Origin of the sequence: Photorhabdus bodei (assembly GCF_003287735.1) — a bacterium.
Lineage (GTDB): Bacteria > Pseudomonadota > Gammaproteobacteria > Enterobacterales > Enterobacteriaceae > Photorhabdus > Photorhabdus kayaii.
On the sequence record NZ_NSCM01000037.1, the window covers coordinates 1 to 50,399 of the forward strand.

At 46.7% G+C, this 50,399-nt stretch carries 58 protein-coding genes and 5 pseudogenes; 10 read left to right on the forward strand and 53 right to left on the reverse strand.

Annotated elements, in window-relative coordinates; all coding sequences use genetic code 11:
- Nucleotides 1-118 (reverse strand): annotated as a pseudogene (locus CKY02_RS17095) (IS630 family transposase); the annotation flags it as partial.
- A gap of 342 nt (nucleotides 119-460) precedes the next feature.
- Between CKY02_RS17095 and CKY02_RS17100 the strand changes: the two are divergent.
- Nucleotides 461-841, forward strand: a complete 381-nt coding sequence (locus CKY02_RS17100; RefSeq protein WP_011145442.1) for a hypothetical protein — start codon at nucleotides 461-463, stop codon at nucleotides 839-841.
- A gap of 49 nt (nucleotides 842-890) precedes the next feature.
- Here CKY02_RS17100 and CKY02_RS17105 read toward each other — a convergent pair whose 3' ends face one another.
- The 14 genes from CKY02_RS17105 to CKY02_RS17170 are packed head-to-tail and all read right to left on the reverse strand — an operon-like array spanning nucleotide 891 to nucleotide 13,368.
- Entirely contained in the window at nucleotides 891-2,405 is a 1,515-nt protein-coding gene (locus CKY02_RS17105; protein ID WP_112896232.1) for a conjugal transfer protein TraG N-terminal domain-containing protein, read from the reverse strand.
- Nucleotides 2,402-2,773, reverse strand: coding sequence for a hypothetical protein (locus CKY02_RS17110; protein ID WP_112896233.1), 372 nt, complete (start codon nucleotides 2,771-2,773; stop codon nucleotides 2,402-2,404). The genes CKY02_RS17105 and CKY02_RS17110 overlap by 4 nt, the downstream gene beginning before the upstream one ends.
- 2 nt (nucleotides 2,774-2,775) lie before the next feature.
- Nucleotides 2,776-4,203: an integrating conjugative element protein gene (locus tag CKY02_RS17115; RefSeq protein ID WP_112896234.1), complete on the reverse strand. Its 1,428-nt coding sequence runs from the start codon at nucleotides 4,201-4,203 to the stop codon at nucleotides 2,776-2,778.
- A gap of 15 nt (nucleotides 4,204-4,218) precedes the next feature.
- The gene (locus CKY02_RS17120) at nucleotides 4,219-5,160 is read right to left on the reverse strand and encodes a TIGR03756 family integrating conjugative element protein (protein ID WP_112896257.1); all 942 of its coding nucleotides are present in this window, start codon (nucleotides 5,158-5,160) and stop codon (nucleotides 4,219-4,221) included.
- Nucleotides 5,161-5,213: 53 nt separating this feature from the next.
- Nucleotides 5,214-5,624, reverse strand: coding sequence for a TIGR03757 family integrating conjugative element protein (locus tag CKY02_RS17125; protein ID WP_112896235.1), 411 nt, complete (start codon nucleotides 5,622-5,624; stop codon nucleotides 5,214-5,216).
- Nucleotides 5,621-8,503: a conjugative transfer ATPase gene (locus tag CKY02_RS17130; protein ID WP_112896236.1), complete on the reverse strand. Its 2,883-nt coding sequence runs from the start codon at nucleotides 8,501-8,503 to the stop codon at nucleotides 5,621-5,623. The genes CKY02_RS17125 and CKY02_RS17130 overlap by 4 nt, the downstream gene beginning before the upstream one ends.
- The gene (locus tag CKY02_RS17135; RefSeq protein ID WP_112896258.1) at nucleotides 8,500-8,919 is read right to left on the reverse strand and encodes a TIGR03751 family conjugal transfer lipoprotein; all 420 of its coding nucleotides are present in this window, start codon (nucleotides 8,917-8,919) and stop codon (nucleotides 8,500-8,502) included. The genes CKY02_RS17130 and CKY02_RS17135 overlap by 4 nt, the downstream gene beginning before the upstream one ends.
- A gap of 25 nt (nucleotides 8,920-8,944) precedes the next feature.
- Nucleotides 8,945-10,423 carry a TIGR03752 family integrating conjugative element protein gene (locus CKY02_RS17140; protein WP_112896237.1) on the reverse strand — a complete coding sequence of 493 codons (1,479 nt, stop codon included), beginning with the start codon at nucleotides 10,421-10,423 and terminating at the stop codon, nucleotides 8,945-8,947.
- Nucleotides 10,413-11,336 carry a TIGR03749 family integrating conjugative element protein gene (locus CKY02_RS17145; RefSeq protein WP_112896238.1) on the reverse strand — a complete coding sequence of 308 codons (924 nt, stop codon included), beginning with the start codon at nucleotides 11,334-11,336 and terminating at the stop codon, nucleotides 10,413-10,415. The genes CKY02_RS17140 and CKY02_RS17145 overlap by 11 nt, the downstream gene beginning before the upstream one ends.
- Nucleotides 11,333-11,989 carry a PFL_4703 family integrating conjugative element protein gene (locus CKY02_RS17150; protein ID WP_112896239.1) on the reverse strand — a complete coding sequence of 219 codons (657 nt, stop codon included), beginning with the start codon at nucleotides 11,987-11,989 and terminating at the stop codon, nucleotides 11,333-11,335. The genes CKY02_RS17145 and CKY02_RS17150 overlap by 4 nt, the downstream gene beginning before the upstream one ends.
- Complete coding sequence (locus tag CKY02_RS17155; RefSeq protein ID WP_112896240.1) at nucleotides 11,986-12,363, reverse strand: TIGR03750 family conjugal transfer protein; 378 nt, start codon at nucleotides 12,361-12,363, stop codon at nucleotides 11,986-11,988. The genes CKY02_RS17150 and CKY02_RS17155 overlap by 4 nt, the downstream gene beginning before the upstream one ends.
- Before the next feature lie 18 nt (nucleotides 12,364-12,381).
- The gene (locus CKY02_RS17160; protein WP_240002076.1) at nucleotides 12,382-12,768 is read right to left on the reverse strand and encodes a TIGR03745 family integrating conjugative element membrane protein; all 387 of its coding nucleotides are present in this window, start codon (nucleotides 12,766-12,768) and stop codon (nucleotides 12,382-12,384) included.
- A gap of 40 nt (nucleotides 12,769-12,808) precedes the next feature.
- Nucleotides 12,809-13,045, reverse strand: a complete 237-nt coding sequence (locus tag CKY02_RS17165; protein WP_011145430.1) for a TIGR03758 family integrating conjugative element protein — start codon at nucleotides 13,043-13,045, stop codon at nucleotides 12,809-12,811.
- On the reverse strand, nucleotides 13,042-13,368 hold the full coding sequence (locus tag CKY02_RS17170) for an integrative conjugative element protein, RAQPRD family (protein ID WP_167405327.1): 327 nt from the start codon (nucleotides 13,366-13,368) through the stop codon (nucleotides 13,042-13,044). The genes CKY02_RS17165 and CKY02_RS17170 overlap by 4 nt, the downstream gene beginning before the upstream one ends.
- Before the next feature lie 195 nt (nucleotides 13,369-13,563).
- Here CKY02_RS17170 and CKY02_RS17175 point away from each other — a divergent pair.
- Nucleotides 13,564-14,206: pseudogene (locus CKY02_RS17175) on the forward strand (IS1595 family transposase).
- A gap of 97 nt (nucleotides 14,207-14,303) precedes the next feature.
- A pseudogene (locus CKY02_RS26760) lies at nucleotides 14,304-14,804 on the forward strand (transposase); the annotation flags it as partial.
- Nucleotides 14,805-14,880: 76 nt separating this feature from the next.
- Here CKY02_RS26760 and CKY02_RS17190 read toward each other — a convergent pair.
- The 4 genes from CKY02_RS17190 to CKY02_RS25840 form a co-directional block, all read right to left on the reverse strand.
- Nucleotides 14,881-15,180 (reverse strand): helix-turn-helix domain-containing protein, encoded by a 300-nt coding sequence (locus CKY02_RS17190; protein WP_058588837.1) that lies wholly within the window; start codon nucleotides 15,178-15,180, stop codon nucleotides 14,881-14,883.
- Between the two features lie 2 nt (nucleotides 15,181-15,182).
- Nucleotides 15,183-15,533, reverse strand: a complete 351-nt coding sequence (locus tag CKY02_RS17195; protein WP_058588838.1) for a type II toxin-antitoxin system RelE/ParE family toxin — start codon at nucleotides 15,531-15,533, stop codon at nucleotides 15,183-15,185.
- Between the two features lie 464 nt (nucleotides 15,534-15,997).
- Nucleotides 15,998-16,639, reverse strand: coding sequence for a DNA-processing protein DprA (locus tag CKY02_RS17200; protein WP_240002077.1), 642 nt, complete (start codon nucleotides 16,637-16,639; stop codon nucleotides 15,998-16,000).
- Between the two features lie 8 nt (nucleotides 16,640-16,647).
- Entirely contained in the window at nucleotides 16,648-17,022 is a 375-nt protein-coding gene (locus tag CKY02_RS25840) for a hypothetical protein (protein WP_238399305.1), read from the reverse strand.
- A 23-nt stretch (nucleotides 17,023-17,045) separates the two neighbouring features.
- Here CKY02_RS25840 and CKY02_RS25845 point away from each other — a divergent pair, with 23 nt between their 5' ends.
- The gene (locus CKY02_RS25845) at nucleotides 17,046-17,336 is read left to right on the forward strand and encodes a hypothetical protein (protein ID WP_240002078.1); all 291 of its coding nucleotides are present in this window, start codon (nucleotides 17,046-17,048) and stop codon (nucleotides 17,334-17,336) included.
- A pseudogene (locus CKY02_RS25850) lies at nucleotides 17,314-17,929 on the forward strand (DUF1016 domain-containing protein). Before CKY02_RS25845 ends, CKY02_RS25850 begins: the two are co-directional and overlap by 23 nt.
- On the opposite strand, the gene CKY02_RS17210 reads toward CKY02_RS25850, so the two are convergent.
- The 13 genes from CKY02_RS17210 to CKY02_RS17270 form a co-directional block, all read right to left on the reverse strand.
- Nucleotides 17,881-18,549 carry a PP2C family protein-serine/threonine phosphatase gene (locus tag CKY02_RS17210; protein WP_021324375.1) on the reverse strand — a complete coding sequence of 223 codons (669 nt, stop codon included), beginning with the start codon at nucleotides 18,547-18,549 and terminating at the stop codon, nucleotides 17,881-17,883. The pseudogene CKY02_RS25850 and the gene CKY02_RS17210 overlap by 49 nt on opposite strands.
- On the reverse strand, nucleotides 18,543-19,427 hold the full coding sequence (locus CKY02_RS17215; protein ID WP_112896260.1) for a nucleotidyl transferase AbiEii/AbiGii toxin family protein: 885 nt from the start codon (nucleotides 19,425-19,427) through the stop codon (nucleotides 18,543-18,545). The genes CKY02_RS17210 and CKY02_RS17215 overlap by 7 nt, the downstream gene beginning before the upstream one ends.
- 17 nt (nucleotides 19,428-19,444) lie before the next feature.
- Nucleotides 19,445-20,341, reverse strand: a complete 897-nt coding sequence (locus tag CKY02_RS17220) for a type IV toxin-antitoxin system AbiEi family antitoxin domain-containing protein (RefSeq protein ID WP_021324377.1) — start codon at nucleotides 20,339-20,341, stop codon at nucleotides 19,445-19,447.
- A 634-nt stretch (nucleotides 20,342-20,975) separates the two neighbouring features.
- Nucleotides 20,976-21,728, reverse strand: a complete 753-nt coding sequence (locus tag CKY02_RS17225) for a TIGR03747 family integrating conjugative element membrane protein (protein ID WP_112896242.1) — start codon at nucleotides 21,726-21,728, stop codon at nucleotides 20,976-20,978.
- Nucleotides 21,709-23,871 carry a type IV conjugative transfer system coupling protein TraD gene (traD, locus tag CKY02_RS17230; protein WP_112896243.1) on the reverse strand — a complete coding sequence of 721 codons (2,163 nt, stop codon included), beginning with the start codon at nucleotides 23,869-23,871 and terminating at the stop codon, nucleotides 21,709-21,711. The genes CKY02_RS17225 and traD overlap by 20 nt, the downstream gene beginning before the upstream one ends.
- A complete protein-coding gene (locus tag CKY02_RS17235) occupies nucleotides 23,871-24,476 on the reverse strand; it encodes a restriction endonuclease (protein ID WP_112896244.1) in 606 nt (201 codons plus the stop codon). Before CKY02_RS17235 ends, traD begins: the two co-directional genes overlap by 1 nt.
- Nucleotides 24,476-25,012, reverse strand: a complete 537-nt coding sequence (locus CKY02_RS17240) for an integrating conjugative element protein (RefSeq protein ID WP_112896245.1) — start codon at nucleotides 25,010-25,012, stop codon at nucleotides 24,476-24,478. The genes CKY02_RS17235 and CKY02_RS17240 overlap by 1 nt, the downstream gene beginning before the upstream one ends.
- A 5-nt stretch (nucleotides 25,013-25,017) precedes the next feature.
- Nucleotides 25,018-25,566 carry a transglycosylase SLT domain-containing protein gene (locus tag CKY02_RS17245; RefSeq protein WP_112896261.1) on the reverse strand — a complete coding sequence of 183 codons (549 nt, stop codon included), beginning with the start codon at nucleotides 25,564-25,566 and terminating at the stop codon, nucleotides 25,018-25,020.
- 29 nt (nucleotides 25,567-25,595) lie between these two features.
- Nucleotides 25,596-26,333 carry a TIGR03759 family integrating conjugative element protein gene (locus CKY02_RS17250; protein WP_112896246.1) on the reverse strand — a complete coding sequence of 246 codons (738 nt, stop codon included), beginning with the start codon at nucleotides 26,331-26,333 and terminating at the stop codon, nucleotides 25,596-25,598.
- Between the two features lie 2 nt (nucleotides 26,334-26,335).
- Entirely contained in the window at nucleotides 26,336-27,136 is an 801-nt protein-coding gene (locus tag CKY02_RS17255; RefSeq protein ID WP_112896247.1) for a hypothetical protein, read from the reverse strand.
- Between the two features lie 608 nt (nucleotides 27,137-27,744).
- The gene (locus tag CKY02_RS17260) at nucleotides 27,745-28,047 is read right to left on the reverse strand and encodes a hypothetical protein (protein ID WP_118988243.1); all 303 of its coding nucleotides are present in this window, start codon (nucleotides 28,045-28,047) and stop codon (nucleotides 27,745-27,747) included.
- 53 nt (nucleotides 28,048-28,100) lie between these two features.
- A complete protein-coding gene (locus CKY02_RS17265) occupies nucleotides 28,101-28,442 on the reverse strand; it encodes a bleomycin resistance protein (protein ID WP_021323994.1) in 342 nt (113 codons plus the stop codon).
- 639 nt (nucleotides 28,443-29,081) lie between these two features.
- Nucleotides 29,082-30,086 (reverse strand): IS110 family RNA-guided transposase, encoded by a 1,005-nt coding sequence (locus CKY02_RS17270; RefSeq protein ID WP_112896248.1) that lies wholly within the window; start codon nucleotides 30,084-30,086, stop codon nucleotides 29,082-29,084.
- Between the two features lie 808 nt (nucleotides 30,087-30,894).
- Here CKY02_RS17270 and CKY02_RS17280 point away from each other — a divergent pair.
- From CKY02_RS17280 to CKY02_RS17290, 4 genes are all read left to right on the forward strand, one after another.
- Complete coding sequence (locus CKY02_RS17280) at nucleotides 30,895-31,344, forward strand: recombinase family protein (RefSeq protein WP_240002079.1); 450 nt, start codon at nucleotides 30,895-30,897, stop codon at nucleotides 31,342-31,344.
- Nucleotides 31,345-31,385: 41 nt separating this feature from the next.
- Nucleotides 31,386-31,550 (forward strand): hypothetical protein, encoded by a 165-nt coding sequence (locus tag CKY02_RS24850; RefSeq protein ID WP_023046035.1) that lies wholly within the window; start codon nucleotides 31,386-31,388, stop codon nucleotides 31,548-31,550.
- A 365-nt stretch (nucleotides 31,551-31,915) separates the two neighbouring features.
- Nucleotides 31,916-32,230, forward strand: a complete 315-nt coding sequence (locus CKY02_RS17285) for a type II toxin-antitoxin system RelE/ParE family toxin (RefSeq protein WP_021326511.1) — start codon at nucleotides 31,916-31,918, stop codon at nucleotides 32,228-32,230.
- Nucleotides 32,230-32,511 carry a helix-turn-helix domain-containing protein gene (locus tag CKY02_RS17290; RefSeq protein ID WP_021326512.1) on the forward strand — a complete coding sequence of 94 codons (282 nt, stop codon included), beginning with the start codon at nucleotides 32,230-32,232 and terminating at the stop codon, nucleotides 32,509-32,511. Before CKY02_RS17285 ends, CKY02_RS17290 begins: the two co-directional genes overlap by 1 nt.
- A gap of 246 nt (nucleotides 32,512-32,757) precedes the next feature.
- Here CKY02_RS17290 and CKY02_RS17295 read toward each other — a convergent pair whose 3' ends face one another.
- The 11 genes and pseudogenes from CKY02_RS17295 to CKY02_RS17345 form a co-directional block, all read right to left on the reverse strand.
- Entirely contained in the window at nucleotides 32,758-33,213 is a 456-nt protein-coding gene (locus CKY02_RS17295) for a hypothetical protein (protein WP_112896249.1), read from the reverse strand.
- 9 nt (nucleotides 33,214-33,222) lie between these two features.
- Complete coding sequence (pilV, locus tag CKY02_RS17300) at nucleotides 33,223-34,401, reverse strand: shufflon system plasmid conjugative transfer pilus tip adhesin PilV (RefSeq protein ID WP_065391293.1); 1,179 nt, start codon at nucleotides 34,399-34,401, stop codon at nucleotides 33,223-33,225.
- A gap of 59 nt (nucleotides 34,402-34,460) precedes the next feature.
- Nucleotides 34,461-35,126 carry a prepilin peptidase gene (locus CKY02_RS17305; protein WP_051690854.1) on the reverse strand — a complete coding sequence of 222 codons (666 nt, stop codon included), beginning with the start codon at nucleotides 35,124-35,126 and terminating at the stop codon, nucleotides 34,461-34,463.
- Nucleotides 35,127-35,729 (reverse strand): type 4 pilus major pilin, encoded by a 603-nt coding sequence (locus tag CKY02_RS17310; RefSeq protein WP_112896250.1) that lies wholly within the window; start codon nucleotides 35,727-35,729, stop codon nucleotides 35,127-35,129. It abuts the gene before it with no gap.
- A 69-nt stretch (nucleotides 35,730-35,798) separates the two neighbouring features.
- Complete coding sequence (locus CKY02_RS17315) at nucleotides 35,799-36,884, reverse strand: type II secretion system F family protein (protein WP_112896251.1); 1,086 nt, start codon at nucleotides 36,882-36,884, stop codon at nucleotides 35,799-35,801.
- Complete coding sequence (locus tag CKY02_RS17320) at nucleotides 36,877-38,430, reverse strand: GspE/PulE family protein (protein WP_112896252.1); 1,554 nt, start codon at nucleotides 38,428-38,430, stop codon at nucleotides 36,877-36,879. Before CKY02_RS17320 ends, CKY02_RS17315 begins: the two co-directional genes overlap by 8 nt.
- 13 nt (nucleotides 38,431-38,443) lie before the next feature.
- A complete protein-coding gene (gene pilP, locus CKY02_RS17325) occupies nucleotides 38,444-38,929 on the reverse strand; it encodes a type IV pilus biogenesis protein PilP (protein ID WP_112896253.1) in 486 nt (161 codons plus the stop codon).
- Nucleotides 38,916-40,217, reverse strand: a complete 1,302-nt coding sequence (gene pilO2 / locus CKY02_RS17330) for a type IV pilus inner membrane component PilO (RefSeq protein ID WP_112896254.1) — start codon at nucleotides 40,215-40,217, stop codon at nucleotides 38,916-38,918. The genes pilP and pilO2 overlap by 14 nt, the downstream gene beginning before the upstream one ends.
- A gap of 23 nt (nucleotides 40,218-40,240) precedes the next feature.
- Nucleotides 40,241-41,425 (reverse strand): annotated as a pseudogene (pilN, locus tag CKY02_RS17335) (PilN family type IVB pilus formation outer membrane protein); the annotation flags it as partial.
- Nucleotides 41,426-42,232: 807 nt separating this feature from the next.
- The gene (locus CKY02_RS17340) at nucleotides 42,233-42,481 is read right to left on the reverse strand and encodes a helix-turn-helix domain-containing protein (protein WP_011147600.1); all 249 of its coding nucleotides are present in this window, start codon (nucleotides 42,479-42,481) and stop codon (nucleotides 42,233-42,235) included.
- 70 nt (nucleotides 42,482-42,551) lie between these two features.
- Nucleotides 42,552-42,824 (reverse strand): helix-turn-helix domain-containing protein, encoded by a 273-nt coding sequence (locus CKY02_RS17345; protein ID WP_051240231.1) that lies wholly within the window; start codon nucleotides 42,822-42,824, stop codon nucleotides 42,552-42,554.
- Nucleotides 42,825-42,927: 103 nt separating this feature from the next.
- Here CKY02_RS17345 and CKY02_RS17350 point away from each other — a divergent pair, with 103 nt between their 5' ends.
- Nucleotides 42,928-43,185 (forward strand): helix-turn-helix domain-containing protein, encoded by a 258-nt coding sequence (locus CKY02_RS17350; RefSeq protein WP_065389358.1) that lies wholly within the window; start codon nucleotides 42,928-42,930, stop codon nucleotides 43,183-43,185.
- A 100-nt stretch (nucleotides 43,186-43,285) separates the two neighbouring features.
- Here CKY02_RS17350 and CKY02_RS17355 read toward each other — a convergent pair whose 3' ends face one another.
- From CKY02_RS17355 to CKY02_RS17400, 10 genes are read right to left on the reverse strand one after another with little or no spacing between them, the layout of a single operon-like run.
- Complete coding sequence (locus CKY02_RS17355; RefSeq protein ID WP_112896255.1) at nucleotides 43,286-43,738, reverse strand: tail fiber assembly protein; 453 nt, start codon at nucleotides 43,736-43,738, stop codon at nucleotides 43,286-43,288.
- Nucleotides 43,739-44,716 (reverse strand): gp53-like domain-containing protein, encoded by a 978-nt coding sequence (locus CKY02_RS25855; RefSeq protein ID WP_240002080.1) that lies wholly within the window; start codon nucleotides 44,714-44,716, stop codon nucleotides 43,739-43,741.
- 1 nt (nucleotide 44,717) lies between these two features.
- Nucleotides 44,718-45,293 carry a phage tail protein I gene (locus CKY02_RS17365; RefSeq protein WP_023043983.1) on the reverse strand — a complete coding sequence of 192 codons (576 nt, stop codon included), beginning with the start codon at nucleotides 45,291-45,293 and terminating at the stop codon, nucleotides 44,718-44,720.
- Entirely contained in the window at nucleotides 45,286-46,389 is a 1,104-nt protein-coding gene (locus CKY02_RS17370) for a baseplate assembly protein (protein WP_023043984.1), read from the reverse strand. Before CKY02_RS17370 ends, CKY02_RS17365 begins: the two co-directional genes overlap by 8 nt.
- Nucleotides 46,380-46,733, reverse strand: coding sequence for a GPW/gp25 family protein (locus CKY02_RS17375; protein WP_023043985.1), 354 nt, complete (start codon nucleotides 46,731-46,733; stop codon nucleotides 46,380-46,382). The genes CKY02_RS17370 and CKY02_RS17375 overlap by 10 nt, the downstream gene beginning before the upstream one ends.
- A 45-nt stretch (nucleotides 46,734-46,778) precedes the next feature.
- Entirely contained in the window at nucleotides 46,779-47,381 is a 603-nt protein-coding gene (locus tag CKY02_RS17380; RefSeq protein WP_023043986.1) for a phage baseplate assembly protein V, read from the reverse strand.
- Nucleotides 47,378-48,556: a phage late control D family protein gene (locus CKY02_RS17385; RefSeq protein WP_023043987.1), complete on the reverse strand. Its 1,179-nt coding sequence runs from the start codon at nucleotides 48,554-48,556 to the stop codon at nucleotides 47,378-47,380. Before CKY02_RS17385 ends, CKY02_RS17380 begins: the two co-directional genes overlap by 4 nt.
- On the reverse strand, nucleotides 48,544-48,756 hold the full coding sequence (locus CKY02_RS17390) for a tail protein X (protein ID WP_023043988.1): 213 nt from the start codon (nucleotides 48,754-48,756) through the stop codon (nucleotides 48,544-48,546). The genes CKY02_RS17385 and CKY02_RS17390 overlap by 13 nt, the downstream gene beginning before the upstream one ends.
- A gap of 2 nt (nucleotides 48,757-48,758) precedes the next feature.
- On the reverse strand, nucleotides 48,759-49,643 hold the full coding sequence (locus CKY02_RS17395) for a phage tail protein (protein WP_023043989.1): 885 nt from the start codon (nucleotides 49,641-49,643) through the stop codon (nucleotides 48,759-48,761).
- Nucleotides 49,643-50,203 carry a phage tail protein gene (locus CKY02_RS17400; RefSeq protein ID WP_193493156.1) on the reverse strand — a complete coding sequence of 187 codons (561 nt, stop codon included), beginning with the start codon at nucleotides 50,201-50,203 and terminating at the stop codon, nucleotides 49,643-49,645. Before CKY02_RS17400 ends, CKY02_RS17395 begins: the two co-directional genes overlap by 1 nt.
- Nucleotides 50,204-50,399: the final 196 nt, after the last annotated feature.

The window sequence follows — 50,399 nt, forward strand, 5'->3', positions numbered from 1 at the left end:
TCCAGCCCTCAGAGGCCAGCAGAACCGCTTTTATGCGATCACACTCCCTCTTATCACGACAGGTGTGATGGAGGTGTTCGAGTTCGGCTTTTTGTTCATCGGTAATGAATATTTTCATGACTGGTACCATGATCCTTATTTTGGGAAAAATCAAGCACCTTCAATGATTACGGGCATATATGTCATAATGATTAAAAATATGACTACCCATCTTTCGTTAAATAAGCGTTATACACAGTTACACCGCTGATGTTGGTTCGCCAACCCCGCTCACCAACTGCTTTCATTCACCCGACCCTTTGTGGGGTCAGGTGAATGAGCTCTATCAGCCGTGCAAATGTGCATAACACACAACTCGTTTTACAATTCACACCATAGACGCCGCTCAGACTTTTAGCTAACCTAACCAGAAAATAATCATATTATTTATCTGAACATTGTTTCAACAAGAGACTACCCAATGACTAACCATAATGACATACAACGTACAATGCGCGCTCAGATTCGGGGAGCAAAAGCTGCCAGGATTTATCGTAATTTACGCCAGCGTTTACGTACTTGGGATGAACATTGTGTTGCCAAAGCCCACAAATACAATCTCCCTAGCTGGATGGGACATATGCCCATTTATTTACTTGTTAGCAGTATAGTAGTCACTTTGCTGGCAGGAGTACTAATGGCAATAGGAGTTATTGTGCTGATCTTTGGACTACTACTGGGATTTTCACTAGCTAAAGATAACAAGCAAGATACTACCTACAGTGAATCTCTAAAAGCTAAGTATCGAAATGGTTCAGAAGGTTATGGTTTTTACTCCAACGGCAGCAAACTAGATGATTAAAAACAGTGAAATAAATTATCTATACCACTGTTTAATATAATCATATAAACTATTTCATGATTTTGTTTGACACCGACTCTCCCATTCTGGCACCACTAGATTGAGCTTCAGAAGTCCCATGTCGCAACGCTGTGTTTTCTAATGCACCACCAACTCTGATACCCGCCCACGACAACGCTCCCATCCACAATGCTGGCAGCACAATAAACATCGTCCCCATCACAAAACTCATAATGATATCGTCTGTGCTATTCTGAAAACCGGCCATATTCCAGCGGCTGTGCGTATCCGAACCGTACAATGCCTCCAGTAACCAGCTGTCCAACCAGCGTGCCAATTCCCACCAGAAGGTCAAAAAGTTCAGCGCAAACACGACAAAGGTCAGCGTAATGACCGTCTTATATTCATAGACAGCAAATACGATAATCAGGGGCAATATGATAGTCACCGCCATCAGTATAACAGCCTGCACCATTGGTAATGCCTGGCGCATTGCATCAAACGCCGGAAATGCCGCCAGACTCCCCAACGACATCCCCCCCAATGAGGCCACACGGCCCACCGAATTCATCAGGGTAAAATCCGCGTTACCCCCGTAACCTGCATAGACATGTCCCCCCTGAGATGCGGTCAAGCTTTCCGGGCTCACCAGACGCCGTATCACCGCTTCTTTGTATTCTGACGTATCTTTGCCCATCAGCTTCAATGCTGCCGATAACCGAAACCACATACCTGGCTCAGCCTGAGCCATCACCCGTTTTTCCAATCCCACTTGACTGTCTGACCACCATTCTTTGCAAGTCGGATATCCCCCCTGCCCCGTATTAGCCAAACCGTCATCACGGTGCGGTTTCCAGGGAAAATCCGAACGAGGCGTTTTTGACTGAAGCACATCATAATAACCCGCACTATTCAGAAACGTTTTTGACCCTAACCCTTCAATATCCCGTAATACCGCTTCATCCAAAGTTCTTCCCTCGTCCCAACGTTTCCACTGATACAATGCAAGCGCATAACAGTCATGGGTGAAATCCTGTAATATCTGCGCCAGTGCCGGATTATTAATCCGCGTATGCTGGACCTCAAAACGCAGTTGCCTCAGGTCGGGACGGCAGGGAAGAGAAGCTGTTGCGGCCTGAGTCACCCCTTTGGAAATCTGATGAACCAGTATCCACCAAACCGGAGCCGCCGCTGTTTTACCATCAAGCGACGATATCACGGACGCATAGCCCGTTTCAGCCGGTTTCGGTGTCCAAGTGCCGCAACTTTTTGCCCGCGAGTCATCATACGTAATGGTACTCAGACTCACATTGACCAACGGCATACAACAAACAATCATCACCAGAAAAGCGCCATACAAAGTGTTTTCAATCCGGGTCACTGAGAGCATGCCCTTATTTCCTTCATCCTCCCCTTCTTCCCGGACTTTCAGCCAGATACCTATCATTTTGAATGTCAGCGGCAGCACAAATAACCCGGTGGCCAGCAGCACATTCCACAAGCCGTTATTCACCATCCAGCCCAGCAGGGTCAGAAAATATTCCAGGTAGCTGTAAGTTGTCATGACTGCTCTCCGGAGACGAAGAACATGGCATACTCACAACATCCCACAAATCCCAGCGAAATGAGTGCCATCCGTTTCAGAGCCGCTTTCTGTGTTAACGGCAATGGGGATCGCCAAAGCTGCCACATGAAACAGGCAATAACACTGTACATGGCCAATCGCCAGGCCAGCCAGCCGTAACGGGTCGCGTACATCCAATGTTGTAAGGCATTGAACTGAGACGGATACTCAAAGCCAACTGCGGCAACAAGTAACATACCCCCCATCATCAACGTGACGATTAACCCCCGCCTGAAATTCCGTTTCAGTCCCACTATCAACCTCTGTTTAGTGCCAGTCGGTGCCCGGATTTCACTTTGCTCAGACATCATTATTGTCCTTCACGCCCTTTCGGTGGCACAGACAAGGTGTGAATACGGCTGTCGGTATTATCGGTGGATTGCCGTTGCAGATTCATTTCAACCCGATTTTGTTCACGCTCAAGCGTGGTCAGTGCGGTATTTTGTGCAATCGCCCGGCGCAACTCCATTTCATTCTTCAGGGCAGTGATTTCTCTGTCCAGTATCGCAATGCGACGATCACTCTCTGCCATAGCCTGCGCCTGAGCAGCGGCATTCGGTTCTGCCTGCCCGGTCATCAACATTCGCCGCATAGTGAGCGCAGTCTCAATGGTGTCTGCCATCGCTAACTCACTGGCCAACCGACTCACCAGCGCACCACTGTCCGGATCACGTTTCAGGGCCTGGACAACCCCACGAGTCACCGCCAAGCTACCCGTTTTGAGTTTTGCCAGATTGACTACAGTAGGCGCATTTTCCCCGCTGACCAGTTTCATCAATTGCTCAATGTTGGTTCTGGTCGCCTCTTCCAGCATCGGCGCAAACCCCGTCCCGGCAACACTTGCACCCGGCTGGTCTTCGGTACCGCCACTGGTACACTGACGACTGTCCGTACAGGTACGAACCGAACGATCACCTAACACCCTGACGACCGCGGCGGCGGCTTCTTCACTGTTCTTGAATTTCTGGCAAGCAGCGCCATTACATTGTGTGCGGTTGACATTGGCATGGCTATTCGCCGGCAGGTTGTTCATCATATTGAAGCCGGCTTTTGCCAGATCCCGGATAGGCTGAATCGCTTTCTGCCCTTTTCCTCCCCGTTTTTCACCCCCAATCCAATTTGAACCTTGTGTACCGTCCGCAACCTCCATTTTTTGTGTCGTGCCGACCGCGTCACCGTTGCCGGTATTCACCAGCGTTTTGTATTCCTCCATCAACGCCGCTTTAGTCCATTTACTGCTATCCGAGAAATCCATCATACGCTGTGACATGTTCTGACAACTCAGTTGTGATTTGTCGAACGCAATACCTGCCTGTAACACACCGTTGGTCAGCATTTCATATAATCCCGGATTAGCACGCTGGATAACCATTGCCGGCAAACTGGCTACGGCCCCAGTAGCCCCTTGTATCACTTCCCCCATCAGGTTTTTAAACCCCGAAGTCAGGCCATTAAGCTGATTCCCTACCGTCGTTTTTAAATCAAAGTTACCGCACATCAGGTCACTGCTCCAACCGAGGTTTAATCCGCCCAAATGTTGCAGATGACTGCGGGTCGCCGGCTGCGATATCACTGATCCGCCACCCATGTTGTAAAACAGTTTGTCCGATACCGCCCCATTCAGGCTTTTCCCATAACCTATCGGGCTGTCAGCAATGGCAAAACCTGCCGCCTGAACAACAGGAGCACGCATAAACGCCAGTGCTATCAATACAGGCAAAAATAATCGTTGTCTCATCCCATGATCCCAGTCTCAAAAATCGGTACTGTAGAGAAAAGTCTGTCCACGTCGCTGACAACAACTATAGGGTTGCCACAATGCAAAGACATAATTCCCGTCCTTTGCCGCTTCCCCGCTGTTATCCGGAAAAACAGCACAAGATGCGCTCATTTTCGGCGCTATACGTTGCCATTGATGATTCTGGCTACCCGTATTTTCGACTACTTCGCCGGGTGGCCAGTAACCCTGTTTACGGTTCCCTTGCAGGGATTGATAAACATGCCCCTGCCCAGTACGGGTGATAATGTCTGCTACCCGTTGCGCTACTACCGCAGCCGCTTTATTATCATCCTGTTGTGTCACAAACCCGCTTCGCGGATAAATATTGCCCCACATATTGCCCCGAAATGAATCACCCAGTTCACGTTTACCCGGAATAAGCGCCTCGGGATAAAATGATTCCGGCACACCGGTCCGCCAAACCAGGCTATCCAGAGTACTCAAAAAGTAAGGCACAAAAGGCGCGGCGGCACTTTTACACGCATACCCCGAAATTTTTCCGCCCATCATGGCAGTTGCCGGATGCCCAATCGCATCGGCATATTTAAAATGCAGATTGTTTTTTCCGTTGCCAGGGATTTTCAGCTGATGATTGCCACCACCCATGACTATCCCGGAAAGTGCACCGGTGACCATATTTTCCACCTCACCGACTGCCTGGCTGACCGGCGACATTTCTCTCCAGGGATTACCGCCAGGCGCGTTATAGACGGAGACCACGGCCTGAGGAATAAAATGTTCCACTTTCACCGAGGTACGCACCTTGCACCCCCAGGGAGAACACAGCAGCCAGTAACAGAGACCTTTTATCCGCCAACTGATGCACGATACCGATGCGGCACTGGCCACAATCTGGGCCGTATTCACACTGGCAACGGCCACGGGCGCCAGAACAACCGTTAGCATCAGGACCATACCGAACTTTTTCAGCCGGGAATGCCATGTTAATGACGATAAATCCGAAGATTTCATGGCTGGTTTTCCTGCTGATAGGTATCCCAAAGTAACCGGGCCTGTCTGACGTCTGTCGTACCGTACACAACAGAACCATCATCAAAAACCACTGCCGGGAACTTCTTAAGGCCCAGAGTCCAGGCATTCAGTAACCCCTGGTAAGCCTGACGAATATGTTGCCCCTGTTGATGCCACGATGGAGACTGCAAAATCTGACGGGCCTGTTTGATTGCCTGTTGAGGATCAGCGGATAACTGACCGAACAGTTGTGCTTGCAGTTGTTCGGCCTCATCAAGGTACACAACCCGGACACGTTGATCAGCATTGCGCGGTGGATGGCTTGTGTCGGTATATATCACTGTGCTGGCAAACACGGATACCGGCATTAACAACGGCAAAAGCGTCCAGAATACCCTGATATTCATAGCCTACACTCCTGCATGGCTAAGAGATCCTCATCACGCACATCCGCCTCTTTCTCAGATATCAGACCACGAGCACGGTCCAGCCTTCGCGCCACAACAAAGGCGGCATCCAATTCGCTGCAATGAAGCGCTTTCATAATCGCCCTGCGCTCTGCCTTTTCCTCTTTCTCCGTCATACCCAGCGCCAGATAGACACTGGGCGGCACCACCCGAAACAACGCCTCCACTTTTTTCGACAACACCACGCCTTCGGTGTAACAGCCCGGGTGTTTGCTGGCTGACAACAACACCGATTTTTGTTCTTCAGACAGCTTTTTAAAACGCGCTATCTGCTCAACTTCATCCGGCGGCATTGTCAGACACAACCACCACTCTGCCATATTCAGCATTTTCTCCGCACTATCCGGATAGTCCGCCAAATTCTGAGTAGCCAGCCACAACCAGGCGCCCAGTTTTCGCCACATCTTGACCACTTTGGTCATGTAGGGCGCCAACAGCGGATTAGTGGTCAGTATATGCGCCTCATCCACCACAAAATTAATCTCCCGGTCCTCAAACTGGTCGCGCTCCGCCATATTGTTGATGGTATTGACCAGAGACACCATCGCCAGCGACATCTGGGCACCATACCCTTCACGCGCCAACGTACCGAGGTCAATCAGCGTCACATCGGCTTCTGGCCACGGAGTTCCCGGACGATTAAACAATTCCCCCTCAAAACCACTGGTGAACATTGACATCGCCCCCGCCATCTCTTCGGCACGGGCACGACGCTGTTCGGTACGCAATGATCGCCCCTGTTCATCCCGCCGGCTGTCCCGGGCAATCACAGACAATGCCTTTTGCAGATCTTCCGCTATCATCTGTCGGCCATCGTCAGCACTCGCTTTTGCCGCCATCATGATAGCTTCGCGGATCATGCCCCGATCCGCCCGCGTCAGACGTTCTTCTTCCTTCTTCTCCCCGCCGGTGATCATCATGCGGGCGGCAATTTCCATTTCACCCAGAATATCGCGTTGCTCATCGTCCCCATCGTCTTCAATTTCCTCTGCCGGCTTTTCACCCGCCAAATCCAGCTGAGAAGATGCCATTTGAAGCAATTGGTGAGCATCAGCAAACAGCGCCAGACTGACCCCACAGCCCGGTTTAATGCTGATTTTGTTGACACTCAGCCCCAGACGTTGACAGTAATCAGCAAACAACCCAAAACTGTTGCCCGCTTCCGCCACAAATAATCGGGGACGGTGCACCGCCATCAGCTGCGATAAACTCGCACAGAGCGTAGCCGACTTCCCCGCACCGGTCGGCCCGAACAGCAACAGATGTGCATTCTGGGTACGGTCATGTTTATTTTGCGGATCAAATGTCAGCACATCACCGCCCCGGTTAAAAAAGCTCAGACCCGGGTTACCGGTGCCGGTCGCCCGCCCTGTCACTGGCAACAACCCGGCCACATGCTGCATCCAAGTCAACCGGGTATACCAGTGATGCTTGTCTCGTTGCGGGTTAAAACACATCGGTAAGGCACGCAGATAACCGTTTAACGGCGCGACGTCGCATTCGGGTTTGACCGGCTGCAACCCCGAGACCAACAGGGTTGCGACCAGTTGCTGATGCCGACGGTTCAAATCGTCAACATCAGCCCCCTGTAACAGAAAGATCAGTGCAGAACGGCACAGTTTATGTCTCAGCCCCAGATGTGCCTTAGCTTCTTTTACGTCTGCGCGTACTCGCCCTGATTCAGTATTTTCTCCCACTGCATTTTTTGACAACCGGTCAAAATCCTGTTCCAACCTATCCTGGGCCGGTATGACAATGGTCAGTGAAACAAGAGTACCTGACGGTAATAAATCCATCAGCGCATTAATATGTTCACCCCGGACCATTTCACCGGTCAACGTTCCCGGCTCCGGTGGGCGACGCAGCCGTTCAACCGGTACCGCTCGATGAGCAATATTATCAAACCACCAGACACCGTTTTTCACATCAGAACGTGGCGGGGTAAACCACAAGGTTTCCGTGAAATCATTATCTGGCTTCCACTCACCAGCCTGTGGGGTTGCATAACTAGCCGCCTGATACAACGTCGTTTTATCTATCCAATCTGGAGCGGGATTGAATAACCGCAGTAACCAGTGATGAATCTGTTCACCATCTTGTCGTTGGCACAAAATACCTGCACTAGCCAGAGAAACTGTCAGTCGGTCACACACCTGATTAAGCAACACAATGGGTAGCAAGCTTTCTTTCTGTCCGACAGGGACCCAACGATAAATGACCATTCGGGTACGGCGTTGCTGTCCCCGCCAGGATTGACCAGTAACCAATGAATCGTTAAACAGTCCTTCTGGTCGGGTTATCCCCTTCAGATGACGTTCGGTTTCAGCCAACCAAGCTTCAGTGAAGGCTGAACCCTGCGCCCAAGGTTTAATATACTGACGAAGTTGTGTCAGATATAACGCGGGATCATCCTCATCCTGACAAAAAAACTGTACCACCCAGGGAGATACGTCATCTTCTTCCAGACTATCTTGCAACGCATCTTCTACCTGGTCACGAATGTCTTCCAGACGGGCTTTGGGGCGTCCTTCTGTCGATACCGGAGAAACCGTATAAATAGCACCGACTGAAAGACCATCATCCAGCAACAAACACTTCTCATCGTCCAAATATTCGGCCCAAGGCAGGTAATCAATGATAGACGGCCAAGTATCATACAACGCAGCTTCATCCGTGCTGGTCATTTTACCGGGACGCCTCAAAGGTTCACGCCCAACAACGGTGGAAGATGACGGTAGTATGACCTCAGTTTCACCCAAAACTTCCGATAGATTACCCCGTTTACGCAAGCGGACTTTATTCAACAGCGACCACATCACAATGCCTCCGTCCGTTCACCCGGCAAAGCATATTGCACCTGGTTGTAGAACGAAAACACCGTGCTGTATCCCGGTACCGGCGAATTTCCCGCAACCAAATGGGGAAAGAGATACATCACCATGTCCGGATTGGGTAGCCGTGGGAAGGTTTGACTGATTTCATTTTCCTGTGTACGACTATAACTTTCAGTGTAGTCCAACATGGCCTGTGGCTCCCGTTCGTTCAGCCCCCGACGCAGCACTTGACGGGCTTCCAGCGTGGTCTGTGACGACGCGGCTTTTCCCTGCCACAATGCCAGCATAGTCTGGTCTCCCGATGGCAACATGTCCTCTTTGGACGTGCTGCAACCGGTCAAGACCGTCGTCACTATGAGCAGGCAAACCCAACAGCCTGATTTCAATCTGACGCTACACATACTGGTTCCACAGATATGCATTTTCTCAGTCCAGCCCATCGCTGTTCTCCTGTTCCAGGCTAAAGGGGTATTTCACCTTGCGCCCCTGTGTTTCGTAATCAATCGGTATTTGTTGGGTAATATGTACCGCCACGCTGGCTCCCGGCGGTACGTAGACAGCATCAAAGGTTTGGCCGTAACGGGCTTTGACCCATTCCGACACGGCTTTAAATCCTCCGGCAGCAGCTTGTCCCAAAACCGCTTTACCGGCATCCCCGGTCAGTGATGACGTCTCACCGCCGTAACCGTTGGACTGAGTGGTTAACTGGCTTTGCGACAACACATCACCCGCAGCTGTGCCACCAGAAAGAGCAAATAAGGTTGGTAAATAACTGGATGCATTGGATTTACGTTCACCGCTGATACACGGAATACCGTTGTCGTCAGATAGCCAGCCGATATCGCCGCCGCTATTATCCTGAACGTGATGGCTGCCATTGGTGCGATGATCCGATTTCGGCACAGTTCTGACGGTACCGTCTGCAAAGACAAAAGTTAAAGAAGTGACATTGCCGCGCACACAAGACAAGGTCCAGTCACCGGTAGCTGTACCCGAAACAATCGCGCCTTCCACGTCCGGCAGTTCAATGCCGTTGGCAGTCAAGTTATCTTTACCTATCAGTATCTTAAAAGGATACGGGTCAGTGACTTTGTCATTCACCGGCACCCGGCCTAATAATGCCGTCATCGCCTGGCTGCCGACCAGCGTCGTATTTTCGGGCAGGGTATAAACGGGCCGGATAGCCTCGTTTGTATCACCCTCGGTAATGGCTTGCTGATTTTTAGTCATACCGTCGTATTCCAGTTTCTGACGGCTCAATGCATTGTCCTCCAGAAATGACACGGGAAAACGGGGAGTCGCTGGCTGACCGCTCATTGCAACCTGTGGGTCAGCCGGTAACGCATCCTGTGGGGTAATCCAGACCAGCCTGTCCCCGCCTGAGGTCGTATTTTGGCCGGTATCGTCCAATCCTAATCCCAGCGGAATCTCACGCTCAACCAGAGGGGAGTTTGTACTCATGCTTTTATTGCCTAACTGACGGGTCAACTGATCAAGTCGGCTGAACAGCGTTTGCTGCTCCGCTTTCAATACCTGCTGTTGCTTTTCTGTTTCCTCACGGGCACCCGCTACCGCCTGGTTAATCTGGTCAGTCATATTCTGACTTCCGTTCCGCCATTTCTCATTGTCCGCCAGTAATTGTGCATTTTGTTTTTCCAGCGCCGCCTGCTGAACACGGATACTGCGCAAAGCACCAATCAGGGTGCGCAACGTGTCTTCCGAGGTATCTCCCTCAATCCCCAATGCCCGCAGCTCCCCAGGAGACAGTTCTGCCAAGGCCTGATGATTCACTGTCTGGCTGACAGGAATCTCTGATTGCCGACAACTCTTGATACCCACCGCCAGCCCTGCAATAACAAAAGCAGGCACGACCCATTTCACCAGACCGTTCGACTTAATTTGCATGGGGATTTCCTTGTTGCTTCATCGGCGTTTTTGACCTCACCGGTTCTGGCAGAAAGGCACGGTCAGGCCGACCTTTCACCACCAAATAGACGGTAGTCGTGTCTTCCGGCGTGCCTGACGGTCCCAGCCAACGATGCTGAAAGGTCGCTGCTATGAATTGCCCCTGTAACCTGCGTGGATCAAGCACCACGTTCTCACGGTGGGCGTTACGTACTTTCAACGCCACCACAGCAAGGTTATCCACGCCCCAGCCCCCTAACGGGGAAACTATTACCGGCGCAGAGGGATACAATGTGGTTAATCGGGGTGGTAGCGCCAATGATACCGGGTGAATGCCGGGAACAGCTTCTACTGTACGCAACGGCGCATACAGACTCTGCGCGGCGTAACGAGTCAGAACCACCGGCAGCGGAGCCGTGTAGGACAGTTTTTGGTGCCAGGCGGCTTGACGTTCACCGGCAGGAGAGGGAGACGTTGCTGACGCATTATCCTCTTTGGCACCGTGATGAATCTGGTAGTTGGCCGTCAGCGTGGTCACATCCCCGTGGTACACTACACGAACCGGCTCAAGGGGACCTTTTCCATTTGTGGCTGTCACATCCAACAAAATCACTTCACCACTTTCCACATCTTGAAGCTGCAATCGGGTCTGAGCAAACGCATCACTTGGATACAAATACACTGCACCACCGGTGCTTTGTACCCGCAATTTGCCATTCAGCGCACTCGGAAAACCTACCCGGACATTTTTATCCACAAAAACCACCCGCTCCTGTCCGGCATGCAAGGCAACCGGCAGCGGGATGCGCTCCCACTTCATCAACTCCACGGCTTCAACGGGTGAAACTGCAACCAGCCCGGCGAATAATAATGCGGTCAATGCCAATAACTCGACGAATACCTGTTTTTTCACTGGAATATCCCCTTTTTCGCCGGTACCGGCTGCAATGCGGCTTCCAGCCGTTGCGGTGTACTGTCATAACAATCCAGTGCCAGACCAAACGGGTTACGCTCTGCATCCCCTTCCCAACGGGTGATTTTAATTGGGTAACGTACCAGTGCCCGTTTTACCGGCTCAGCATGAAAATATTCATCGGCCACTAAATCTAACCGGATAACCCAGTTATCCCGGTCTTTTACCATCACATTGCTGTCACGAAAGCCCCGTTCCGGAATTTCATACACCACCCGCACGCGATCTTTTAACTCACCCACTTGTGACCGGTTTTGAGCATCCTGTTCCAGAAACACCTGGCAGGAGGGGGTCAAATACGGAGAAAGCGCTGCTATTTTCGCTGGATAATCGACTTCCCCGTCTTTCGGCCAGGCATTCAGTTGCTGAAAAATATAAAAGCCAAAGGCATAGACCTGGGAGACCGGCACTTGCCACCACGGGCGGGTACTACCACTGCGGACATCCGGCGGCGTATAAATGGTTAACTCTCTCGGCGCCATCATCCAGCCACTCAGACTCAGCAACAACAACAAAACCAGCACACCACAGGCCGCACGTAACGTCAGGATATGCTGGTCCCGATTTTGAATCGCATGACGAAAACGGCTCATAACCGCCCCATTCGGGTCATTACCCGGTGACGGCGGCGCAACGACCAGCGTTGTGATGTGATAATCAGTGACGGGTCACCCAGACCCCAGCACCGCTTTTTAACCTCCAGCCGTCGATAGAGATAATGCGCCGGTTTACCGCGTTTCATCCGGGCCAGGTATTTGCCACCAAAGGCAATCAATAATAACGGCGCAATCAGTGCCACCGTCGGTATCATCACCCAACCCGTTACCGGTGCCAGTAACAAGCCAATGACCGTGCCAGCTATCAGTCCCGTTAATGCCGTCCAGCCCAGCTCTGGGGTAGTAAATCCCCGGAACACGACAGGTTCAGCGTTAAGACGGTCAGGTAAAAAACGAATAGTCTGAACCATACTGACGCTTCCCTGGGGTTAAAAGAGAATGGACGTCGATTTGCCCAGCAACCAGATAACAGCCACTAACAGCACCACGCCAACCACCACAATCGCGCCAAATTTAGTCCAGGAGGCTCTGTCACTGCGAACTTCAGAAAAAGTATGGATTGCCGCTGTCGCCACATTGATAAATGCGATCGCGGCAACGACCAGCCCGCCTATCACGATGCCGTCCTGCAAGTACCCTTTGACGGTATTAAAAATGCCACCACCACTCCCGCTGGAAGGCGGCTCAACCGTTGGCAATGCCGCTGTCACGGGTTGACAAACCAGATAAGCCAGCACACTGAGTGACACTACACAGGTATTGATACGGACAAACAGGCGGAACAGTGACTGACATCCCCGGTTTAACAGACCCATTTCCTTTTCCCTTTTTTCCATTACAGGTTAAAAAAACCGATTAGCTGGCAAACATCCAGATAGCCATCACCAGCAACAACGCCACACGAATGACAAAACGGTTCATCGCCGCTTCACGGACCTTTTCATTGGCCCAGCCCTGCCAGACGTCCACCATTCCCCATGCAGCCCAGAGAAACAGCACCGCTATCAGTAAACCAATACAGAGAAATTGCATCACATGGGGATCGAGATTGCCGGAAGCGGCCCTGAATGCATTGCGTTGTACCTCGTTCACCGTATTCGCTCCTGACGATATTGACCGGTCACATCCAGCACAGCCGCAGAAATCCCGGGTTGGGCACGGGAGGGGGTCAGATAGCGGTTAATGCCTTCACGGACAATATTGAGGTCCCGGTTAGCACGTAGATAATCAAAATAAAAACGGTCTGCCTGACCATCCTGAACGGCCAAAACCCGGGCACGCTCCAAACTGGCCTGCACCTGGTCAAGCTGTTTGAGTGTGGTGGCCAATTCATCTTTTTCCCCGGCCAGCACAGGCCAACTCATTAGTATCGTCAGGACAAAAAGACTATGGGAAAATAAACGGAAATAAACCATAGCATTACCCTAAATCTGCGTAGATATATACATCAACAGAGTGACGAAAAAGAGTAACGATTACAGTGAATAATTGTTTATCTGATTTTGAAAATTTTGGGTACTTGAATTTAAGGTTGAAACCAGGGCGGGATTCCACTTTGTATTTAACTTAAGGGGCTGTCCTAGATAAGTTATTTTATCTAGGATATCCAGATGAGAAAAAGTCGGATTAGCCAATACAAGCAAAAACGTCTTCATGGGCTCTTCGTTGCCGGAGCTACAGCTCGAGTTAGTCGGTGTCAACACACGACTTCGGCTTACTATTTTCACCGCCTCAGAGTCCTTATCGCAAGTTATGTTGATGAATATTCTATGTTTGACAGTGAAGTCGAGATAGACGAAAGCTATTTCGGCGGTAAACGTAAGGGCAAACGCAGACGAGGCTCCTCGGGGAAAGTCCCTGTTTTTGGACTTCTCAAGCGAGGTGACAAGGTTTACACCCGCCTAATACCTAACGCTAAATCTGATACCTTAATGCCGATAATCACTGCCAAGATTAAGCCTGACAGCCTGGTCTACACAGACAATTTTGCCCGCTATGATGTGTTAGATGTATCCGATTTTAAACACTATCGAATCAACCATAGTACAGAGTGTGTAGACGCTAAAAATAGTCAAAATCATATCAATGGAATAGAGAATTTTTGGAACCAAGCCAAACGTCATTTGCGTAGATTTAAGCATACCAAAGGAGCATTTTGAGCTCTTTCTTAAGGAATGTGAGTGGAGGTTTAATACACCGGGTGTAAAAGACCAATTACACATTCTAAAACAAATAGTTAAAGGAAGAATATAATCGCGATCTAGGGCAGCCCCAAACATTTTTTATATTGAACATGTAAGACACTATTTTAAGGCTGATTTTCCCGGATTGGTCAGCTACACCTCCGTTTCCCCGTCATCAAGTATTTGAGAGCGTCTCACAGCAAATGAAAACGAGTACGGGCGTTTTATAACTTTAAACTTCATCTGATTATCAATGATTGTGGCAAACTTTTGGCGGTTAAGTTGATCTCAGGAAATTAGGATGATTGCAATCCCATCAAAGCGCGGGTACAAGGATTAACAGGATGGACAATAAAGGGTATTTATCACAGACCTTGTGCGATGAGCTGAAAGCAGAAGGAATAACGTTAATCACTCACCGTAATAATATGAAGGCAAAAGCATTATCTCTCTGGGATAAGCTGATGTTAAGAAGGCAATTTTTGATAGAAACGGTCATGGATCAGCTCAAAAATATTTCTCAGATAGCGCATTCAAGACACCGCAGTCAGCTCGGTTTTTTATTGGAAATCGTCGCTGGCCTAATTGCTTATACATTCCAACCTAAAAAATCAAGCTTGAATTTACGGGATTGTGATATCGCTATTTTTAAACGAAACCGAGGTTAATTAAAACAAAGTACCGGATAAAAAAACAACATCTTGTCAATAATCTGAAGAAAGCCCGCTCTGCGGACTTTCTCCCTTAAAGATGGAAAGCTACGCGCTTACCCGTTGGAAGTGTCACATCAAGACTTAATTCGCCGCCTAATGCTTTCACATAGCGCTTAAGTGTTGATAGCCTTGGATCATTGTCAGCTTGTTCCATTCGAGCAACGGAAGGCTGTTTGACCCCCATAACAGCGGCCAATTCTGTTTGTGAAATTTTTAGCTCATCACGCAATTGGCTAAGGGCGATCTGGATACTGGCTTCTTCAACCCGTTCCGCGACTCGTGCCTGCATTTCAGGACTTTCTTTAGCCAACAGTTCTCTGTAAGTAGCCATGATTATTTCTCCAGTTTCGCAAGATGTTTACGGTACTCGGAATCAGCCAGCCGAATCATATCCTTATAGAAACGTTTCTCATTTAATCCCGTTTTATCGCCAGCACACAAAATAATTGCGCAGCGGGTAGGATCAAACGCAAAAAACGCTCTGATAGGATTACCAGCATGTTGTACACGCAGTTCCTTCATATTGGGGAAATCAGAACCACTCAATGTATCAACATATGGTCTGCCAAGTTTTGGGCCGAACTTTTCCAATACCCCCATAGCTTCATAGACTGACTCCCTTAGAGCATCTTCCTGAGTCAGAAACCACTCATCAAAACACTCTGTCGTTATGACTTCCCACATATCGACTCCATAGCCTATTTGTTATAATTAAGAATATAACGTATTCACTATAATTTCAACCATAGCGGCTCGATTTTATATTCTTTTTTCAACCGAAAAAGCCGAGTTTGAATTTACGGGGTTCTGAACTCGCTCTTCTTAAGCAAAGTTGAGATTAACTAATGTCAGTTTTGCACTTTGATGGAGGTACTGGAACAAAAGTCAAACGTTGAAGCGTGCTGATGATATGAGACAACATTTCAGCTATTCTATTTATTGCCTGCTGCTTATGTTTATAATGCTCTTCAGTTCTCTGTAATACACTCTTTTTTAGTTTATTATTAACCTATTCATTTCACTGCAAACAGAACCTTTTCTGGCTGTATATTACCCATAAAAGTAACAATAAAATTAACAAATGTCGTCCTCTGCAAGATAGTAGTGATCTCTACGACTCAATTCATCAATTTTCGTAAGACGGTAAGTCACAGATGTTCCCTAATATCCTCATAGTCTTTAACCCTTATAGCCCCTAACGATTCATATTTTACCGGCCAGCTAATCGAAGTATTCTTGAAACAAGATTCTAATATAAATAATTTCCTGCCTTGATTCAAAGCCGCTCTAGCTTGCGTCATCGTTCCTGAGGTATCAGATGCCTCAACGATAATAGTCGCTTCAGATAATGCTGACATAGTCACATTACGCTCAGGAAAAAACAGACGATTACTACGGTAATCTTGCTCAATATAACGTTTAAATGGTACCTGGCTAATTAGCAAATAACTTTCTCTAATTGCCTTTTGGAGCTCACTATTCTGTCTTGGGTAAATATGAGACAACGGAGTACCAATAACCGCTATTGTGTTACCTCCCAACTCCAACGCAGTCGTATGAGCAACCGTATCGACTCCCTCAGCCAAGCCAGAAATAATAGTAAATCCATCATTCACAAGACTTTTAACTAGCTTTCTTGTTCTACGGCGACCTTCATCAGATATCTTTCGTGAACCGACGACAGCCACACACCGAGTATTCACTAAATCCCACCAACCTTGATAATAAAACAATTCTATTGGGTAACGAGCATCTCTCAATTTATCAGGATATTCGCTAGCTCCGTGCACTCTAATACCTAAATGCTCCACAGAATATTTATTAAGAAAATATATTTCAGTGACTTTTTGACAGACTCTCTTTTTTCTTCGGGGACGAGTTCAGATGGTATCGTACCATTAGGTGCTTGCCGAAATTTATTAGCAATAGTTTTAAATGTAGCGCCCTGCTCAGTCCACAACGCTTCATATGCCGCCATCTCCTCAAATGGAGATATCGCTCGTTCGAAGGAATCTGAAGATCCAAAATCAAGTTGCAACATTTTATCCGTTCCCAATTCATGGAATAAAAGGTTACTAAGAACACCTACTACAGTAACTGCCGAAAAGGCAATACAAAAACAGGCTAAATGGTTAACTGAGTAAATGCCATTATTTTTTCTTTTTACTACCAACTACGCTCTACCGGGAGCACGCCTTGCCACGAATAGAGCAACAAGGTTCCGGAAAGCCCGTATCGGCAATTGTGCCACAACCTGTGGCACAATTGCCGTGGGGTCACAACATTCTGCTGATTGAGAGGATAAAACCGAGCGATTCTGGTATGCAGAACAGACCCAGATACATAGAGCCGAGACTCCCTGCTTCATATCATCAAAAGCAATGCCTATGCCCGGCAGGGCTCGGCTGTCAGCAACTTCAAGAACCGGTTACCCGTATCTTAATCGGAGCTGGTACAGCAGCCCCTGAAAGATCCCTATGTTTTTGATTTCCTCACCCTATCAGAACCCTTTAAAGAATGTGAGCTGGAAACGGAGCTTCTCAAACACCTTGAAAAATTCCTACTCGAACTCGGCAAGGGCTTTGCTTTTATGGGGCGATAATATCGTATTACCGTAAGCGAACAAGATTATTACATTGACCTGCTTTTTTATTATCTGACTTTGAGGGCTTTTGTTGTGATCGCGCTGAAACGAGGAGAGTTCAAGCCTGAACATGCCGGTAATATGAATTTCTATTGCTCGGTGGTCGATGAGAAGCTACAACATTCCACTGAAGCCTACCATAGGTTTGATTTTATGCCAGACCAAAGACCAGATATTGGCCGAATATACCTTGCGCGGTATTCAAAAGCCAATTGACGTTTCGGATTACGAGTTAACCTGTACATTGCCAGGGGACTTAAAATCCAGCTTACCAAGCATCGAGGATGCAGGAAGCAGAACTCAGTCATTATGGGGAGTAACCAATATACTGCTGAGGAAATGTTATAGCCGTTGGCCTCATATTAGAGGCCATCTTTCTGCAATATGTTACCTATCGCGCAGAAAGGCTGTAGAAAGGTTATCATGCAACTTGTGACTTTTAGACAATACCTCACAAAAAGCGTGTTCAATTGCCTCTTCTGAATCTAACAGATAGAGTGCCTTATCATCGTACTGACACCAGAACCCATCTGTACACATAATTATTACCTCGCCAGGAATACGTCTGTCGATCTTATAGCAGAAATGATGAGTACTGTCTTTTGACACAAATTGCGTGACGCGGTTTCTCAGCGGATGCGTTCTTAATGTCTCAGCAGGGGATTTTCCCCGTTCAACACACCGTTGGGCCAGCGTATGATCAACAGTACGCTTCTGCATTGAAGGCCAGTAAATGCGAGTATCACCAAGCGACATATAGCGATAATACTCTTGATCGGAAACGATAATGGCAATACTTGCCTTACCAGGATAACCGTCACGCGCATTGAGAATGCGGTTGATTTCATAGCAGATGCTATCACTGTCCAGTCGGGCATACTGAATAGTTGCAAACTGCTCACCAAGATAGTCAACATAATGAGGGAAACTTCCGCAATAACTGAAACCGTCTATCATGATTGATACTGAATGTGTGTCAGTACGGAAATGAAAGAAACGATCCAGTTGTTCTCTCCTATTCCCTTTGTTGCTCAGTGCTAAACACTTAGTCAGCATATCTCCCATCCTGTGGTATGCTTCCAAGGTAACGCACGATAAAATAGCCTGATCCGCTCATAGGCCGTGTCGAAGTCTGGCAACATCCCTTCGATCTCAGCAGTCAACGTTTGATACTCACGCTCGGAATGTTGTTTGATATCTGCACGATCTAATGTTGCAGGGTTCACGACGCCTGGTTCAAGGCGACCGACCGATTTGTACAGTAATGAAGTTAATATCGACAACATTTCAACTTCGTCAAGTTCAACGTTGTTAAATAAATAGTTCAAATCATAAATGTCTTGTCGGCGAGAGCGGTTGCGCGGTACTTGTTGGATGATAGAACGGATTTTTTCTGCAATAAGGTCGGTAAGGCTGTAGGCACAGATTTCATTCTCATCCGTCAAGGTGATGTGATCAACATGCAAACTGTCTTCATTCAGGCTGTAATCAATCTTAATCGTGTTAGGACACTGTTTTTCACGTAGCCGTTTCATTTCCCCGCGACTTGTGTTTCTGGCGTATCCAATTTTTAAGTTGAACGAGGGGAACGTAGCTTTCTCATATTGGTTTTTGGGTTGAATCACAACGGTTTGAACCGCACAGGTGACCTGATAGGGAAGCTCTCCGGAAACGATAAGCAGTGATTCATTGAGCTCTGCGAGAAACTCTTCCTGGTCAATATCAGCCAACTTCATTGCCGTAGAAAAATCAATATCCTCAGTAAAACGGCTACTTTGATAACGGATCCCTAGTAGCAACCCACCTTTCATGATCATCTTGGGTTTAAGATAGTCGCTGGACGCAATGGCCTGAAGAACGATATGGACTGCCTGTCGAAAAGTGATCCTATCCTTCGGTGCTTCTGCAACCCACTGCTCAATTGAGTATTCCATATGCCACTTTTTCTGTTCTAAAGATTGAGAGATATGCACCAGACTTCTGAGTACACCTCTTTGTACGGCTGCGAGGCCACTAATTTCCGGCTTCCACCACGTTGAACCGACCGCTTCCAAGTGTCTATCGTTCGGTGTTTAAGGTGACAAACGTCTTCCAGAATATAGCCCGCTCTGGCTTTATCAATGGAGTTTCCATCCTTCTCAACGGTTTTTACAATTAAAGGCAGATATTCTTTTGCATACTCTTCAAACACCTCCATCACATGCATAAAACCGCCACACATTTCAGGCTTTTTGAGCATATCAAGAAAGGTCTCACCAATATTAGTCACCCTTATCCCCCCTGAACCATAGAGCTCTCGCTTCATCACGAAGTTTTTCTTATTATGAATGAGCAACTCCTTGCCATCGATCTTCCCTACGGATGACACTTTCTTCGGCAGCAAAGGATGAATATCACTGATACCTGGAAACTCTTGAGCGAGTTGTTCATTCAGCAATTTTTTGGCCTGTGCTTGAGAAGATTGGACTAAATGCACGATATGAGGAATACGATCCGTTATGCCATGCCATTCCATTGCCGTCAAATAGGCCAAATAGGAGTAAGGAGTGATACTACAGGCAATCTGCTGTGCGCTCGCCTGATCCTTGTTACTGATTTGGTAAACCACGCCCTCAATCACAGGAGAAAGAATTCCTTGAGTCTTTAAGTCACTCAGTGTGATATCCAGGACTCTGCTATCCGGCTCTGGAGCTGATATCTTCCCAATCCGTACACCCTCAAATGATTTATCACGGTATAAGGTGTAGATAAACCTGTTGAACTCATGTAATCCGATCGCTGGGTTATCATACTTGTTGAGTAATGTTCGCCGCAGAGCTTCCCGGAGAGGAATAGTTTCATTCATCATGTAATTCTACCTATGTATAAGTCCTAAGGACTTATACATAGGTAGGCGTAAAAAGTCAAATAGTTATTTTCCTTGATGCTCATCTAATTTCATGAAATTATGGATAATATTAAATATCTTGACAAATAAGTTTGTATTTATACAATGACGTCCTAAGGACGTCATTGTATAAATACTAATATGCTATTTTTAATACTGTCGGGTTGTCAATGCTAGCCCGCAGAACGGAGCAACAGTAAATCCTTAAACCACTTACTAGCAAATATTTGCTTGGATAAAGAAGAAAATTATGGAAGGTAAATTACAATCTCTTTTCCTACGCCTGAAAAATAAGAACAGATGGAACATAACGTGGAGAGATCATATTCAATCTACCATCTGACTAATCGTGCAGACTTGATTGATATATCTTACTCATTCTTATTAGTCATTGAATAATTTATTCTAAAAACAATTCCAACTCCCTTTTAAAAGTTCGTCAATCTAATGTAAGTCCACTAGATAGAAATGCTAAATTTACGCACCAGATCATCTTAGTCATTAAGCTCATTGAAAATCTCATAGTCGAGTACACTGATTTTCCAAACCAAATCCTATGGGAATACCCAAAAATCCACATCATACCGCTTTTACCTCAAAGATATTTCTTAAAAGTACTCATCATCACGGTAATAGCAAGCCCTAATAGGAGAGCTGCGGGTAACAATAATAAATTGGGATACACAGCCGATGGCCAAGAGAGATATAACAGACAGGGTACACAAAACGCCGGTTTCACAAACCGTTTGGCATGATGATAAACAAAACTCGACTCATAAGCGGCTCCATAACGCCGTAGGTCACGTCGGCTTAGTCCTTCAACTACAGCAACGCCTATAACCATCACAAACAATGGCAAAAACAACACTAGAATAGTGAGCCGGATAATAAAGGTTACGGTCACATATACCGTTGCCAACAGGTACTTCCGCAAACTTTCCGCCAGCCATACACTCCAATCGCTCAACTCTCTCACCATTTCATAATGGCTCCGAGCTTGTACTGTATACTGTTGATTAATCCAGTCCAGTGTACCACTGTCTACAAGCACCCACTGATAACCCCATTTTAACCCGATATTGAGCGTAGTAGCAGGCTCTGATAACAGTAAGCTGCGGGTAAATTCTTTAGACAACCAACCGCTTTCCGTGATCATAACTTGTTGGCTGTGTCTCTCTCCCTGTTCCGGCCAGAAAAAGGCGATCCCAAAATATTCAATCACCAGACTGAAAAACAACGAAGCCAGCAACAAGCCAATAAACATCCACGGAAAATCCCACAAAACCGTTTTTAATGGTCCTGACTTTTTCGATGGTGTCTGCGGCGACTCAGTTTTCGCTTGTGCCATTATCTGCCATCTCCATATCAGAGTCATCAGTCAACACAGCAGTTTTTAACACCGCATTCAGGTCAACCTGTCTGTCATCTGGCATTGCGCTACCCGACCACCAGGATTCACTGGTACGGTAATGTTTACGCATATCATCAGCGATTTTTTGCAAACTTTCCGGCATCAGGTCATCATCATCGGCTGCCGGCAACGGCATCCGGATCTTCCATAATCGTCCCCCTTCAAGCAGAGCAAATGCCTGACCTTTCGGCAGATTAATCACCTCAGCGGGGGTAATTAACGGCGTTCTGATCGTGCTAACCCGGTCCTGAGTATTAGAGGTAAAGTGACTGCCCTGCTCCGGACTGGAGATATCGGTAATCCCGGAGACCAAAGTTTTAGTGTACACTTCCACCTCTGGCAACTGGCGGGTTAGCAGCTCGGCGGTGTTATTTTCCCTGACCCGCAGCATAACCAGGGTATTAAAATTTCCTGTTACCTGTGCTGCTTTAGCACTGCTGCCAATGCGGGCCTCAATATCAGACAAGGTCTGGGTGTAAGCGGTTACCTCAATCCCTGCGCCACCCCCTTTGTTTATCAGCGGAATAAACTCATCCCCCATCAGTTCATTGAATTCATCACAATGTAAGCTAATGGGGAGTTTTCTCGTTTTACCTTCTGGCAAGCCATCATCCAGACCAAATTTGTAGATATGACCAGCAACGGAAACCAAGTCTGCGAACATGGAATTGCCTACTGCCGAAGCCACTTCTGCATCCGATAAAGCGTCCAGCCCCACATAGACGATACCTTTCTTACGTATCACCTGCTGCCAGTCAAAGATGGGACGCTGATCGTTCATATCCGTGTAATCCGGTGCCAGCAGTGCAGCTGTTTTCCCTGTCGTCAGCTTTTCCAGTAACGGCAACAGGGATGCCACAATTTTATCAAAATAGGTGCGATCGTAGCGAACCGCACTGCGCAGCCCATCTAAAATTGGATCGTAGAGTTCTTTCCCCGCTTCCGAACTTAATGCCATTTCAATCGCCCAAATTTTTACCGCATTCGCCTGCCCCTGCATATTGCGTGGCAAATCGTCTTCCGTCAGCAAACCCAGGCTTTTTTTCACCTGCTCCCATAACACAGGCAGGCGTTGCCTGATAATTTTTTCAGCATAAGTTTCATACAGTTCTCCAATGTTGGTGACATAGCGTAATATCAGGGTGTAATCCGGCCGCTGTCCCAGAGCCACCAAGGCGCGGGTAACGATATTGACAAAACGCCAGGCAAATTCACGAAAAGCGGCACTATTACCTGCTCCACTCAATTGCCCTGCCACACGGGAAGCCACTTCTGAAACCCGACCAAAACGTCCAACAGCATTGTAGCGAGCACTAATATCCGGCCAGCCCAGATGAAACACATGGAATTCATCTTCCCGCCCGGCACGATGCGCTTCCGCCCACATGCGTTTGAGCAGGTCTGCATCCCCTTTCGGATCAAACACAATCGTGATATTACCCCGCCGGATATCCTGTGTGATAAGCAACTCTGCCAGCCGGGTCTTACCAACACGGGTTGTGCCAAGTACTAACATGTGCCCGACCCGCTCACGCAAATCCATTGACACATTGACTTCATCCGGTTCAATACCATGCAATGCCGGATTGCCCCCAACCGGCGGCAATGGCCTCAACGGGTTCCATGGAGAATCACGTTGTGTCAGACGGAACAGAGCAGGTAACTGATACTCAAACCGCCGCTCAAATGACCGCGCCAACTGATAATACCGGGGAGGTTGAACATAACGTTCGACTTCCGGGCGCAGGGTATCCAGCAAACGTTGCGTATGTTTTTGTTGCCAAAGAAACCCTTTCCCCAGAAACAATCTCTGATGACTGACTGGCACCTGATGACTGGCCATCACATAACGGGGCAATCGCCGGATATGACGCCGGTAACGCAGGACCCGCAGCCCTTGCCGAAACCGGATACCGGACAACACCCCAAAACCCACCGCTGTGACATCACTAACCGACGGTGACAGCGCCACAGCCCAGGGGGCTGAGAGACAAATCCCCGCGGCTACCGCTGCAACCACAGCCGTATTCAGTTCTACCGCCGGACGCAACAGGGTTTCAATCACATAGCGATCACTCATCAATCACATGACCGTTGAAAATGTGAAGGGCACAGCCAGTCTCGTTTCCCTGCCAGCAAATCAAGCAGGCGCTGACCACTGATAAGCTGAATACGTGGATGCGATTTCAGTAATGTTCGGCTTGTCGGGCCGATGCGACCAGTATGAATAAAGAAGCCACCACATTGCTCTTTAATAAGCAATGTACCAAATGCCTGAATATGACGGGCTGCAATAAACTGGCTGTAACGTTTGGCCTGAATCAGATAACGCTGCCTGGCGATAAACACCTGACCGTCCAAACCACCATCACCGCTATAGCGACAGTTGCGGATGACGGTCAGTCCCTGACGCTCGAATGCCAACAACAATAACTCTTCAAAAACATACGGGTTGATTTTGCGTAAATATCTTAGGCGTTGTGCGTCTCCCGCTAATTGAGGTAACCGAACCAGAATACGGGCAGCCTGTGCCTGGTAGTGACGATGACGCCATGACCGGGCTGATAATGAAGGCATGTTGAGCCACAACACCACAATCGTCAGCAACAGCCCCACCAGTAGCAGTAACCATGCTGGACAGCCCTGCTGCCACACGGTGTCTAATACCGGATGACGGGGCCACATCAACGCACCTGCTGGGTTAAGCCAGTATCGGTAATCAACACTGGGTAATGCCGCAAGTTCAACCGCCGGACCAAATCACTGCCGGAAGCGGGTGCCAATACTAATCCCTCTGCAAGCTGACGCAGTTCATCCAGTTGTGTTTTATCCCGCACACTGACCAGCAACCCCACCGCCTGTTTTTTCCGAAGACCAACCAAATTTTTCTTCAACCACTGTTTTGACCGGGCATCATCCCCAATCATGAACAACGCCCCCATTCCCGGCAATTGCAACGGACGAGCGTCAACAGGTCCGGGAGACAATTCTGGTGTTTCCACCGGTAACATGCCCCCTTCAGTTAAATCTGGCGGGGTCACCTCCATATTTGAAGAAGTCGTCAGTTCATTGTCCTGAGCATTAATGACATCAAAATACGCTGACGTGGATTGCCCACCTAAATCAGCCACAACCGTAAGTGCAGCCTGAGAACAAGGTGTCAATATCATCACCATTAAAAATAAACGGCAGCGATAACAGGTTAAGTTATGGATTAACATCTTCTTTATTTTTCCTTCGGTTCAATCCAGGTCAGTGTCGTATTAGCCACAGCAATATTGGTGGATAAAACAGCATATCGGGTCTCCAGCGTGCTCAGTTTACGTGTGACGATTTTCCGATACTTGCTCGCGGGCTGACCGCCAGCGGGATGGTGATAACAGCCTGCCGCATTCAACCAACTGCCAGAGTTGGACTTAGACTGATAACACGTTTTCAGAATACGGGCGGCTACATGGAGATTGGTATAGGGGTCAAATGCATCCTGGTAAGAGCGAAAATAATGGCCATTCCAACCCAAATTCACTTGGGCGATACCCACATCAATACGTTTGAGTGGTACGCTACGCATAAATCCCTGTAACGCCTGCCAGGCTGCCTGCCGGGTTGCATAGCGATAACTCTTTCCGGCCACATTGAGCGTCCACGGCCAATTCGCCGATTCAGCCAATACCAGCGAATAAAGCATTTCAGCGGGTACGCCATGAACCCGCGCAATCTGCTGGTACCCAGGCGGAACGACCTGTTTTACCGCAGCGGCCATACCTTCTGTCATCCAAAAGAGACTTCCCGCCACAGCGAGACTCAAAATGCCACCACACGCCATCCGTCATTCTCATGTTGTAGTACGACCGGCATTTTCCCCTGACCAAATTGTCGCCAGCGTCCTTTGTCATGATTAAGCGTGATTTTTCGGCTACCAACTTTTTCTGATGGAATATGATGTTTACCTGCCCAGGTACGTAAAACATCATCGTTGCCTTCACTATCTACCAGGTAAATATCCACCTCATGGTCAGCTGACAAGGCAGCAGCCAGCCGGGCATCACAGGCTGCGCAATCCTCTTTCACAAATAACGCCAGCCGCCCCTGATTACCCTGTGCGATTCCGTCCCCCTTCCCTAAATTAACCGGCAAAATATTCGGCGCCAGACGCTTCCAGGCCGCATCCACCGCCCGCTGGAACGCCAACTCTTTTTCAGTACGGACATATTCCTGTTTAACCCACAATTCTGCATAACGTTGACGCGCTTGTACTGTTTCGGCCTCAATACCCAATGCACTCAACGGATCGAGCCCGGGAGACTGAATGCCCCGTTGCCCCTGCATCAATTGCTGATAACGCTGAAACTCTGCTTCTGTCAGTCCCCATATTTGCGCCTGAATACGGTGGTTTTCAGCCTGCGTGACCTGTTGCTGAGTCGCTTTCATTCCCGTCTCTGTCTGTTCAGAGATAACAACCGGTGCCGCCGAAGCTGACAGAGACATAACAACGCCAATCAGCACCAACCCCTTCCTCTGGCTGAAAAAATCTTTTCTCATCATTACCCTCCATTGACTGACAGGATTTGACGATGCCCCTGTACCTGGAACAAAGCCTGATGATCGGAGGTACTGACCAACGTCCACTCAAATGCGCTTTCACCCGGAGTCAGTAAATGCATTTGAGATATTTGGGAATGAGGATCTGTGTCTCGTGGAATAATAACGGCATAAACTTGTTCTCCCCGACGTTCAATACCAGAAAGTATGAAAGGAGCCACTATCCGTTTCTTTGTTCGAAGAATTTCCCGATCAGGTGTGCCCGCTTTTTTACCAGAATACTTTTCCTGCTGAGATTTCCACGTGATTAATGCGTCAACGCGCATTTCTTGCTGTTTCACGGTATTTTTCAATACACTTACTGCTTCGGTAAGATCCTGATGCGCACGGCTTAAATCAGTCACTGACCGTACCAGCGATTTCTGTTGGTCGTTGACGGATCCCTGTTGCGCTATCAATGCCTGATGAAACCGGTCATTTTGCATTTGCCAGTCCTGACGGGAGACAAAGCCGGTATCCGCTTTATCAAACCGCTCGTGCAGCTTTTGCACCCCATCAGGCAAATGCCGGAATGATCCATTTCGTATCAATGACTGAAATTCCACTAACTGATGATGTTGCTGCCGTACTACGAATGCCAGAAATGCGATGCTGACAATAACAAGCAATATTGACAGATACCCCAGACATTTTTTTAACGACAACAACCTGGATTGGGTCTTTTGAGAAACCGCCTGCCGCAAGCTGTCAATTTCAGCTTCAGACGTCGGCGACAGCGACAGAGGAGGTATTTCAGTTGTCATACAACACGACATCCTTGTTTGTTTTATTTAGCACTGTGCCTGGCATACTTTTCAGTACTATCGGGTTGCTTGACAAAAATGTGACTTATTCAGACAGTGATTAGAGTCTAATCATATGATTACCCGATACCGGGAAGCATACTGGGCAAAACCAGAAAGGATGACGATAAAAAACTCAATATGAAAAAATGAAAATTACACTCCAATATAGAGAGCATAAAATCTGTGGGGCACTACATTGGCGTTTATGCCGCTATAGCTAATGTAAAACCATCAACCATATTCCGACTAGCTCATTAATTTTGATGCTGGGATACCAACGTTCAAATTGTGCCTTTTAGCTCGCCATTCAGAACTGCCGTCCGAGGGAAGCATTTAAATGATTGCCCCACGGTTTTTTATGCTTTCATCTTTACCCGCTTGTGTATGTAGTCAGTCACCTCTTCATGTGTTTTTACACTTTGTATAAAAACAGGTTGTAATTGCTCCAGGACACATTGAGAAGGAATGCCGTCGAACACCGGAAAGCACGTTCTCAGGCATGCATGGCGTTCAACCAGTTTTACAAAACTTTGCTTTAACTTGGCAACATCAAGACTGCCTATTATCTACAGTGCAACAGGAATATTGTAGGCAATAGAATGGGTGTCGCTTATCTGACTCAGATACCACAGCCTTAACTGAGAACTTGTAACAGGGGACAGAGCTTCTTCTTTTTGATTTCCATTGTTATTTTCCTGATGAAGTTTCAACCACTCTATGAATGATTCTCCGCCCTCCTTTTCATCAGCATGCCTTTCTTTTTTACTCTGCTCAGTGTTGCTTGCGCTACTTAGTTGCTTGACCTTTCTGGCAATTTCTATCTTCTTTTCAGCGGAAAAAGAAGCCATACGTTTGAATGGATTTTTCAAGTTCGATGTCCATATACTTTGAATAAACAGGAGTTGGGGAGAACGTTAAACAGCTAAACTGGCTGCCCAAACTTAAGTAAATTTCCACTTGGATCAATTAGGTGGAACTCCAACATGCCCCATGGAGTTTCCGCAAGCGGAGAGACTTCAGTCTGCGCTTGTAGTTCTTGAAACACACTTTGGATATCTTTCACGAAAATATAGCAAGAAGTGTTCTCTGCAATGTACTTATCGTTACATGCCCAAAAATGGATTTCAGCTTCCCCTCTGCTAATTATCGCATATTCATTAGGAACAAAATTGTCGCAATGGAACCCAAGTTTACTTGTGTAAAAGTCAACCAATTCATCTAGATCCAATGCAGCCAATACAGGGACAGCCTCCCAATCGCTCATACATTTTCCCTTTTATTTATATATAATTTTTAAACGCTCATACAGGATTGTCTGACAAATCACTGTACGTTACTCTCATTAAATAAGTAATATGACTATAAAAATAGATTCAACAATACCTCCTAAAATCATGAGGAATTAACAATAAATTATTAAATATGATTTACTATGAATATAGCATTTTTACCTAAATAAGATTTCATAATTATGCTCCACTTCCAACCAACCCTTGTGTACCAAGACATACAGCCTTTTCATCTAAGCAATACGTAAAATCAATGAGATAGGCTACAGAACCAACATTGTTCAAAAAGAAAACAAAAGGCACAAGTGTATCGGTATTATGGAAAGCTATTTAGCATGGATTGGAGAGCATAAAAATCTATGGTCACCCTCGTTTTTGCAACACTCATTTTGATGAATTTTGGGCTTGCTTAAATCTATCCGGCGTCACTATAGGCAAGGAACCTGCGCCTCGATGAGTTCCGCGCCTGATGAACCTTAAAAGTGTGCCGGCTTCAAGGAGCCAATTTTTATGCCAGGTTTCTCATCAGGCCGGTAGGCCGTTCATGTCATCAATTATCAGTCTTCGCAAAACCAGTGGGGGAATAGTTAAATAGATTCACAATGACGTCAGTTTCAGGCAACAAATACCGTGTGTTGTGTCGTAATAGCCCAGGCTATCCGGGCGAGTTTATTCGCCAACGCACAGGCCACGATATTAGAATGCTTTCGTTCAAGTTGCTGCTTAACCCAGTCAGCCAGTTTGCCCTTTCTATGCTCGATATGCAGTATGAACGTTCGGGCACATAGCACTAACAGTTGCCGGAGTGTCTTGTTACCCCGTTTACTGATCCCCAATAAGGTTGTCTTTCCCCCAGTACTGTACTGGCGGGGAACCAATCCCGTCGAGGCTGCAAAATCCCGGCTGTGTGCGTATTGCTTCCCATCGCCCAGTTGTGAGGAAAGCACACTCGCCGTGATGGGGCCAATGCCGGGGAGCGTCATCAGCCGTTGTCCGGTATCATCCTGAGCAATCTCCTGTGACAGGGCGGTTTCAATCTCGGTGATTTGTTTAACCAGATAGTGATAATGCGCCTGTAACCGCAGTAATACCTGTACCAGATAAGGGGGAAGTTCATGTTCACCCAACACAGTGGAGAGCTGTTTTATCACAGCAATTCCCTTGGGCATACTGATGCCAAACTCAAGCAGGAAAGCCTGCATCTGGTTGGTGGTTTTCACTTTATCCCGGACCAGTGATTCCCGGACACGGTGCAGGGCTCGCATGGCTTGTTGAGCTTCCGTTCTGGGCTGAACAAACCGCATTGAAGGGCGTGAGGCGGCTTCACAGATAGCTTCGGCATCAATAAAGTCATTCTTGTTACTTTTGACGAAAGGACGAACAAACTGCGGTGAAATCAGCTTGGCCTCATGCCCCAAATCAGCGATCCGCCTTGCCATGAAATGCGCGCCAGCACAGGCTTCCATCACCACCGTTGCCGGAGAGCAGCCAGCTAAGAATTCCATCAATTTAGTTCGGGTGAATTTTTTACGTAGCAGGGCTTTCCCCGAATGATCCTGACAATGGACATGAAAGGAATGCTTGCCGAGATCGATACCAATCAGTGCGATAGTGTTCATGATGATGGCCTCTTAAAAAAATAAATCACACGCTGTCAATATATCGCTAACAGGGTGAGGGCGACCATCTCATTAGTATGGGGTATTCCTGTAACCAATTAATATGATCGTTCGATTTATCATCATGATGAAAGGAAAGTTATGCCCAAGCCGCCATTCGAGATTCAGCCCTATGCTCTGGCGACGTTTTCGAATGAAGAGCAATATGTCATTAGGAGCCTTTCATTTTCTACTGTAATTTGCTTTCGGCAGGGATAATGACCATACCTTATATCTACGGTAAAGACTATGGTATCTACTATGAAGGTGGTCTCAGTTTTTATGATGATCCCTAGGCTGTTTCACTTGCGTCTTTTCATTTCGAAAACCGTGATAAATTCACTTATTAGTACGATTTCTATCGGCATTGGTTACTGGATATCCGTATCGAAGCAATTGAATCTGACTCAAATAAAAGTACGCCTCTCTGTCTCAGTGGACAAGGTATGCCGGCACCCAATATGATGAAGCTGAAGCAACATTGAAGCTCTTAGAGGCTATTGTCGAAAGTAATGACGATACAACGTTTGGCGACATCCAAGCATTCATCGACGAGTTCAATCGCGTCAAGTTTAACCGCCACCGACTTAACGGGTTATTAAAGAACTATGATTTTTACACGCCTAACTATTCGCAAGGCTTAGACTGGACTCTATAAAGGTATACCTTTTCAGTTCGTATTTAAAATAAGTCAATTACGCTCTATAAACATCGGAAAAGTGGGCTTTATAGATTATTCTATAATTCTTTGTTATGTTTTAGGGCTGATATGCACTATGCCTACATCCGGGTGAGTTCTGTTGATCAGCATGTTGAACGCCAGAAAGAAGCGCTGTCTGCATCCGGGATTGAAATTAACAAAATTTATCTCGAACAGGCTAGTGCTAAAGACATCAACCGGCCACAACTTCAGGAAATGCTTAAACAGGTCAGAACAGGCGACACCATCATTGTTCACTCCATTGACCGGCTATGCCGCAATATGATGGATATGTGTGCCCTGACCCTGCGTTTACGTCAGCAAAGTATTACACTGATCTTTCTAAAAGAACAGCCCACGTTTAGTGCTGGCAAGGAAACTCCCATGCAGGAGCTGCAACTGCATATGATGTCTGCATTCAGCCAGTTTGAGCGGGCATTAATTCGGGAAAGACAGGCCGAAGGGATCTCGGCTAAAAAACAGCACTGGTCGACCGCCTGCGGATATCAAGCAAGTTAACACGTAAAATTTTACTCAACTGCACTGAAGAAGAATCGGATATGATCAATACTCTTATGTCTGATGGTAAAGTCCTTGATCGGTATACACAAACTAATGTGCTTAGAGCCAGTATCCGGGCATTAATGCTGATACCAGAAGAAGAAAGGCTTCAGCTTCTAGATCAGGTGACAATCAGTGCTCCAAAGGCAGGACGCAGGAAATAATTTACATCGACGCATTGAAACGGTATGGCTGTTTCAGTGATGGCGTTAAAACTCGCTGTTGATGGGGCCATAACTAACAAACGTAGCAAATGGGTGTTAAGCATTATGGATAAGTTCGAAAGAGCACTACCTATCGTGAAACAAAAAAAGAATCAGAGATTCGATTAGTCAATCCTGAATAATTTCCTCGATGTCCTGATCGTCGAGTTCAACCTTGCGCTCAACAAACCCCTCACCCTTATAATATTTAACTGGAAATACAGTCCTCATAATTTGTTACCCCTCTGATTTAAATTAGCTTACAGGTTAATTTTCATTGCCATTTATTAGCCTATACACTAATATAATTATAAAAGAGAGGCCATATGTTTAACGTAGTTTATCACCCGGAAGCCAGGGAAGAAGCCACAGCATTGCCCGTGAGGATTCGGGTTAAATTTGACCGACTTATCGGTAAGCTTGAATCTGACGCGCGATTATTGCGGGAACCGGACACTAAGCCCCTGGGCGATGGACTTTTTGAGATCCGCACGATGGGAACGGACATAGCCAGAGGTATCTGGGTATATCATAAAGGCAATACAATCATCATGCTCCGGGTTTTCATCAAAAAGTCACAGAAAACGCCAGCGAAAGAAATCGAACTCGCCAAAAAACGGTTAGCGGAGGTACTTAATTAATGAAACTGGTAAGTCATAAAGAACTGCATAACGAGTGGATGCAGGATGACAAATATCGTGCTGCATGGCATGAGGAAGAACGCAAGGAGAAGCTCAGAGAGCTGCTTGCAGAATGGCGCAAACATGACAATCTGACAAAAGCTCAGGTCGCTGAACGGATGGGGGTTACACCTCCGGTTATTTCCCGCATGGAAAATAACATCACGAAAGCCAGCATCGATACGCTGACCCGTTACGCTCACGCCTGTGGTATTAAAAAGCCTGTCATCGTCCTCTACTGAATAGCCAATTAATGCTAATGTATGCATACGTTAGCATTAATTAAGAAAAAATTATAACTTTTATAAAGTTCTACAGGAAATTCAATATATTGGAGAGCATAAAAATCTGTGGGGCAGTCGTTTAAATGCTTTCCGCATCAGAATTAATGAGCTAGCCGGAGTACAGTTGGTGGTTCTACATTAGCCATAGCAGCATAAACACCAATGTAGTGCCCCACACAATTTCATGCTCTCTAATATAAAATGTTATTTTTCCTGCTTCACCACCACCATAACACCACAGGCAGCCGTCGGAGCATAACGCCACTCATACAGTAAGTTTTGTAATGTAATCCCTGTTCGCTCCCAGCGAGGGATCACCACTTTAATCATCCGGTAACGCCATGTCGGGTAATGTGCCAGAACCGAACAGGCCAGCTGTATCTGAGCAGGCCGCATCAAATGAGAACGAAACAAAATATCCCTGTCTGCCCGCCAAAGCGCCCCCTCAAGTTCGCGAACAAATGCCGCATGAAAACACCGGGTTCGGCTCCGTGTCAGACGCCCTATCCTGTCAGTCGGGGAAAGGTGAATGACGTAATACCGTTTTTTCCTGCGCCGAACCCCCGAACAGATAAATCCCCGCCAAGGTGTTAATCTGCTCACCAGTGCAAAGCAAGGACAACACAACACCACCAAAATAAAAATCAGATATACGCACATGTTACGTTTTCATTTACAGCAGGTAATGACATAGGCTGATTCGCTGCGTTGGTGACCCACAAATTTAAGTCCCGCCGCATAATATCCAGGCTTACATCGGTGTTCAGCGAAATCACGTCCACCCCAGTTTCCATCCTGATAACATTGGTTCTGCTGCAAGGTGGCTTCTGCTTTTGTCCACAGGCCGGACTGGCAGGACAGTATGGCGCCTTTGCTGTCGCGGCTAACCAATCCGTTGGGTAAACAGGCCGTACCCGCCATAGTCACTTTATCAAGTTGTAAAAACTCCCCTGTCGACAGACGACCATCAGCCCGAAGGGCGCCGCCTTTGATTTGCCCCTCCGTATAAATGCTTTTATTATTGACGCTGCGAAGCCAGTTGCTGTCTGACATCATCCAACCACCACCATAGGTTTCATTTAACCAGCCTTTATTCTTTGTCGTCACAATCCAGCCATCGTGGCTACGAATATCCCCCTGAAACTGGCCGGCATTCGCCCGGATATCGCCACTAAAATGTCCAACCTGTGCATTCACGGTAGCCGTATTGTTCAGGTTATTGCCTCCCATGTTAATGTCAGTATGCATTTTGTTCAGTTCCGGACGGCCGGGGACCGCAAAACGGTACAATCGGTCACTCTCCTCACGGGCAGTAGATAACTCATCTGCGCTCAATAACACGGCCAGATGACCTTCACCACTGTTTATCCCAAAATCCTTTAGAGGCACCGTCCATGAACTCATTGCGCCAGTAACCGTCTTGCCATCCCGAATATATCCCCCCAATCCGGTAGAGATATCCATCGATATCAGGCGCAGAGCTTTATAAGGCAATTGACTCCCTTCTTGTGTCACCACCATTGCCTGCAATAATGCCGGATCCTGGGTATTTCGTACCACAGCGGTCTGATAGCGCTGTCCTGAACTATTGGTGTCTTTGAATCCAGATGGCAACAGCCCCGTTTTTCTCAACATATCCGGGGTGATCATCACAGGTTGGGTTGTCGTTGCTAAATTTCGTAACCTATCATAATAACGACCAATATAAGCTCTCGACGCTGCACTGAAACGACTGCTTTTCGCCGCCATGACCTGCCAGGACTTCTCTGTCAGATAATCGTTGTAAATGCGGGTTCCCAACGCCGCCAGTACCAGCAATATCATGAGTCCGGCAGCTGTGCCCAGCATCATGTATCCCCTATCCGGCCCTCTGCTGCTGCCACAACAACCCTTTCTTTCTGTCACAATTAGATTACCCATATTGGCTGATATAATCGTTCCAACAACATGACCACACTCCCTAAACTGAGCCAAGGTCCCAGCGGCCCGCCTTTCATACCTTGATGAGGTAATTGTGCCAAATACCACAGCACGAAACCGGACAGACCAATCAAGCAACCTATCAGTGCCGGTAACCCTGTCAGCCAGGCACACAACGCTCCCATCAGCCAGACATCCCCCATTCCCAGCGCTTCACATTGAGAGTGCCGGTTCATCAACTTGCGTAACACACTCATCCCGGCAAGCATAAGCACCGTAGCCAAAAGAGTTATTGACACTGACGGCAACGAAATACTGACCAAGACACCGGACACCAGGCAAGCCAGTGTAAACTGACGAGGAAGCCAGCCACTCAAAACGTCTATAACCGATAATTGCAACAAAAAACTCAACAGCAACAGTGCGGCTATCCGCTCCATCAGCGGCGCTGGTGATAACAACATCAACGTGCCCGACACCACGTACAAACAGATAGCCATTCGTGGTACCGGATGCACTGAACACATCAACAGACCGTATTCCTGCAAAAATTGACTCACCGGACGAAGCAGCACGCATCCGATGACAAATAACGTCATCATAACCAGAGGGGTATATTCTGTAGGAAAGCTAACCGCAATCAGTGTCTTCATTTAACCATTAATCGTAAAGACCAGTTTATTAGTACCAGTACGACCGTTGTTCCTTGTGCATTCTGTACTGGCACTTTCCAGTGTCACCTTGCCATCAGCGTGATGAGTATTATTAATAGTGATCTCTGACGCACTTCCTCCCCGGCTCATCCCAGTCGCCAATGAAACACAGGCAGACTGAGGGACTCTCTCGTAAGTTACCGTGAATCCATTATTAAATCCCCCCGTGCTGCTCGGTCCGACCTTAACCTGACCACCCCAGGTATTCCACAGCGTAGCATTACCGACGGTCGTATCTCCGCGAACCGTCATACTCTTCGGTACACCCCCCAACTGAATCAGGACGCCGGTCATCTTGTCTGCGTTACTAAATGCATATCCACCACTGCCTTTCATTAACCCCTGAGTACTGGAGATGATAGTTTGCAGATTCGTTGTTTCCACAACCGCATCCTTGCGGTCATACAACATATAAATTCCCCCCAAAACCACAGTAATCACGGCAATCACAACCAGAGCAACCGCACCATTTTCCAAAATAGCCCAACCCCGCTCAGGAGGACGGACCATTCTGTCTTGTTTCTGTATCATCATGTACTGCATTGATTTATTCCTTATATAAAGGGTTCTTTATGGAGAAAATCGTTAAAAAGGAGGTTTAATTTAAAGGGGTTACGGCATGATGTTAGCCATGTTCTGTATTTCCATGACGGCTAGCAAAATCAACATAAATGCCCCGACAACCAGCAACAGGGAACACAACATGACCAAATTGGCCCGCCTGTTCACCCGAACAATGGTTTGGTCCAGCCACCGCTCACCATAGCGTCCAATCATCTCAGGAGTACCATCACCTTCCGTCAGCAATGACAGAAAATTCACCGCTTCCTTTGACGGAAAGTCATAACCACAGTGATGCAATGCCCGGCCAAAGTGATCCCCTTCGCGGACACAATCAGCAATAGACTCCAGACGAATCTGTAACCAGGGAGATGCAAAGCGTTGCAGGATAATTAACGCATCCAGCGTCTGAACCTGGGCACGCAAAAGGGAAGCCATGTTCAGTAAAAAAATGGCGCCCTGAATATCGCTATAGACCGACCAGGGGATAAGATGATCCGCGATGCGGCGCAGACGGTTGACCCACCGCGGCAACGAATACGCCACGCCCACAATAAAAGAGAGCAGTAAGACACCACACCCCAGAAAAGCATGCTCAAAGAATGTCGCCATCCCGTTCAGCCATGCCAGCACACCCTGCCAGTTTTCCGGATCTGCAATATTTCTTAGTGTTGGTACCAATTCTGTTGCGGTGATCACCAGCAATCCCGCCATCAGTAGCACCAACAGCAAGGGATAAATCATCATTCTGAGCGACACTATCAGAATACGCTGACGGCAACCTATCAGTGTAATGGCTTGACTCAGCGCTTCAGGCAAATGACCGCTGCGCATACCCGCACTAATTAACGCCGCCTCTTCTACCGGTCCCCAAACAGCCAGCACATGTTCCAAGGTATTCGTTTGACTGTTATCAGTGAGCGCTGAGATACAATCGTCAATGAGTTCAGCAAACGGATGCCAATGGGTATCGAAATGAGTATACACATCACGTATTTGCCGCAACGCTTTCAATAACGGTATCTTGTTTTCCAGTAGAAAACGCAACGCCTCATAGAAAATGATGCGATAACTGGGTAAAAAAGTGTGGCGAACTAACACATAGCGCAGACGGCTGATCCATGACATTTCACGCATCATACTGCTCCATCAGCAAATAATCATCTTCATCCAGCGGACAAACTAAGTCCGCCTCCAATGGATCAATCCGCCCTGCATTCAGCTTATTCAATAGATGCTGGCGACGAGTAATCCCGCCTAGGTTCGATACCCAGTGTTGTCTCGCGGCCTCTTTGCCCTCAGTCATCAACAAGGTAAAAAATCGAGCATCTGGCCTAATGACTTCTGTCACCACGCTACGACCGGTCACTCCCCGGCTAACAATCCGTCCGCTCAAGGTAATCGTCTGGCAACAATGTTCACATCCTTCAGGGTGGCGAAAATATAAATTCTCTACGCAACAGGTACCGGGAGCATGGCAATAACGCATCAGATAAGCCCGTTGTTCCTCATCCAGTACCGCCTGTTTCTGTGCCCAAGGTACCCGACAGTGTGGGCATAATGTCTGTACCAAACGCTGACTAATCAACGCAATCAAAAGCTGTGCATCAGCAATCAGCCCCGCATTCACCCCCATGGTTATCATGCGCTCAGGAATACCGACTGCACTATTGGTATGCAGCGTCGTCATGACACTATGTCCCGTTTGCGCAGCATAAATTGCCGTTAGCATGGAGGTCAGGTCCCGCATTTCGCCTGGCATAACGGCATCTGGATCAAGACGCAGCGCAGAGGTGAGCGCCCGGTGCCAGGCAAGCCTGACCGCCTCTTCATCACTTTTGTCACACACGATGGGCGTTTGAATCGCGCCGGCAATCCTCCCTTCAGGGGGGTCTTCAACGGTCAATAACCGTTTTTTACCTCTTGTCCTGTCAAGATACTGGCGACAAAAAGTGCGTAATGTCGTGGACTTCCCAGAACCGGTTGGTCCCGATAACACAATCAGGCCCTCGGGCAGTCGCAAAATACGGGAAACCAATTTGATTTGTTGCGGCAAAAAACCTAATTGTGTCAGTGTAGGCACTTTGTCACCATCATCAGCAATCACACGCATCACAACATACAAACCATCTGCGGTTGGCGTATGGCTGTACCGTGCGCCATACAAATGTACCCGACGCAGAAAATCCGCTTTAATCCTCCCGTCCTGCTGACGGCCGGGAAAAAATTGCGTTTCAGTGACATCACACATCGACAGGATGATCGTGGATGCCAGTGCCATTCCCTCCTCTTCCGACAGTTCATTGACGACTTCCAGCTCACCGTGAATACGCATTTCAATTCGGGTCAATCCCGGACTGATGGTCAGGTGAATATCTGACGCATTCAGCTTTTTTGCCAGTTCAAAACAGGTCAGTACCTGCTTCTGACGTTCACTCACATCAGTTAGGTCCGACAGACACACGCCCTGTTCATTCGTCCGCTGATGTTGTTTCTGGCGGTTCGCCTGCAATTCTGACAAATTGACAAAGCGAATTTCTGCTTCTGGCGTGGCTTCAAGTAATTGCATGACCCGCGTCTGAACCTGTGGATCGCCCCGACGATTGTTGTCAATTAATACCGTAGCCTGTTGTTCTTCACATAACAGCAACACGGCATCATTAACCTGGATACTTTCTTTCATTCCCTGTCTTCTCTCAGAACGTTAATACCGAGCCATCACTTAGCGTGACCGCAGAAAGCGTGATCACCTTAACTTTGAACTGAGTGCCAGGCACTGCGTCACCGACAGCTAACTCCATCACACCGCGGCCCGGCAGGCTTACGCTGGCCCGCAATGCATGCCCCCGACCATAAATCTCCTGCACCACCGGACGGGTCACAGGTTGTCCCGCCGTTATCACCGGTGATACGGTCATCGGCAAATCAAGGTCATTACTGCCCGTTAACCCCAAAGGCTGATTTTCTGTCAGTTGGCGTTGTAATTTAGCCTGCTGCAATTCCGCTTCCAGCAACAAATTTTTCGCGTGTAAATGCTCTAACTGCCCCACAGTCACACCCGCAGATGCTTCTGTCATCCCTGTTACCGAAAGAGCGCTATCCTCTGTTGCCCATACGGGTGAACTGATAAAAATTAGCCCACTTAACACACTGATACACAAGGCAGTATTATTTCCGGGCATAAATGTATCCCTCAGTCTGATAGGTTAACTGTCCCTGTGAGGTCAGGGTAAACGTGAGGCTGTTCAGTCGCAGCCCTGTATCATCCAGTTCAGCAAATAGCCATGCTGGCATCACCCGACTACTGAAGCTGAACAGGTATTCTCGCCAATCCTGGGAAGGTATAGATTGCCCGTCTCCCGGTAATGCCGATGCTGGAGTCAGTTCATTTAACGTCAGAGGGATCTGCCATTGCTGGAAATTCGAAACCATCTTCATCAACTGTACTGAAACAGCAGGCACCGCTTCATTGCGAACCGGCAAAGGTTTCCACGGCAGGAATACCCGGCCTTCTTTTGCGCCCTGAACCAGGTCAAAAACCGGTGACTGCTTAAATACACTCTGTACACGCTGAACAAAATGCGCTGCTGTACCGCCAGGCATAATCTCATAGTGAAGGCGGACGCCATCTTTTCGGCATGAACCTGCCGTCAAGCGCCACCCCGCCAATAACACAGGTATCGTTCGACTGGTCATAACACAACGTGCCAAAAATGCGGGTAACAACGGCTTATCGGCCCACGGATGCGGTAAGTCAACAGGTTTTGGCGTTTCTTCAAACAATCGTGACGCCCTAACCTGAACGGTTTCAGTCATCGGTAATCTCTCATTCGGAGATTTTCCTGACTGTAATAACACCCACACGACTATCAACAAAAAGATGAATACGGCCATCAACAATAATGGTGACCTCCACCGCCGTTGCAGGCGACACATCCGATACTGATGAGCAGACAAAGCAGAAGTTATTGAGCGCCAGTGGGCCGGATTATCAGGGTCAGATACCACCCGCCAGCTTTTATCTGGAGCCGGATTAAACGTTAAAAAACGGGACAGTGCTGCGTTGACATTCTCGCGGGTCCCGACAATATCGGCCATCACGGACGGCAAACCATTCTGCGTTGCCAAAAATAACCATTGCTCTTCGCCCAAATCATAGATCCCGTACCCGTTTGGGCCGGAATGCGATAAAAAAGCGATGGCTAAAGAATACGGTGTGTGACGGCAATACAATTTCCTGATCATTCCCGTCCCCATCATACGTGTAGTCTGCTGGCGTCCTCCCACACGATTTCCCACGACCAGATGTACATCGGTGTATTGAGGACGAACACGTTGCCCTCTACGGTGCCCCCGTTTTACCTTCACATACGGTGACCAACGCAGGCCACTGATCCAACAATGGCGACCGGCCTTTACAACCGTGACTTCGGGTGTCTCTCCAGGTATTTCTAAATTGATGCTTTTCATTGATTCATGCCTCCTTTCATTCCTCAATCCAGTAACACGGGGGTGATTAAAATAACCAACGTACTACGCTTATTCTCTCCGGACTGTCCTCCCCCAAGCAGGAAATTACCCGGTGTAAAGGTTCCCGCCTTAGTCACCCGAGTATCAGCCTGTTCAAATCCGGTGAGCACCAGCGCCTGCCCGGCACGTAAATTCACTTTCTGGCTCAGTGAACGCAGCCGGGTATACGGCATCTCGATATAAGAATTGCCTTCTTTAGATGTGAATGAACGGATAGTCGGCGGATCAGACAAGTTAAAAGCCACTTGTAACTGAACATCCCCATTGCGCTGTATCAACGGCAACAAAGTCATATTAAACCCGGTAGTAATCATCCCGGGCGTCAGAGCCGTGGTGGCTCCCACATCCGTAGCCGTCGTTGTACTGCTTTGAGCCACATACACCGTCTGATCAGCCATCTGTATCGGAATGGGGGTCAAATTAGTGGTCGCACTTCCTTGAGAGGTCACCACACTGACATTACCTTGCTCGCTCAACGCCTTTATCAGCAGGCTGGAACCCGAGAGTTTTGCCGCTTTCCCTGTGGCGCTTTCCAGGATACTGACACCCGCAGACGTTGCCCCACTGCCCATACCGCTAAAACTGCCAGACAGCGTAGCCCCCAAATTATGCAATGAGTTATAAACTAATCCCCAGTCCAACCCCATTTGCTCTTTACGGGTAGTGCTGACACTCAGCACCTGAACATTCAACAAAACCTGACGGTTAAGAACAGTATTTTGCTCTTCCACATAACGGGATACCGAATCCAGTACCGCCGGCGTGTCTGTTACCATCAGCGTTCCACTGGAGCTTGACAACCAGAACCGACCCCGTTCGGGCGTCAACATATTCTCGACTGTCTTACGGATGTCTTCGTATAAATCACTGTTCAGATCAACCGTCGTTTTCTGTGAAGAGCTGGCCTCCCCAGAGACAGAATTGTTGACATTACCACTACCCCCTGATGTCCCCATACTACTGGTTGACCCTGAGGCAACACTGGCATTACTGCTGGTACGGGTGTTGAGAACATTCAGCTGAAATGTCCGGGTTTCAAACCGATAAAACACGACAGCCCTGTTATCTATCTTCCATGCAATCCCTAACCGGCTGGCAATATTGTCTAAAAGCCCCGTTAGTTCCCCTTGCCAATTGAGACCCGTGAGTACTTCTGGTGATGCCGCGCGCGATAAATTTCGCCTATCCGCTCGATAAATGAAGCGACAATTGTGTTTCATCTATTGAAAAATTTTTACACAACTAACGTCATAAATATGACTGTAATTTATTCAATTTACCCATTTTTCCTTTAAATCTGTAGCAAGGTAACCAATTCCGCACAGCTAGGCGGTATATTCTGCACTCATTAAAATGGGGTTAACACCTCTATCATAATGCACAGTACAGAATAAAATGCCTAACCAAATGAAAATGATTGGAATGCATTTAGCTATGATTTTAGTTGAACTTGAACCTACCTCTGATGTAAAGCTATTTTAGCCTTATAAACCTCTATCTTGAGACTAAGAAGTTATTAAAAAGCGCCCGGCAAATTCACCTAACCGAACGAGAAGAATGAGCGTATAGACAGGAAAAACGTGAAGTCATTTTCGGAATTCAGCATATAAGTTAGCAATACGCAATGCGTAAAAATCGTTGGTCAAATTAAGGGAGCCGAAGCTCCGAAAATTGGGGAAATAGCTATAGCTGAAAAGGCCGACCTCATGACCTTATAAACCAGCCCCCTCTCCAACCTAGAGCGGAACCGGTTTAGTTACATCTATCTGCGCAAAAGGAGCGCAGATAGCTCCAATTATAGTGTTAGCCAAGTAAAACGTGTATAGACACTGCATAACACGGAGTACAAAAAACAACTCTAGGGATATAAACCCTAATTGTTCTATCACATAGTTAACTATGTGAATCCCTCTTTAGCTACGCTATCTGATGAAACTAGCATAGATAGAAAGTTATCAGCATATCGAGGAATATTTTCTTGGGATTCTTTTTATGAGAACACTTGGCTCTAATGATAACAAATGTGCTATATGAACAAATTCCACAACATCCAATCTTCTTTCACCATTCTCAACTTTCGCAATAAACGATTGAGGGCGATCTAGCGCTTGAGCTAAATTCTCTTGCGTGACCCCCTTTGCTATACGAGCCTCACGGAGTGCTTTGATAACTATTTGATATTCATCAGAGTAAATTGAAACCATATATTCAATCCTACTAAACATTTAGGATTAAATATCAATCGATTGTTGATTTATACCAAAATGGGATTTTTTATTTTATAAGCTCTGCTCGTTTTGGCTTTTTAGGTGGTTTTTTGAACAGTATTTTTTCTAAAATTAGCCCATGATCGACAGATAGCAAGTGTGCTATATGCACAAATTCAACTACATCCAACCTTCTTTCACCATTTTCAATTTTAGCAATAAATGATTGAGGTCGATCTAAGGCTTGAGCCAATCTTTTTTGAGTAATACCTTTTTCTATCCTAGCCTTACGAAGAGCGTTTATAACCATTTGATATTCATATGAATAAATCGATGCCATTTCTTTAACCTTGATTAATATCCCAAAATCGAATATCAACCATTTACTTAAGTATCCCAAAATAGGATAATTCATGCGTTTGTTATATGGAGATATAAAGGAAATGAATAAAAAAGATTGGCATACCGCCGACATTATCGCTGCCTTACGTAAGCTCGGCACTACCTTAGCAGCGGTATCACGTAAGGAGGGACTTAGCTCATCTACATTAGCTAATGCTCTATCACGACCTTGGCCTAAAGGAGAGTGGATTATTGCGAACAATCTCGGAGTACATCCCTCAGAAATTTGGCCAAGCCGATATTTTGACGAGAATGGACAACCTATTGAACGAGTTATCCGAAATAATTCTTCCAGGTGACTAATTCTCAACTAAATGGTCTAAGTTCGGTATAATATCGAACCTAGGCCATGTTAGCTGCTTAGACTGTCTGACTATTGGGGCCAGTTTATTGCAGCCCTTATTCTATTACTCTGGGTTTTTCGGGCCAATAAATATCTGGCGCTAAGTTAGCATCAACACGGTTCAGCAATACCCTATATTTTTTCAAAGCGGTCAACCGAGAATTTTCCTCATCACTCTCCATCCCCAAATCTACAGCATCTTGTAACGGAGCTATCTGTTTACTTACAGTGAACATAAGTTGCTGTTTCTTATGTTCTGCTTGTTGCTGCTGTTCCTGCCTAAGTTTTATCACACCGCTTTCTGATATTATCCACTTTTCACCATCGTATTTATGATAAACGGACGGAGCGCGTTCAGTAAGCACTGGATAACCCTCTTTATTACTGACAATTGACAAACCGTGTGACTGCCCTGTAAGTAATTCATTGTGTTTCTCTGCTGTTATTTCAACACATTCTTCATGAGCTTCACTATAAAAAGCGCCTTCTTTTCTGGAGAAATAAACCATTTATACCCCCCAAAATAATATATGAACAACTTTGCCTGGATTCTCATTGTTGTTGGGAGTGCCAGCTTGATATTCAAACGTCGATAATGTTGCATTACGTACTAATGTATGACCTGTTGATGTATTGATACTCGACATGCTTGCGACATATCCAATAAACTGATTTTTAAAAGAAATTGGATAATTGATTTTTACCCATGACTGTTGGCTTGATGCAACTTTAACCCATTGAATAATTATTCCCGTATCCCCGCATTGCCACCAGCCATTTTCAGATTTTATAGCTGCGTTTTGCAATGCGAGCGTACCGCTTCGCTCAGGTATTAATATATTATAACGTCGCTGATTGTTCGGATCGTTAGAATAAATATGTAACAATTTTCCTTCCGAACCATTAATTCCTACCACATACCCATCTTTCGATTTGAAACGTAGCTCAGGAAAAGGAGTTTTACTATCAATTAATAAACTACCAACGGTTGCAGTTTTATCGCTAGAAATACGCAAGAAAGTGTTATCGCTCTCAGATTTAGCATAACTTCCCACATCCCCGGCATTCAATGAAATATCAGATGACAACGCTTTCCCATTCACTTTACGAATGGATGGTACTCGGCTATTAGCGTTGTTATTTGCTGCTATAGCACTTTGATTCGCCGTATCCGTCAGTGATTGCACAAATGCTGTTGTTGCAATCTGAGTATTATTAGCGTTTTTAGCAGGTGTGGGGGCGATTGGCGTTCCTGTGAAAATGGGACTGGCTTTCGGTGCATACTGAGTATGCGGATTTTGCACCTCAGAATGTTCCCTCAACTCATTCCCATTTTGTTCTAGTTTTTGTTTAAGATAACTTGTGCGGTTGACCAACTGTTTAGCCTGCCGATTGGAAATACCATCAGGCCCGCCTAACACGGGATCTGAGGTTTCTATTTGATACACTGCCTCTGACCACTGTGGGGTTTCCGGCAAATTAGCCATTTTAACTGCTCCCATAATTGTAACTACCGTCATAACTGACAGTATTGTTGTAACGAATTGATACAGACTGATATTCCAAGCTGGTAAGGTGGCAGCGTGCAGGCGCAAACGCTGCCAGTGTAGTGCGCAATAGCGAGGCTTGATCATTGGTAATAGGTTGCTGAAGTATGATGCGATAATCTGCCCAAGATGTTGAATCTCCGTGAACATAATTACCGTTATGGCTGGCATGACCGTCATAATTGATTTGACCAGTGCCTTCAATTAAATCAATCTCACCAAACCCAAAACGACGGATAATTTCACGAATTGACCACGGTGTGCCTTTATACCGATGCAATTCTATAGCCGACTTGATTAACGTGCGGCGAGCATTGTCTGATTCGACAAGCTCCCAGCCATCGCTAAATAGGGAGAATTGATTTGCCAGCCAATGCAGTGCGCTGCTATCGACAGTATCAATGAGATAAACCATTAATTGGGTTAAATCGATATCATCAAAACGGGAGGCCAACTGACCTAATGCACGCATACTGATATCAGCTTCTAGTGGAGGTGGTAGATGTAACTTAACCATCAGCGACTCCAGTGATCACAACAGTGATACCGATACAGTTCGCCCATTCATTTTCACCTACAACCTGAAACGTAGGAGACTCCAGTACGACTTGATAAACGCCAGAAACAGACAGTGTTGAGATGATTTGGCTGGGAATAATATCTTTCCCTAGCGTTGTTGCTCGTTCAGCTACCCATGTTTGTATGGCTTGTTCTGCTGCTGATTGAATACCAGGTGCATTAACGCCACTGTACAAGGTTAGTTTCGCCTTGATGGTATAATCAACCTTCACGGGAGGTTTTACATATACAGTGTCAGTCAGCGGGCGGATTTTTTCATCAGAACAAAAACTTTTCACCAGCGTTAAAATGCTTTCATCTGGCAACCCTGTTGCCAATAGTGGAAACAGTTCAACAACACCCGGAATGGGAGACCTGACTGCAACATCAACAATATTGGGGTGAGCACGCATGGCATGAAATCGATAAGCCTGACGACTGCCCGCATTAGTAAACGATTCAGGGGCCATCTTGATTCGTACACGTAGCCTCTCGTCACTTTCCTCTGCCGAACCACCACTACTCACTATTGTGTTGATCACTTGCAGGTCAATGTCGTCGATTTCATCCAACAATGTACTGATTTGTGCTGGTTGCCAGCTATTCCCTGATAACCCAGCATCTGTACAAGTAGCTGTGACATTAACGAAACGTGTGCCTGCTTTCAGAACAGCATCTGTATTAGTAGCAAAAATAATACTGTCCGATGCATTAACACGAGTTCCAACTGGAATGAGTACATCTTGCTCTAATGCTTCATCAACACTAAATTGCAGTGTTGTATGTGCAGGCTGGGCGGGTAGCCGATATACTCCGACCAATTCCCCTAAGTAGTCCAAAATGGGCGCACGGGCAAACTCGACCAGATTTTGCTTGGCGGCTTCCTGAACTTGCATTCGGGTCAGTGCTTCACGATATGCAAATAAATTGATCAGCAGGCGTTCTGCCTGTGCTGGGTACAAAGTCTTACCTACATCAGCCTCATACTTTGCGATCATTTCGGTTGTGATTTTCTCTATATCACGCTCGATAAAATCAGGTTCTGTCAGCGCCATAGCAACTCCGTAGATTGTGTAATGCCATCAACTGCTGTCCAATTCACACGCAGAGTCAGGTGCTCTGCCTCAACATTCGGTTTCACCGATAACAACTGGCAACGAGGTTCCCAACGTGTAATAGCATCAACAGATTCCCTGACAACGTGGGGAATAGCGCGGTCTATTGGGTAATCCATATAAAGGTGCAAGTTACTGCCGAATTCTGGTCGATGTGGATCACTGCCACGTGGTGTACGTAGAATAATGAATATTGCTTGGGCGATATCATCCAGCCCACAGGCAATTTTGCCTGAGTTCTGGAGAGCGGGTTGCCAAAAAACAGAGTGTGAGTTCGTATTCATGGGGACAGTATCGCCCTCGGCAGGAATATCTAATATTAAAGACGTTTAAAGAACCCCATGAGAATGATGATTCGAGTTACCGCCTTCATCCATGATGCTACCTGTTGCATGGATGTTGCCATCGACGCTGACATTACCCTGAATGTTCGTAGTACCATTACCACCAGAACCCGACAGCCCATTTTGGTGAGTTAATTGGCCTTTCACTAACATATTTCCGGTTACGATTGTTTCCGGCGCATCAATAGTTGCCTGCTGTGTCTGAATAACAACATTGGCTCCCGCTGCGATCTTAATGTGCTGAATGCCACCATTAATAGTCAGGGTGTGTGAGGTACGATCATAGTAAAAAGCTGCATCATCTGCATAAGTCATACCACGGACGTCTTTATTGTTAGCTGACGGTTTATCAACACTGGAATAGATAGCACCTAAAATAACACCATCTTCACCATTGGCATCCAATAATACTTCAACTTGTTCCCCAACATCGGGCAACCAATAGTCTTTGTTATTCTGGGTATTGCGCTGCAACACATTCAGCCAATTAGTACGCATATTATCGCATTCAGGCAATCGCACGCGGGCACGAACAGTAGCAGGATCTACGGCGCTAATCGTACCAACTTGACGAGTTACACTGCTCATTTGGATTCCTCCTCGATGATCGTGTCGGAAGAACCATCGGGCTTATATACAACCAATTTCTGAGTCTTCCCCCTTTTACCTTTCTTGGATTTGCCCGATGCAACAGGGCCACGAGCAACTTCAAGTTCGGTTATATATCCGCTGTTGCGATCAAAAGAGTGGTGAGCTGAAGTAATTAACCATTGCCCAGATAACTTGCCAAATTCAACCAACTCAATTTTATTTCCGGCGGTTAACTGAGGGGCTCCCATCAATGAAAGTGAGCCGTTCTGCTGGTACTCATTATGTAAATCCAGTGCTGACTTGGCCTTTATTTCAGCGCTATCTTTGTTAGCAGCCCGGCTGTTTACTTTTAAGGTATCTGCGCTAGTTTCTTTACCGCTACTCTTATCTCTTGAATTGGACTGATTACTTGCACTGGTCGTGCCATCAGCTTCATAGACAATCAATTTTTTATCATCAGCTTTTTGATGTTTCACTTTGGCTTTTTTATAGACTTTATTAATCGTGTCCCGTAGTGAAAATTGGGCAATATCACGAGGGTGTAATTTTTTTATCGGTTCTTGGCTGCGCAAAGTGACTAAGTGGGAGAAAATTAGCTGTTCACTGACAACCTTAACGGCATAACCATATTCACTAGCCAGCCGCTTCAGGAACGCTACATCGGTTTCCGAATATTGCGTCACCCTGTCAATCTTGATGATTTCGATACTGCCGATCAGCTTTAACCGATGTTTCTTGGCGATACGGCTAGCAATAGCGGCCAGTGTTGTATTCTCAAATCCACGGTTAGACTTGGTACGCAATGCCGTATTGATAGACGTTGCTACACCTCGAACAAATACAATAGAAGGAGGGATACTAACTTCAATTTCATCAATGTAGAATGAGCCACAATTCAATAACCGTTCGCCGAAATAGCCCAACTTCAATGTCAACGTATCACCTTTGCCCGGATACCATTTATCCAGCCAGCGACCATCAGTATCATCCAATTCTACCTCTATTTCATCGGATTCGCTTTTGATGTTGTCGGTATAGCTGACACGAGTGACATAAGGAGTGATGTCATTTGTGATATCTTTTTGCAAATATCGTAACGTGAATGTCGGACTTAAAACCTCTGAGACACCCGTTATAGATGGTGTTTGCTTGGGATCAATTATCTCAGCCACGGTGGTGTATCCTCGGCAGTTACTACATTGTCAGCGTCAATGATAGGGATCAACAATACGACACCTGATGGCAATATAGGTGTAACTGCAACGTGCGGATTGGCAGCAATTATGCGAGCGTAACCTAAAGGGTCACCATAATAATAGTGAGCCAATAAATCCCATCTATCTCCCTCTTTCGTTATGTGTTCAAGAAACATGATCAAAGTGTCCTTGTGGTAATTTGCGCTGCCATCTTACTGAGCGCGGGTGATATTGATGTAAATGTTGAACTTGCCGATTCAAGTTGGCCTGATACGGAATCTAATACAGCCGCGATATTACGACTATCTGCACGGCTTAATGACGATTGAGCATTGTTAACAAATGTTACTGCTTGTCCCGTTGCTCTGGTCAATTGAATCGCATCTGGCAATGAGTTACCAAGTGATTGAAAAGCCGGATAGCTTTTCCCTAATGGCTCAACAATATTGTTAAGTCCGGTAAGAAGACCTGGTACGCGGGTTAACGCTACGGTCGGTTTGTCTTTCATCTTCTGTGCAATACGTACCGCACTGATAGTCGTTTGCAGTGCTGACTGTGCTTGTTTGACATAATTCACGCCATCCCTGACTTTTTTAGCCATACCTGATGGTTTCGGTATTGCATTAGACAACGCCTTTGTATTCAGGACATGAGATTTAATGGCAGGCGGTTTCAGCGGTTTTTTAGGATCACCGATATATTCAAGTAATGTCACCGAGGCATTGAGGGCAAATATATTACCTACTGAATCCGTTTGTTCACTGGTAGCTGTCACATCAGTAATAACAAACCAGCCACGGTAATCACCATTTCCGAATACTAGCGCGAGTGCTTGATGCTTCCGCATTGCTTCACGTAACCGATTCAATTCAACATCCGGCGCACAATAATGTTGATGAAAGACCAGACTAATTTGAATTTCATCCAGTTTTTCCCCCACGAACTGCAAGCCGGGTTTACCTTGAATTCGTGCATGTTCGGCATAATTAGCACCAAACGTTACATCAAAACCATCCCAATATGTGATCAGCTCAAATTCAATATCACCTAATACCGCAAACATTATCCGTATCTCCGGCGTTCTCTCTGAATGACAATACGCTCCAGCAGTTTCTCTAATTCACGCACACTCAGGTTTAAGGCTTTATTAATATCGGATGTAGCCGTTTGCGGTTTACCGCCAATATATATTCGCGGTGCGAAAGAGATAGAAAAACCATTATTGCTGTTGCTGATATCTTTATAACCTGTTCGTCTGGCTGGATTGCCCAACATCATCTCAGGAGGTGAGATTTGTGGGACATCAGGCGTCATTCCCTCTGCCAGACGTTGAGTGGCACGAGCAGCCAACGGCGTAGTACGATCAACACCAACAACCACACCTTGCACAATATTATCGCCAAATCCCATAAATACCTGACTGGGGGATTGAATACCTAACGCTTCTTTAAACCAGCTAGAAACTTTGCCGCCAAAGTTTTTAATGGTGTCCTTAGCCGTAGTCAGCATATTAGAAATACCATTAACCAACCCATTAACGATATTTTTACCAAAGTCAGTAAAATTATTGGGCATACCAATACCAAACCATTTCATAACGCCAGCAAATGTTTTATAGAACAATCTCAATGGCGACCAATTTAAAATTAATTTACTGACCTCAAATATTCCGCCATCAAACGCATTAGTAATCCGTCATTCCGCACCGTATTTCTGATTTAAAAATAGTGTGATCTTACACAGGTTTTTTGTATTGATGATATCAGTGGGGTTGACGGTAATCGCCAATTTTGATCTATTACTTTTATTTACCGGAAAG

What these genes read in the sequence shown, in the direction of transcription:
- CKY02_RS17100 (WP_011145442.1), top strand. Translation starts at nt 461, where the DNA reads ATGACTAACCATAATGACATACAACGTACAATGCGCGCTCAGATTCGG.
- CKY02_RS17105 (WP_112896232.1), bottom strand. Translation starts at nt 2,405, where the DNA reads ATGACAACTTACAGCTACCTGGAATATTTTCTGACCCTGCTGGGCTGG.
- CKY02_RS17110 (WP_112896233.1), bottom strand. Translation starts at nt 2,773, where the DNA reads ATGTCTGAGCAAAGTGAAATCCGGGCACCGACTGGCACTAAACAGAGG.
- CKY02_RS17115 (WP_112896234.1), bottom strand. Translation starts at nt 4,203, where the DNA reads ATGAGACAACGATTATTTTTGCCTGTATTGATAGCACTGGCGTTTATG.
- CKY02_RS17120 (WP_112896257.1), bottom strand. Translation starts at nt 5,160, where the DNA reads ATGGTCCTGATGCTAACGGTTGTTCTGGCGCCCGTGGCCGTTGCCAGT.
- CKY02_RS17125 (WP_112896235.1), bottom strand. Translation starts at nt 5,624, where the DNA reads ATGAATATCAGGGTATTCTGGACGCTTTTGCCGTTGTTAATGCCGGTA.
- CKY02_RS17135 (WP_112896258.1), bottom strand. Translation starts at nt 8,919, where the DNA reads ATGTGTAGCGTCAGATTGAAATCAGGCTGTTGGGTTTGCCTGCTCATA.
- CKY02_RS17140 (WP_112896237.1), bottom strand. Translation starts at nt 10,423, where the DNA reads ATGCAAATTAAGTCGAACGGTCTGGTGAAATGGGTCGTGCCTGCTTTT.
- CKY02_RS17150 (WP_112896239.1), bottom strand. Translation starts at nt 11,989, where the DNA reads ATGAGCCGTTTTCGTCATGCGATTCAAAATCGGGACCAGCATATCCTG.
- CKY02_RS17155 (WP_112896240.1), bottom strand. Translation starts at nt 12,363, where the DNA reads ATGGTTCAGACTATTCGTTTTTTACCTGACCGTCTTAACGCTGAACCT.
- CKY02_RS17160 (WP_240002076.1), bottom strand. Translation starts at nt 12,768, where the DNA reads ATGGGTCTGTTAAACCGGGGATGTCAGTCACTGTTCCGCCTGTTTGTC.
- CKY02_RS17170 (WP_167405327.1), bottom strand. Translation starts at nt 13,368, where the DNA reads ATGGTTTATTTCCGTTTATTTTCCCATAGTCTTTTTGTCCTGACGATA.
- CKY02_RS17190 (WP_058588837.1), bottom strand. Translation starts at nt 15,180, where the DNA reads ATGGCTACTTACAGAGAACTGTTGGCTAAAGAAAGTCCTGAAATGCAG.
- CKY02_RS17195 (WP_058588838.1), bottom strand. Translation starts at nt 15,533, where the DNA reads ATGTGGGAAGTCATAACGACAGAGTGTTTTGATGAGTGGTTTCTGACT.
- CKY02_RS17210 (WP_021324375.1), bottom strand. Translation starts at nt 18,549, where the DNA reads ATGCTGACTAAGTGTTTAGCACTGAGCAACAAAGGGAATAGGAGAGAA.
- CKY02_RS17215 (WP_112896260.1), bottom strand. Translation starts at nt 19,427, where the DNA reads ATGGAATACTCAATTGAGCAGTGGGTTGCAGAAGCACCGAAGGATAGG.
- CKY02_RS17220 (WP_021324377.1), bottom strand. Translation starts at nt 20,341, where the DNA reads ATGATGAATGAAACTATTCCTCTCCGGGAAGCTCTGCGGCGAACATTA.
- CKY02_RS17225 (WP_112896242.1), bottom strand. Translation starts at nt 21,728, where the DNA reads ATGGCACAAGCGAAAACTGAGTCGCCGCAGACACCATCGAAAAAGTCA.
- traD (WP_112896243.1), bottom strand. Translation starts at nt 23,871, where the DNA reads ATGAGTGATCGCTATGTGATTGAAACCCTGTTGCGTCCGGCGGTAGAA.
- CKY02_RS17235 (WP_112896244.1), bottom strand. Translation starts at nt 24,476, where the DNA reads ATGTGGCCCCGTCATCCGGTATTAGACACCGTGTGGCAGCAGGGCTGT.
- CKY02_RS17240 (WP_112896245.1), bottom strand. Translation starts at nt 25,012, where the DNA reads ATGTTAATCCATAACTTAACCTGTTATCGCTGCCGTTTATTTTTAATG.
- CKY02_RS17245 (WP_112896261.1), bottom strand. Translation starts at nt 25,566, where the DNA reads ATGACAGAAGGTATGGCCGCTGCGGTAAAACAGGTCGTTCCGCCTGGG.
- CKY02_RS17250 (WP_112896246.1), bottom strand. Translation starts at nt 26,333, where the DNA reads ATGAGAAAAGATTTTTTCAGCCAGAGGAAGGGGTTGGTGCTGATTGGC.
- CKY02_RS17255 (WP_112896247.1), bottom strand. Translation starts at nt 27,136, where the DNA reads ATGACAACTGAAATACCTCCTCTGTCGCTGTCGCCGACGTCTGAAGCT.
- CKY02_RS17265 (WP_021323994.1), bottom strand. Translation starts at nt 28,442, where the DNA reads ATGAGCGATTGGGAGGCTGTCCCTGTATTGGCTGCATTGGATCTAGAT.
- CKY02_RS17270 (WP_112896248.1), bottom strand. Translation starts at nt 30,086, where the DNA reads ATGAACACTATCGCACTGATTGGTATCGATCTCGGCAAGCATTCCTTT.
- CKY02_RS17280 (WP_240002079.1), top strand. Translation starts at nt 30,895, where the DNA reads ATGCACTATGCCTACATCCGGGTGAGTTCTGTTGATCAGCATGTTGAA.
- CKY02_RS24850 (WP_023046035.1), top strand. Translation starts at nt 31,386, where the DNA reads ATGATCAATACTCTTATGTCTGATGGTAAAGTCCTTGATCGGTATACA.
- CKY02_RS17285 (WP_021326511.1), top strand. Translation starts at nt 31,916, where the DNA reads ATGTTTAACGTAGTTTATCACCCGGAAGCCAGGGAAGAAGCCACAGCA.
- CKY02_RS17290 (WP_021326512.1), top strand. Translation starts at nt 32,230, where the DNA reads ATGAAACTGGTAAGTCATAAAGAACTGCATAACGAGTGGATGCAGGAT.
- CKY02_RS17295 (WP_112896249.1), bottom strand. Translation starts at nt 33,213, where the DNA reads ATGTGCGTATATCTGATTTTTATTTTGGTGGTGTTGTGTTGTCCTTGC.
- pilV (WP_065391293.1), bottom strand. Translation starts at nt 34,401, where the DNA reads ATGCTGGGCACAGCTGCCGGACTCATGATATTGCTGGTACTGGCGGCG.
- CKY02_RS17305 (WP_051690854.1), bottom strand. Translation starts at nt 35,126, where the DNA reads ATGAAGACACTGATTGCGGTTAGCTTTCCTACAGAATATACCCCTCTG.
- CKY02_RS17310 (WP_112896250.1), bottom strand. Translation starts at nt 35,729, where the DNA reads ATGCAGTACATGATGATACAGAAACAAGACAGAATGGTCCGTCCTCCT.
- CKY02_RS17315 (WP_112896251.1), bottom strand. Translation starts at nt 36,884, where the DNA reads ATGCGTGAAATGTCATGGATCAGCCGTCTGCGCTATGTGTTAGTTCGC.
- CKY02_RS17320 (WP_112896252.1), bottom strand. Translation starts at nt 38,430, where the DNA reads ATGAAAGAAAGTATCCAGGTTAATGATGCCGTGTTGCTGTTATGTGAA.
- pilP (WP_112896253.1), bottom strand. Translation starts at nt 38,929, where the DNA reads ATGCCCGGAAATAATACTGCCTTGTGTATCAGTGTGTTAAGTGGGCTA.
- pilO2 (WP_112896254.1), bottom strand. Translation starts at nt 40,217, where the DNA reads ATGAAAAGCATCAATTTAGAAATACCTGGAGAGACACCCGAAGTCACG.
- CKY02_RS17340 (WP_011147600.1), bottom strand. Translation starts at nt 42,481, where the DNA reads ATGGTTTCAATTTACTCTGATGAATATCAAATAGTTATCAAAGCACTC.
- CKY02_RS17345 (WP_051240231.1), bottom strand. Translation starts at nt 42,824, where the DNA reads ATGGCATCGATTTATTCATATGAATATCAAATGGTTATAAACGCTCTT.
- CKY02_RS17350 (WP_065389358.1), top strand. Translation starts at nt 42,928, where the DNA reads ATGAATAAAAAAGATTGGCATACCGCCGACATTATCGCTGCCTTACGT.
- CKY02_RS17355 (WP_112896255.1), bottom strand. Translation starts at nt 43,738, where the DNA reads ATGGTTTATTTCTCCAGAAAAGAAGGCGCTTTTTATAGTGAAGCTCAT.
- CKY02_RS25855 (WP_240002080.1), bottom strand. Translation starts at nt 44,716, where the DNA reads ATGGCTAATTTGCCGGAAACCCCACAGTGGTCAGAGGCAGTGTATCAA.
- CKY02_RS17365 (WP_023043983.1), bottom strand. Translation starts at nt 45,293, where the DNA reads ATGGTTAAGTTACATCTACCACCTCCACTAGAAGCTGATATCAGTATG.
- CKY02_RS17370 (WP_023043984.1), bottom strand. Translation starts at nt 46,389, where the DNA reads ATGGCGCTGACAGAACCTGATTTTATCGAGCGTGATATAGAGAAAATC.
- CKY02_RS17375 (WP_023043985.1), bottom strand. Translation starts at nt 46,733, where the DNA reads ATGAATACGAACTCACACTCTGTTTTTTGGCAACCCGCTCTCCAGAAC.
- CKY02_RS17380 (WP_023043986.1), bottom strand. Translation starts at nt 47,381, where the DNA reads ATGAGCAGTGTAACTCGTCAAGTTGGTACGATTAGCGCCGTAGATCCT.
- CKY02_RS17390 (WP_023043988.1), bottom strand. Translation starts at nt 48,756, where the DNA reads ATGTTTCTTGAACACATAACGAAAGAGGGAGATAGATGGGATTTATTG.
- CKY02_RS17395 (WP_023043989.1), bottom strand. Translation starts at nt 49,643, where the DNA reads ATGTTTGCGGTATTAGGTGATATTGAATTTGAGCTGATCACATATTGG.